Origin of the sequence: Phormidium sp. FACHB-592, from assembly GCF_014695795.1 — a bacterium.
In the GTDB taxonomy this organism is placed as follows: domain Bacteria; phylum Cyanobacteriota; class Cyanobacteriia; order Leptolyngbyales; family Leptolyngbyaceae; genus Stenomitos.
Genome location: NZ_JACJOZ010000058.1, coordinates 115343 through 173013 on the forward strand (window position 1 = coordinate 115343; position 57671 = coordinate 173013).

The 57671-nt window shown below is 51.2% G+C and carries 52 protein-coding genes (1 of these 52 cut by a window edge); 29 read left to right on the forward strand and 23 right to left on the reverse strand.

Annotated elements, in window-relative coordinates; translation table 11 throughout:
* Together H6F86_RS15820 and H6F86_RS15825 are read left to right on the forward strand one after the other, a co-directional pair.
* Positions 1 to 1522 carry the 3' portion of an AAA family ATPase gene (locus H6F86_RS15820; RefSeq protein WP_190449660.1) on the forward strand. The gene continues 20 nt to the left of window position 1, outside the view, so only the last 1522 of its 1542 coding nucleotides appear in the window; the start codon falls outside the window, past its left edge; it ends in the stop codon at positions 1520 to 1522.
* Between the two features lie 91 nt (positions 1523 to 1613).
* Positions 1614 to 2021 carry a DUF1257 domain-containing protein gene (locus tag H6F86_RS15825; protein ID WP_190449568.1) on the forward strand — a complete coding sequence of 136 codons (408 nt, stop codon included), beginning with the start codon at positions 1614 to 1616 and terminating at the stop codon, positions 2019 to 2021.
* A gap of 61 nt (positions 2022 to 2082) precedes the next feature.
* Here H6F86_RS15825 and H6F86_RS15830 read toward each other — a convergent pair whose 3' ends face one another.
* The gene (locus H6F86_RS15830; protein WP_190449570.1) at positions 2083 to 3345 is read right to left on the reverse strand and encodes a GNAT family N-acetyltransferase; all 1263 of its coding nucleotides are present in this window, start codon (positions 3343 to 3345) and stop codon (positions 2083 to 2085) included.
* Positions 3346 to 3631: 286 nt separating this feature from the next.
* Here H6F86_RS15830 and H6F86_RS15835 point away from each other — a divergent pair, with 286 nt between their 5' ends.
* The 3 genes from H6F86_RS15835 (at position 3632) to ald (ending at position 5683) form a co-directional block, all read left to right on the forward strand.
* Entirely contained in the window at positions 3632 to 4093 is a 462-nt protein-coding gene (locus H6F86_RS15835; protein WP_190449572.1) for a GNAT family N-acetyltransferase, read from the forward strand.
* A gap of 164 nt (positions 4094 to 4257) precedes the next feature.
* The gene (thiS, locus tag H6F86_RS15840; RefSeq protein ID WP_190449574.1) at positions 4258 to 4470 is read left to right on the forward strand and encodes a sulfur carrier protein ThiS; all 213 of its coding nucleotides are present in this window, start codon (positions 4258 to 4260) and stop codon (positions 4468 to 4470) included.
* 112 nt (positions 4471 to 4582) lie between these two features.
* A complete protein-coding gene (gene ald / locus H6F86_RS15845; RefSeq protein WP_190449576.1) occupies positions 4583 to 5683 on the forward strand; it encodes an alanine dehydrogenase in 1101 nt (366 codons plus the stop codon).
* Here the strand turns inward: ald and H6F86_RS15850 are convergent.
* Entirely contained in the window at positions 5680 to 5883 is a 204-nt protein-coding gene (locus H6F86_RS15850; protein WP_190449577.1) for a hypothetical protein, read from the reverse strand. The two genes, ald and H6F86_RS15850, sit on opposite strands and share 4 nt — an antisense overlap.
* Before the next feature lie 219 nt (positions 5884 to 6102).
* Between H6F86_RS15850 and H6F86_RS15855 the strand changes: the two genes are divergently transcribed.
* From H6F86_RS15855 to cobA, 3 genes are all read left to right on the forward strand, one after another.
* Complete coding sequence (locus tag H6F86_RS15855; protein WP_190449579.1) at positions 6103 to 6354, forward strand: hypothetical protein; 252 nt, start codon at positions 6103 to 6105, stop codon at positions 6352 to 6354.
* Between the two features lie 87 nt (positions 6355 to 6441).
* Positions 6442 to 7305 (forward strand): sirohydrochlorin chelatase, encoded by an 864-nt coding sequence (locus H6F86_RS15860; RefSeq protein ID WP_347240472.1) that lies wholly within the window; start codon positions 6442 to 6444, stop codon positions 7303 to 7305.
* A gap of 133 nt (positions 7306 to 7438) precedes the next feature.
* Complete coding sequence (gene cobA, locus H6F86_RS15865; RefSeq protein WP_190449663.1) at positions 7439 to 8224, forward strand: uroporphyrinogen-III C-methyltransferase; 786 nt, start codon at positions 7439 to 7441, stop codon at positions 8222 to 8224.
* Here the strand turns inward: cobA and H6F86_RS15870 are convergent.
* Positions 8209 to 8700 (reverse strand): DUF29 domain-containing protein, encoded by a 492-nt coding sequence (locus tag H6F86_RS15870; protein WP_242033544.1) that lies wholly within the window; start codon positions 8698 to 8700, stop codon positions 8209 to 8211. The genes cobA and H6F86_RS15870 overlap by 16 nt on opposite strands.
* 164 nt (positions 8701 to 8864) lie before the next feature.
* On the opposite strand from H6F86_RS15870, the gene H6F86_RS15875 reads away from it, so the two are divergent.
* On the forward strand, positions 8865 to 9824 hold the full coding sequence (locus tag H6F86_RS15875) for an RluA family pseudouridine synthase (RefSeq protein WP_190449667.1): 960 nt from the start codon (positions 8865 to 8867) through the stop codon (positions 9822 to 9824).
* A gap of 62 nt (positions 9825 to 9886) precedes the next feature.
* On the opposite strand, the gene H6F86_RS15880 is transcribed toward H6F86_RS15875, so the two are convergent.
* The 7 genes from H6F86_RS15880 to H6F86_RS15910 all read right to left on the reverse strand — a co-directional run bounded on the left by H6F86_RS15880 (position 9887) and on the right by H6F86_RS15910 (position 15828).
* Positions 9887 to 10729, reverse strand: a complete 843-nt coding sequence (locus H6F86_RS15880; RefSeq protein WP_190449580.1) for a hypothetical protein — start codon at positions 10727 to 10729, stop codon at positions 9887 to 9889.
* A 555-nt stretch (positions 10730 to 11284) separates the two neighbouring features.
* Positions 11285 to 12496 carry a tocopherol cyclase family protein gene (locus H6F86_RS15885; protein ID WP_190449582.1) on the reverse strand — a complete coding sequence of 404 codons (1212 nt, stop codon included), beginning with the start codon at positions 12494 to 12496 and terminating at the stop codon, positions 11285 to 11287.
* The gene (locus H6F86_RS15890; protein ID WP_190449583.1) at positions 12496 to 12852 is read right to left on the reverse strand and encodes a DUF760 domain-containing protein; all 357 of its coding nucleotides are present in this window, start codon (positions 12850 to 12852) and stop codon (positions 12496 to 12498) included. The genes H6F86_RS15885 and H6F86_RS15890 overlap by 1 nt, the downstream gene beginning before the upstream one ends.
* Positions 12853 to 13006: 154 nt before the next feature.
* Positions 13007 to 13504 carry an SMC-Scp complex subunit ScpB gene (gene scpB / locus H6F86_RS15895; protein ID WP_190449585.1) on the reverse strand — a complete coding sequence of 166 codons (498 nt, stop codon included), beginning with the start codon at positions 13502 to 13504 and terminating at the stop codon, positions 13007 to 13009.
* A 203-nt stretch (positions 13505 to 13707) separates the two neighbouring features.
* Positions 13708 to 14559, reverse strand: coding sequence for a heme ABC exporter ATP-binding protein CcmA (gene ccmA, locus H6F86_RS15900; RefSeq protein ID WP_190449586.1), 852 nt, complete (start codon positions 14557 to 14559; stop codon positions 13708 to 13710).
* Positions 14560 to 14628: 69 nt separating this feature from the next.
* Positions 14629 to 15318 carry a phosphatase PAP2 family protein gene (locus tag H6F86_RS15905; protein WP_242033545.1) on the reverse strand — a complete coding sequence of 230 codons (690 nt, stop codon included), beginning with the start codon at positions 15316 to 15318 and terminating at the stop codon, positions 14629 to 14631.
* Between the two features lie 276 nt (positions 15319 to 15594).
* Entirely contained in the window at positions 15595 to 15828 is a 234-nt protein-coding gene (locus H6F86_RS15910) for a hypothetical protein (protein ID WP_190449590.1), read from the reverse strand.
* A 156-nt stretch (positions 15829 to 15984) separates the two neighbouring features.
* Here H6F86_RS15910 and H6F86_RS15915 point away from each other — a divergent pair, with 156 nt between their 5' ends.
* Positions 15985 to 18147 (forward strand): flavin-dependent dehydrogenase, encoded by a 2163-nt coding sequence (locus H6F86_RS15915; protein ID WP_190449591.1) that lies wholly within the window; start codon positions 15985 to 15987, stop codon positions 18145 to 18147.
* Positions 18131 to 18283, forward strand: coding sequence for a hypothetical protein (locus tag H6F86_RS15920; protein ID WP_190449593.1), 153 nt, complete (start codon positions 18131 to 18133; stop codon positions 18281 to 18283). The genes H6F86_RS15915 and H6F86_RS15920 overlap by 17 nt, the downstream gene beginning before the upstream one ends.
* A 42-nt stretch (positions 18284 to 18325) precedes the next feature.
* Here the strand turns inward: H6F86_RS15920 and H6F86_RS15925 are convergent, their stop codons facing one another.
* Positions 18326 to 20284 (reverse strand): hypothetical protein, encoded by a 1959-nt coding sequence (locus H6F86_RS15925; protein ID WP_190449594.1) that lies wholly within the window; start codon positions 20282 to 20284, stop codon positions 18326 to 18328.
* 633 nt (positions 20285 to 20917) lie between these two features.
* Here H6F86_RS15925 and crtA point away from each other — a divergent pair.
* The 3 genes from crtA (at position 20918) to H6F86_RS15940 (ending at position 23354) form a co-directional block, all read left to right on the forward strand.
* Positions 20918 to 21793, forward strand: a complete 876-nt coding sequence (gene crtA / locus H6F86_RS15930; RefSeq protein ID WP_199305310.1) for a cyanoexosortase A — start codon at positions 20918 to 20920, stop codon at positions 21791 to 21793.
* Entirely contained in the window at positions 21786 to 22451 is a 666-nt protein-coding gene (locus H6F86_RS15935) for a cyanoexosortase A system-associated protein (protein ID WP_190449596.1), read from the forward strand. Before crtA ends, H6F86_RS15935 begins: the two co-directional genes overlap by 8 nt.
* A 234-nt stretch (positions 22452 to 22685) precedes the next feature.
* Positions 22686 to 23354, forward strand: coding sequence for an HpsJ family protein (locus H6F86_RS15940; RefSeq protein ID WP_190449598.1), 669 nt, complete (start codon positions 22686 to 22688; stop codon positions 23352 to 23354).
* 140 nt (positions 23355 to 23494) lie between these two features.
* On the opposite strand, the gene H6F86_RS15945 is transcribed toward H6F86_RS15940, so the two are convergent.
* Positions 23495 to 24505 (reverse strand): phosphoribulokinase, encoded by a 1011-nt coding sequence (locus H6F86_RS15945; protein ID WP_190449600.1) that lies wholly within the window; start codon positions 24503 to 24505, stop codon positions 23495 to 23497.
* A gap of 546 nt (positions 24506 to 25051) precedes the next feature.
* Here H6F86_RS15945 and petH point away from each other — a divergent pair.
* Positions 25052 to 26290, forward strand: a complete 1239-nt coding sequence (petH, locus tag H6F86_RS15950; protein WP_190449602.1) for a ferredoxin--NADP reductase — start codon at positions 25052 to 25054, stop codon at positions 26288 to 26290.
* 165 nt (positions 26291 to 26455) lie between these two features.
* On the opposite strand, the gene H6F86_RS15955 is transcribed toward petH, so the two are convergent.
* On the reverse strand, positions 26456 to 26716 hold the full coding sequence (locus H6F86_RS15955) for a hypothetical protein (protein ID WP_190449604.1): 261 nt from the start codon (positions 26714 to 26716) through the stop codon (positions 26456 to 26458).
* A gap of 438 nt (positions 26717 to 27154) precedes the next feature.
* Here H6F86_RS15955 and H6F86_RS15960 point away from each other — a divergent pair, with 438 nt between their 5' ends.
* A complete protein-coding gene (locus H6F86_RS15960) occupies positions 27155 to 29608 on the forward strand; it encodes an ATP-binding protein (protein WP_190449605.1) in 2454 nt (817 codons plus the stop codon).
* Positions 29609 to 29664: 56 nt separating this feature from the next.
* Here H6F86_RS15960 and H6F86_RS15965 read toward each other — a convergent pair whose 3' ends face one another.
* The 4 genes from H6F86_RS15965 to minC form a co-directional block, all read right to left on the reverse strand.
* On the reverse strand, positions 29665 to 30531 hold the full coding sequence (locus H6F86_RS15965) for a shikimate dehydrogenase (protein ID WP_190449606.1): 867 nt from the start codon (positions 30529 to 30531) through the stop codon (positions 29665 to 29667).
* Positions 30532 to 30571: 40 nt separating this feature from the next.
* Entirely contained in the window at positions 30572 to 30961 is a 390-nt protein-coding gene (gene minE, locus H6F86_RS15970) for a cell division topological specificity factor MinE (protein ID WP_190449607.1), read from the reverse strand.
* 102 nt (positions 30962 to 31063) lie between these two features.
* On the reverse strand, positions 31064 to 31870 hold the full coding sequence (gene minD / locus H6F86_RS15975) for a septum site-determining protein MinD (RefSeq protein WP_190449608.1): 807 nt from the start codon (positions 31868 to 31870) through the stop codon (positions 31064 to 31066).
* Positions 31871 to 32223: 353 nt separating this feature from the next.
* Positions 32224 to 33030 carry a septum site-determining protein MinC gene (gene minC, locus H6F86_RS15980; RefSeq protein ID WP_190449610.1) on the reverse strand — a complete coding sequence of 269 codons (807 nt, stop codon included), beginning with the start codon at positions 33028 to 33030 and terminating at the stop codon, positions 32224 to 32226.
* A 497-nt stretch (positions 33031 to 33527) separates the two neighbouring features.
* Here minC and H6F86_RS15985 point away from each other — a divergent pair, with 497 nt between their 5' ends.
* The 4 genes from H6F86_RS15985 (at position 33528) to H6F86_RS16000 (ending at position 40096) form a co-directional block, all read left to right on the forward strand.
* Complete coding sequence (locus tag H6F86_RS15985; protein ID WP_190449611.1) at positions 33528 to 35324, forward strand: serine/threonine-protein kinase; 1797 nt, start codon at positions 33528 to 33530, stop codon at positions 35322 to 35324.
* A 228-nt stretch (positions 35325 to 35552) separates the two neighbouring features.
* Entirely contained in the window at positions 35553 to 37508 is a 1956-nt protein-coding gene (locus tag H6F86_RS15990) for a lipoxygenase family protein (RefSeq protein WP_190449613.1), read from the forward strand.
* Positions 37509 to 37590: 82 nt separating this feature from the next.
* Entirely contained in the window at positions 37591 to 38697 is a 1107-nt protein-coding gene (locus tag H6F86_RS15995) for a polysaccharide biosynthesis/export family protein (protein WP_190449614.1), read from the forward strand.
* On the forward strand, positions 38690 to 40096 hold the full coding sequence (locus tag H6F86_RS16000) for a hypothetical protein (protein WP_190449616.1): 1407 nt from the start codon (positions 38690 to 38692) through the stop codon (positions 40094 to 40096). The genes H6F86_RS15995 and H6F86_RS16000 overlap by 8 nt, the downstream gene beginning before the upstream one ends.
* A gap of 69 nt (positions 40097 to 40165) precedes the next feature.
* On the opposite strand, the gene H6F86_RS16005 is transcribed toward H6F86_RS16000, so the two are convergent.
* Positions 40166 to 41851, reverse strand: a complete 1686-nt coding sequence (locus H6F86_RS16005) for a serine/threonine-protein kinase (protein ID WP_190449618.1) — start codon at positions 41849 to 41851, stop codon at positions 40166 to 40168.
* A gap of 51 nt (positions 41852 to 41902) precedes the next feature.
* Complete coding sequence (locus H6F86_RS16010) at positions 41903 to 43015, reverse strand: 5'-methylthioadenosine/S-adenosylhomocysteine nucleosidase (RefSeq protein ID WP_199305311.1); 1113 nt, start codon at positions 43013 to 43015, stop codon at positions 41903 to 41905.
* Between the two features lie 150 nt (positions 43016 to 43165).
* Here H6F86_RS16010 and H6F86_RS16015 point away from each other — a divergent pair, with 150 nt between their 5' ends.
* From H6F86_RS16015 to H6F86_RS16025, 3 genes are read left to right on the forward strand one after another with little or no spacing between them, the layout of a single operon-like run.
* Positions 43166 to 43957, forward strand: a complete 792-nt coding sequence (locus tag H6F86_RS16015) for an ATP-binding cassette domain-containing protein (protein WP_190449620.1) — start codon at positions 43166 to 43168, stop codon at positions 43955 to 43957.
* Positions 43958 to 43963: 6 nt separating this feature from the next.
* Positions 43964 to 44617 (forward strand): ABC transporter permease, encoded by a 654-nt coding sequence (locus H6F86_RS16020; RefSeq protein ID WP_190449622.1) that lies wholly within the window; start codon positions 43964 to 43966, stop codon positions 44615 to 44617.
* A complete protein-coding gene (locus tag H6F86_RS16025) occupies positions 44614 to 45525 on the forward strand; it encodes a glycine betaine ABC transporter substrate-binding protein (protein WP_190449623.1) in 912 nt (303 codons plus the stop codon). The genes H6F86_RS16020 and H6F86_RS16025 overlap by 4 nt, the downstream gene beginning before the upstream one ends.
* A 46-nt stretch (positions 45526 to 45571) precedes the next feature.
* Here H6F86_RS16025 and H6F86_RS16030 read toward each other — a convergent pair whose 3' ends face one another.
* On the reverse strand, positions 45572 to 46249 hold the full coding sequence (locus H6F86_RS16030; protein WP_190449625.1) for a glycosyltransferase: 678 nt from the start codon (positions 46247 to 46249) through the stop codon (positions 45572 to 45574).
* A gap of 288 nt (positions 46250 to 46537) precedes the next feature.
* Here H6F86_RS16030 and H6F86_RS16035 point away from each other — a divergent pair, with 288 nt between their 5' ends.
* The 4 genes from H6F86_RS16035 (at position 46538) to H6F86_RS16050 (ending at position 49925) form a co-directional block, all read left to right on the forward strand.
* Entirely contained in the window at positions 46538 to 47518 is a 981-nt protein-coding gene (locus H6F86_RS16035) for an acetyl-CoA carboxylase carboxyltransferase subunit alpha (RefSeq protein WP_190449627.1), read from the forward strand.
* A 464-nt stretch (positions 47519 to 47982) separates the two neighbouring features.
* A complete protein-coding gene (locus tag H6F86_RS16040) occupies positions 47983 to 48705 on the forward strand; it encodes an SDR family oxidoreductase (protein WP_190449629.1) in 723 nt (240 codons plus the stop codon).
* Between the two features lie 112 nt (positions 48706 to 48817).
* Positions 48818 to 49519, forward strand: coding sequence for a GTP cyclohydrolase I FolE (folE, locus tag H6F86_RS16045; protein WP_190449630.1), 702 nt, complete (start codon positions 48818 to 48820; stop codon positions 49517 to 49519).
* A 205-nt stretch (positions 49520 to 49724) separates the two neighbouring features.
* On the forward strand, positions 49725 to 49925 hold the full coding sequence (locus H6F86_RS16050; protein WP_190449632.1) for a hypothetical protein: 201 nt from the start codon (positions 49725 to 49727) through the stop codon (positions 49923 to 49925).
* Positions 49926 to 50448: 523 nt separating this feature from the next.
* On the opposite strand, the gene H6F86_RS16055 is transcribed toward H6F86_RS16050, so the two are convergent.
* Positions 50449 to 52776, reverse strand: coding sequence for a caspase family protein (locus H6F86_RS16055; RefSeq protein WP_190449633.1), 2328 nt, complete (start codon positions 52774 to 52776; stop codon positions 50449 to 50451).
* A 444-nt stretch (positions 52777 to 53220) separates the two neighbouring features.
* Between H6F86_RS16055 and H6F86_RS16060 the strand changes: the two genes are divergently transcribed.
* Together H6F86_RS16060 and H6F86_RS16065 are read left to right on the forward strand one after the other, a co-directional pair.
* Complete coding sequence (locus tag H6F86_RS16060) at positions 53221 to 53733, forward strand: tetratricopeptide repeat protein (protein ID WP_190449635.1); 513 nt, start codon at positions 53221 to 53223, stop codon at positions 53731 to 53733.
* A 286-nt stretch (positions 53734 to 54019) separates the two neighbouring features.
* Positions 54020 to 54376 carry a nuclear transport factor 2 family protein gene (locus H6F86_RS16065; protein ID WP_190449637.1) on the forward strand — a complete coding sequence of 119 codons (357 nt, stop codon included), beginning with the start codon at positions 54020 to 54022 and terminating at the stop codon, positions 54374 to 54376.
* 234 nt (positions 54377 to 54610) lie between these two features.
* Here the strand turns inward: H6F86_RS16065 and mutL are convergent, their stop codons facing one another.
* Together mutL and H6F86_RS16075 are read right to left on the reverse strand one after the other, a co-directional pair.
* Positions 54611 to 56353, reverse strand: a complete 1743-nt coding sequence (gene mutL, locus H6F86_RS16070; RefSeq protein WP_190449638.1) for a DNA mismatch repair endonuclease MutL — start codon at positions 56351 to 56353, stop codon at positions 54611 to 54613.
* A gap of 63 nt (positions 56354 to 56416) precedes the next feature.
* Entirely contained in the window at positions 56417 to 57667 is a 1251-nt protein-coding gene (locus H6F86_RS16075; RefSeq protein WP_190449639.1) for a geranylgeranyl reductase family protein, read from the reverse strand.
* Positions 57668 to 57671: the final 4 nt, after the last annotated feature.

Below are 57671 nucleotides of genomic sequence, written 5' to 3' on the forward strand. Positions count from 1 at the left end.
GTTGCTTTACATCGTGGCGGTTGAAGAAGAACCTGTTGAGGCAGTCTTACGGCAAGTTGCAGCCCAAGCGCAGCCAATTCGTAGCGTGCTCCTGTGGGACATTGTGCGTGGTTGGAATGATAACAGCACGGCGAAAGGCAGTGTGATGGCAGCGCTCGATCGCATCAGCAAAGCGCCAGCCGATGAAGACACTATCTTTGTTCTCTGCGACCTCCATCCACTGTTGAGAAACGCAGCCAGCGACAAAAATGCGCCGATCGTGCGCGAAATTAAGAATCTTGCGAAAGACTTGAAGCGCACCCGCAAGACCCTGGTATTGATCAGCCATACGCTGGAACTGCCGATCGAGCTAGCCGAGGCAGTCACCGTCATTGATTTTCCGCTGCCGAATCCGCAGGAGATTGATCATTTGATTGCCCAGTTAGTGGCACCAGAAGCGCTGAAAGTGAAAGGATTGGCGCGAGAACAACTGGTGAAAGCGTGTCAGGGCTTGAGTGAAATACGGATTCAGCGCGTTTTGGCAAAGGCACTGGCGGCAAGGCAGCAGGTCAGTGAAGCCGATATTGCGGGCGTGCTAGAGGCAAAGCAACAGGCTATTCGGCAAACGGGCATTCTGGAATTTCTCACCGTGCGGGATTCGCTCAAAAGCGTGGGCGGGTTGGAGAACCTGAAGCAATGGGTACGGATGCGGCAGGATGTGTTTACCGAAGAGGCACGGCGCTACGGCATTCGCAATCCTAAAGGCGTGCTGCTGGTGGGCATTCAGGGCACAGGCAAATCGCTCTCAGCCAAGACGATCGCTCATGAATGGCGGCTCCCGTTACTGCGGCTTGACACGGGACGGCTGTTTGGCGGCATTGTGGGTGAAAGTGAAAGCCGTGTGCGCCAGATGATTCAACTTTCTGAGGCGATCGCGCCCTGTGTGCTGTGGATTGACGAAATCGACAAAGCCTTTGGCAATATTAACAGCGGCTCGGATGGCGATTCGGGCACTAGTCGTCGCGTGTTTGGCAGCCTTATCACCTGGATGCAAGAAAAGACTAGCCCCGTCTTCATCGTTGCCACCGCTAATAATGTGCAAATTCTGCCTGCTGAACTGCTGCGAAAAGGGCGCTTCGACGAAATTTTCTTCCTGAACCTTCCTACCGAGCCAGAACGGCAAGATATCTTTAAAGTGCACTTACAACGCTTGCGCCCCACTCGCTTACGAGAATTTGACGTGGGATTGCTGGCACGGCAGGCAAAGAACTTTAGCGGTGCTGAAATTGAGCAGGTGATTATCGAAGCCATGCATCAAGCCTTTGGACGCGGCAGCAGCGGACAACGGCAAGACTTCACTACAGAAGATATCGTACGATCGATCGAAGAAACCGTTCCCCTCGCCGCCATCGCCCGTGACCAGATCGATCGCCTCAAACAATGGGCAGCCGAAGCAGGCGCACGCACCGCTTCACAAGACGTACAGCTTGTTGAGGAACTGAAACGTCTCACCATTCAGCGAGGAATGAGGGATGAAGTATGAGTGATAAGTTTTGAGTTTGGAACGGACCTCTGCCTTTTGTGCCTCCCTACCCCTTCTGTTCTGCCTTTGCCCTTTAGCCTTTCCCCTTCCCATGTCCCACTTCACCGCGATCAAGACTCAAATCAAAGATGCTGCTGCGCTGGTAAAAGCGCTTGCAGATGTTGGCTTTAAGCAGGTTGAGGTGCATGAGACTGCCCAACATCTCTATGGCTTTCAGGGCGACGTTCGCGCTCAGACCGCAGAAATTATTATTCGACGTAAGTATGTGGGTAATGCTAGTAATGATATTGGCTTTCAGCAGCAGGCAGATGGGACATTTGAGGCGATTGTGTCGGAGTACGATCGTCGTAAGTACTCCCAACCGTGGTTAAACCAGGTAACGCAGCGCTACGGCTATCATGCGCTTATGGCAACGGCACCCGCGCAAGGGTTTACGGTAGAAGAAGAGGAAGTTCTAGCAGATGGCACGATCCGTGTCGTGGTTGGCAGGTGGACATGAAACGATCGTGCATCAGGCATTCCCTATGGAAGCAATGGCGATGTTGTTTAAGCCACAAGCCTTAGAAGAAATCCCAACAGAAGGGAGGTGTGCTTGCCCAGGCATTATCGAGGTTTGTTAGCAACGCCTGATCGCCCTCCACTTCCAGTTCTCCTGTCCACAGCAAATCGCGCGAGCGACGAAAGCCAGCAAACAGTTCGGTCAAATGCTCGATCGACGTTTTAACGACGGTTGAGGCAGGTTGAACTGTTGGGTGCATCTTCCCATCCGCAAAGTTAGCCGTGATCGCGCGATCGCCCAGAATGGGATCGGTCAACTGAAAGGTCAGCGTGAAGGGTGGCTGTGCCGTGATTGGGCGAAGACGAAATGCTGCCTCCAGATCAACCAAACGCCACATAAAACCAGCATTGATTGTGCCCAGATGATGCGTCCAGCCAAACTCGGAAGGAATGGCAGCAAGAGCCGGATCACGCCGTTGTTCGCTCAATAGATGGGGAAACGGATCATCAGCAGATGTGTTCCAGACGATCGTCGAAACTTGATCCCGCAGCGAGGCTAGAAAGCCTAGAATGCCTCGGTAAGCGGCAGGCGTTGGGGCGACCCATTCCTGCACGATTGCCGCAAGTACATTCTGTGGTGGTTCCAGTCGGGCAAATTGCACAATGACATAGCCCAGTGGCTCCCCTGCTTCCGCATAGCAGTACACTTCACGTCCGGTTACGGGTTTCACGCGAGCCTGCCACTGCCAATCCCACCGCTTGAGCCAACCGTTACGGCGCAGAGCTTCTCTCTGATAGATTGCTTGCAGCATCGGTTCATGCTGAAACGGGTCATAAGGGACGATGTACGATCGCTCCATATAATTTGGCAAATGACGCGCAGCCACCCGATATTGGTGCGATCGTCCCACCCATGCCCAGCCCATTTTGCGATAAAAGCCATGCTGAAAGGGATACAGCATCATCAGAGGCAACTGTTGCGTCTGCGCCTCTGCCAGCGAGTGTTCTAGCAACACCTGGGCTAGCTTTTGCCCTCGAAAGTGAGGCGCAACCGCCACGGCTGCAATGCCCATTGCAGGCAACACCTGCCCCTCAAAGCAAACTTCCAGGCGTAACTGAGCGTAGCTACCAACCGCCAACCCAGTCATGCCCTGTATCGCTACAAAGAGCGATCGATCAGGCAATGCCAACCCCTGCCCATACCACTCGCGCTCGATGTCAGCGTTAGTACTTAACGGCGCAAACGCCAGGCGATCGAGATTTACAATCTGCGGTAAGTCGCTATCCTCAGCAGCGCGAAGGATAATTCCAGGTGGTTGGGTCATGCGTTTCAGCCATTGTGGGTCGCTCCGCTCTACAGAATAGGCAGAGAGACAGCAATTTAATGGTAAGTCACAGCTTGTCGGTAAGTGAAGGTGTAGGAGGGTGAAGGGGTGAAGGAGTGAAAGGGTAGAAGGGTGCAGCGCGTGAAAGCAACTGAATAATTCAGCAAGCGATTGCTTGTTATACGATCAAGTCCTGGTAGCGAGAGCAGTTGAGATGTTGCAAGTTGAATGAGTGCGAGGAGATGGGCACGGTCACAACGTCAAGCGTGTTGAGAAGGGAAACGATGTGAAGATACGGTTGTTTGAAAAGCGGGATGCTGAAACAGTCGCACGGTTATTTCATGAAACAGTGCACGAAATCAACAGTCGCGATTACTCAAGCAAGCAAGTGAAAGCCTGGGCGCCTGACGATCTTCACTTCAGAGATTGGGAAACGCGATGCTCAAGCCGATTCACCTATGTGGCTGATGATGAAGGTGTTATTGCTGGCTTTGGTGAGCTAGAGCCTGACGGTCATATCGACTGCTTCTACAGCCACAAAGATTATCAACGCTGTGGTGTGGGTAGCCAAATTTATCAAGCAATTGAAGCTAAGGCGATCGCTCTGGGTCTGAAGCGTCTCACGGTTGAAGCAAGCATTACGGCAAAACCCTTTTTTCAACGCATGGGGTTTGCGATCGTCAACGAGCAAGAAGTCATTTGTCGCGGTGAACGTTTCATCAATTACGTGATGGAAAAGTGGTTGTAAAGCGCAGTCTAATAACCTGCTTGGCTTGTACTGAATCCGCTTGGTGCGGATGCAAAGGGTCTTGCAGCCGCTTAACCAGAATGTTTCCACTGGCACGTCTAGTCAGAGGATGCAAAACCCACCTAAGCTGAGAGTGCTTTAACTCCCTGTTACCTTTCAACCTCATGGCAGATCAAATTACGCTACAGGTTAACGGTGAACCGCGTACCTGCGACTCTAAAACCACCCTACCCAACTTTTTGGCTCAGCTTGGCTTAAATCCGCGCCTGGTTGCAGTGGAATACAATGGCGAAATTTTGCACCGCCAGTTTTGGGAGCAAACCGAAATGCAAACGGACGATCGCCTGGAGATTGTCACCATTGTTGGCGGCGGCTAGAGGGACACAGAGGACAGAAGGCAAAGGGCAGAGGGCGTTAATACATCGATCGCTGCCCTACGGTGCGGCTATCGGCTTAAGCTAGAAGCAGAGGCAAGCCAATGAGGTACAGATGGAAATCGGTGTTCCCAAAGAGACGAAGGATCAGGAATATCGAGTGGGGCTAAGTCCCAACAGTGTCCGAAGCCTGAGCGATCGAGGTCATACGGTCTTTGTCGAGCGCGGTGCTGGTGAGGGATCGGGCTTTGCAGATGCTGACTATCTCCAAGCGGGCGCTCAGATCGTGCTGGATTCAAAAGATGCTTGGGATCGCGCACTGGTGGTGAAGGTGAAAGAACCCTTACCAGACGAGTACCCGTATCTCCGGAAGGGGCAAATGCTCTTTACCTATCTCCATCTGGCAGCCAATCGTGCCCTCACTCAGGCGTTGCTGGATTCTGGGACAACGGCGATCGCCTACGAAACGGTTGAACTGCCGGATAAGCGTCTGCCGCTCCTTGCTCCCATGAGCATTATTGCCGGACGGCTCGCGATCCAGTTTGGCGCACGCTTTCTAGAGCGTCAGCAGGGAGGACGTGGCGTTCTGCTGAGTGGTGTCCCTGGCGTAAAGCCTGGTCAAGTTGTAATTTTGGGCGGTGGCGTTGTGGGTACAGAAGCAGCCCGCATTGCTGTTGGCATGGGTGCCCAGGTGCAAATTTTGGATGTTAATGTCGATCGTCTTGCTTACCTGGAAACGCTATTTGGTTCCAGAGTAGAGTTGCTCTACAGCAGTGCCAGCCAGATTGAAGCCGTTGTACCTGCTGCTGACTTGCTGATTGGTGCTGTGCTGGTGCTCGCCCAAAAAGCACCTATCCTTGTTTCGCGACAGGTAGTGCAGCAAATGCGTCCCGGCTCCGTCATTGTCGATGTAGCGGTCGATCAAGGCGGCTGCATCGAAACGGTGCGTCCTACGTCTCATTCTCATCCCACTTACATTGAGGCAGGCGTGGTGCATTTCGGGGTGCCCAATATGCCTGGAGCGGTTCCCTGGACATCGACGCAAGCGCTGAACAACGTCACGCTGCCATACGTGCTGCAACTGGCAAAAGATGGCTTTGGGGCGCTCGATCGCAATGCCGCTCTTGCTCACGGCTTAAACGTCCACCAGCATCAGCTCAAACATCCAGCCGTGCAAGACGTTTTCCCAGATCTGGCACCAAAGCTAGTGTCTTAAATGTCTATTCGCGAAGCAGTCAGCGTCCACTTCTTGTAGCGCTGGCGATTGAGACAACCCCGGCTATAGGTGACTTCTTGCCCGCCGCCAGAGGTGAACTGTACACACCATTCGCGCTGGCTATGGTGCCAGTAGCCAACAGCAGACCCTGCTGCTAACACAACTAACCCAGTCGCAAACAAAATCAGCTTGTTTTTCACGTTCGACGTTTTTACTGTCACAGAGTACCCAAGCTCCACTGACGATCGTTTTCTTAGTGTGGCTGAAACGCTCAAATTCGACCACATCCAATAGCATTAATTGACTGACATGCAGGGAGTCATCGAGCAATTGATCATTTGAGCTTTCGATACCTGTTTCTGTAAGATCAAAGCTGCACAATTGCTCATCATGCTGATTAAAGCTAGCAAGAAAACGATATGAGCCAAGCTACGGATTTCCCCTGGTATTTTGCGATCGACGATCGCCTCGTTAAAGTCATTGCAACCCGCAGTGGTGGGATGGATGTGCTGCTTGCCAATCTCACAACGGGCAAACTTGAGCGCGATATGGAATACCTCGCCTACTGTTTTGAACCAGGGAAAAATGTGCAGCGCCTTTCAGAAGCAGAGTTCGACGCTCGTATGGCAACACTGAAAGCATCTTTGCGCGATCGTCAAGCTGATGCTTGAACGGTCCTTCTAGCTTTGCGGCTAAAGCACGCCTATCGCTAACGATAGAATCTGAGTAGCATTTGAAAAACTAGCGCACTCTGCATCGTGTCTTATCCCTCTGCTTATCTGCTCCTCTCTCACGGTAGCCGCGATCCACGTCCCCAAGCTGCCATGGACGCACTTGCCGAACGCTTTGCCCAGAAAATCCCCTACGCTGGTTTGCATTCTTTAGCCACTGGTAGCGAAGGCGCGATCGCCAACGATCAATCTGATTTCACCACCGCACCGCTACACGCCACGGCAACGATTGAATGCGAGCCGCCGTTAGTCGGCACCGCTTTTTTAGAGTGTCACCCACTGCCGTTGCATCAACAAATCGAGCAGTTTAGTGACAGAGTGAAGTCAGCTACCACGGCAAGCAACGGTAGCGCGAAGCCATGCAAAATTGCAATCCTGCCGCTCTTTTTGCTGCCTGGTGTCCATGTGATGGACGATATTCCACAAGAAATGGCGTTGGCACAACAGGCTTTAGGAGACGCGATCGAGCTTGATCTCCGTCCGGCGATCGGTTCTCATCCAGGCTTGCATCGTCTGGTGACAGAGTGTATGGCAAAGCAGCCCCTTGAGGCATGGATCGTGCTGGCGCACGGTAGCCGTCGCCCTAATGGCAACCAGCCTGTAGAAGATTTAGCAGAGCGTTTGGGCACCTTAACTGCGTACTGGTCTGTGCCGCCGAGCCTGGAATCTCGCTTGCAAGAACTTTCCCAGCTTGGCATCCGCCAGATCGGAATTTTGCCGTACTTCCTCTTTGCTGGTGGCATCACCGACGCGATCGCCCAAGCTGTTGCAACGCTCTCCCAGCAATTTCCGACCCTCAAACTCCACCTCGCGCCACCCCTTGCTGCAAGTTCAGAATTAACAGATTTGCTTGTGGATTTGGCTCAGGATGAAGGAGAAGGCAAAAGGTAAAAGGCAAAAAGTCAGGAGCCAGTAGCCAGATATCAAACTCAAAACTCAAAACCCAAAATTTCCCTGCTCCCCCGCCCCCTTGCCTCCCCTGCTTCCCTATCCCCTTACTCCTTACTCCCCTTCCCTCTCCTCCATGCAACACACAGGCAAAGTCTATTTAGTCGGCGCGGGTCCTGGTGATCCGGGGTTGATGACGCTAAAAGGTAAGACACTGCTAGAGTGCGCTGATGTCGTGGTTTACGATGCGTTAGTCAGCCCGCCAGTATTGGCGATGATTAATTCACGGGCAGAGCAAATCAATGCGGGTAAGCGGCGGGGAATGCACTCGCTGAAGCAAGAAGAGATTACACCACTATTGATTGAGAAGGCACAAACGGCAGCGATCGTCGTGCGGTTAAAGGGCGGCGATCCGTTTATGTTTGGTCGCGGCGGCGAGGAAATGGAAGACTTAATAAACGCAGGGATTGCGGTTGAGGTGGTGCCAGGTATTACATCAGGTATTGCAGCAACTGCCTATGCAGGTATTCCACTGACGCATCGATCGTATAGCTCATCAGTGACCTTTGTTACGGGTCATGAGGGCGCGGGAAAGTATCGTCCGGCAGTGAATTGGCAGGCGATTGCCCACGGCTCAGAAACGATCGTCGTGTACATGGGTATCCACAACCTGCCATACATTACCGAACAGCTTCAGCTTGCAGGACTGGCTATCACTACACCTGTTGCGCTAGTGCGTTGGGGGACACGACCGGAACAAGAAGAACTTATCGGTACACTAGGAACGATTGTGCAGCAGGTAGAAGACGCAAAATTTGAGGCACCCGCGATTGCGGTCATTGGCTCAGTCGTCAACTTACATGACATTCTTTCTAGTTGCCGTCCTGCATCGATCGCACTCGAACCTTACTCTGGCAAATAATCTTCATCAAGCGCCTGTTCAGGCGTGAAGGGTGAGTCGATGGGAAAGGTGGCGATGGTTGAGCCAGTTTCAATCGAAGCTTTTTTCCGAGCGTTGCGATAGCAGTCCTCAAACTCAGTCGTAACGTAAGGACGTAAGCTAGGGCTTTCACGAAACGCTTTTCTTAGTCGACCGCGATGTTCAAAGATCGTTAAGCGCCAACTGTTAGAGCGTTGCTCTGGCTGGTATTTGTATTTCAGCAGGTGCATCAAAACAATTTCAAGGTTGCTTTCAATCGAACGTTTGTCACTCCTGCCGATGCTCTCAATTTCTTCGACCAGATTTTCTATGTCAAGTCTGTCAAACTCACCGTTCCGCAGCAGTTGTGCGGTCTCCTGGAGCCAGAGGTAGAAATCGCGATCGTAAAGCTGAGTGCTGGAAGTAGACGTTTCAGGATGTTTTGCCGTCATCACAATTACCTGGCTCCGGTGAGCCATGTTGCTCGAAGTCTAACACGGACAGTTTTTGGGGTTGCTGGCTATGCGCTAGGGTTAAGTAAACAAGCGACATCAACAATTTTCAAAGCAATTTGGCTGCTGTATTGCTTGCAGGTTAGACATCATTGAGTTTCTTGAGCAAGGGTTAGAAATTGTCCTCACACATTGCATTACAGGTTGAATCTTCAGACGGTGCTCCTGAGGAGAAGTCACACCAGCGCCTCGATCGCTACCTTTCGGAAGCATTGCCAGACATCTCGCGCTCGCATGCCCAAAAGCTCATCGAACAAGGGCAAGTAGCGGTGAATGGGCAGGTTTGTACCTCTAAGAAATTGACGGTGCAGGTAGGAGATCGCCTCCAGATCACCATTCCCAATGCCCAACCGCTCGACCTTCAGGCAGAAGACATTCCTCTGGACATTCTTTACGAAGATGATCATTTGCTGATTATCAATAAACCAGTGGGATTGGTCGTGCATCCGGCTCCAGGGCATGAAGGCGGTACATTGGTGAATGCGTTGCTAGCACATTGTGACCATTTGGCGGGCATTGGTGGCGTGCAGCGTCCCGGCATTGTGCATCGGTTGGATAAAGATACGAGTGGCGCGATCGTCGTTGCTAAGACCGATCAGGCACATCAACATTTGCAAGCGCAACTCAAAGCAAAGACGGCACGACGAGACTATCTGGCAGTGATTCATGGTGCGCCTGCTGCCGAGAGTGGCACGATCGACCTGCCGATTGGTCGCCATTTAATCGATCGTAAAAAGATGGCAATTATTCCCGAAGAAAAAGGTGGTCGCCGTGCCGTCACGCATTGGCAAGTCAGAGAACGGCTGGGAAACTACACCTTAATGCAGTTTGCGCTTGAAACCGGACGCACTCACCAAATTCGAGTGCATAGTGCCAAAATGGGCTATCCGATCGTGGGTGATATGGTCTATGGTGCAGGGAAATCGGTCGGTGTGAAGCTGGCAGGGCAGGCACTTCATGCCTGGCGGCTGCAACTAGAGCATCCCGTGTCAGGAATGCCTGTCATCGCGATCGCGCCTATCCCCGCCACTTTTTCAACCCTGGTCGAACTACTGCGCCGCCGCCATTCTTCATCACCTTCAAGGACCTGAGCGGAAAATAAGACATTAAACTTTGTGGCACAACCACTCAAAGCTTCTATGATGGTCTGCCTTCAACTCTTAGAACTTAAAATCGAATGCATCTCTTTCATTAATACCTCTTGTTCTTGGCGCAATAACTCTAAGTGATTTAGTATTTCGTGTAGCCGCTTCTGAACATTTCCTTGACCTTCCAACTTGGCTGGCTGGAGAATCTCAAAACGCTTAAGCGATTGAAATGTACCTTTCGCTAATGACTGAGTTAACTTTAGTGGTGCTTGTAAAATAAACAACCAAACTTGTTGAGTGAATTGAGCTATTGCTGCAAGCAAACCCCAGCAAAGGAAAAGTAGAAGCAGAACTAAGGCAATCGTCCATACAGGGTGAGCCATAACCCAGGATACAATTGGATGTTCTGCCATCCACATTTTTACTGAAGTAGCAACAACATCTTGAACGCTATTAGAAATTGCCCCACTTAGTTGCTCTGTTTTTTGCAATGTTTCATCCAATGCAAACTTTGTCTTTTCTGCCGTTTGAGTAATAGAACTTGTAGCATTATTTAATTTATGAACAACAATGTTGGTTGCCCCATTCAGTGTACCTGTTGCCTGAGCAGCCGTTTCTTTAACTGCACTTGCTGCTTGATGAGTTGTCTCAGTGATTATATTAACTGCTCCATCCGTTGCTTCTAGCATAGAGGTGTTGAGCTTTGTTGTGGCTTCGTTTAGACCACTAACAGGCTGATTCAAGTTGCTCGCTAAATTGTTGAGCGTTTGCCCCGAATTTCCCATCACATGCAGTAGCTTGTTAAGCGTACTTTTTGCTTCAACAGTTGCGACATTGATTGCCTCATTTGTGAAGCCATCAAGAGTATTTTTTACACTCTGTACAGTTTGAGGAAAATTGTCTGTCATAGTTACTCCCAGTATTTAATGAACAATTACATTGGCTGCTTTTTGACCAGCTTTAGCAAAATCCAAATAGTTGCAAACTGGTGCTAGAGTCACAGCAGGTGGAAGAACGGAGGTGGCTAATGCATCTGCTGTGTAACATGGAGGGGCTACTGTTCCCGCTTCAACGCTACTTTTGAGGAAGTTACAACTGATCTCATTGATCCCCTTATCTGGCGTACTTAAAAAACACTTTTTTAGAAACTGAGAAGACTTCTGAGAGAACTTTGAAAATTGTTCAGGGAGAGTATCAACAGCCGAATTTACGGCAACATAAGCATTATTTAGATCAAGCTTTACATTGAGATGCTATTGGAAATCGCATATGCAGGATACGATAACTAAAGAACAGAAGTAGCAATGATAAGGATGAATGTCACTAATTTGCGTAGCCCTCCGAAATGCCTCCTTTTAAGAAATTTGTCGGTCTAAAGTATTTTCTATAGCATTGTTCCCTAAGCTAAACGATGGCTAACTAAGGTGACTCGATTCAGCTAGTTTGTGGGATTTTTTCGTTTCTTAAGCAGCGCTCTTCCAAACACCATCCCAGGGTGCGCCGCCTGTTTCTAGTCCGCCACGATCGCTGTAAGCTTCCAGTAGAGTGGTATGGCGTTGGCGATCAATCAACTTCAGGGTAATCTGTCCTAGCATTGTGTCTCGGCAGGCAAATACTAAGCCATCGGCTGTGGGAGCACGTAACGGCGTACCAGGAAGATCGGTCGTGCCCGTTAGCTCCACCGTGAACTGGCTATTTTCTGCCCACATTCGCCAGTTGCCCCAGGGCTGAATCTCCCAATGCACCTGAGCATTCCAGGGGGCAAACTCATAAAACGTGCCGCGATAGTGCAACCCAATCATTGCTACCGATTCCATCCACCACAGCACGCCTCGACGACCGCCTCCTGCTGTCAACGCTAAGTCAGGCTCCCCTTCAAAGCTGTTGCAGTTGAGCCAAAACCACTTTTGCGGAAAGGCACCACCCCAATTTTTTTCGCTGTAGGCTGGGGCGTTCTCAAACTCGTAGCGATCGCCATTCCACTCCATCCAGCCCGTTGCTAACCCATGCGCCATGAGTATCTGCCAGCCTGGTTCAAAGATTTGCAGAGACGAGAGCCAGCCTGCTGTTGATTGTTGCTGACCGGCTGCATTGCCCCACCCATAAACTGGCTGAATGCGATACTCCCACTGTGCTGAAGCCCCTGATGGCTCCTGCAAGCTGCCCTGATGCCAGGTCGCTGTTGCCTGGTAGCCTTCCTGTATCTGTTGAGTGAACTGTTCTGGCGGGAGATAGCGAGGCGCGAGGGGATGTAGCTTGCTTCCCAGAACGGGCGGGGATAGGGGCGTAGGGGAAAAGGGAAAATTTTGAGTATCGAGCTGCTGACCGCTAACTGCTGACTGCTGACCGCTAGCGCCTCTCACCTTGCCCCAATGTCCCAGTCCAAGTGTGTGCTTCCATGCCCAAAACGTATGCACGTTAGGAAAGGTGCGGCAGAGGTATTCGTCGTTGGGACCGAGGATTTGTGCGGCTCCACCGCTATGGGGTTTGCCGCCGATCGCATCTTCGATCGAGTACATAAACGCAAACGTCTGTCCACTATCAGGTAGCGTGACGCGGTAGTACCAACCTTCAAAAAAGCGACGATCGCTGCCATCCCAGTGGTAGCCGCTATGAGGGGTTTGTAAGCGGCTGGCATTAGTTTGAGGTAGGGCGGCAGAAAATAAATGGGACACTAAGGGCAATCAGGCTTTTCTGATGGAATCGACAAAGAGCCTGCAAGCAAATCTTCCATCTCCATGCGCTGCTCCATCTGGCGGAGGAAGTAGCCTGTCATCATAGCAGAGGCTAATAGACCAGCCAAATTGTCGCGATCGGTCGTGATTTTGACATTAAACGCTTCGGATGGCAACATTCCCACGAGCCCCTGCACGTTATGCGAAATAATTTGCTTTACGTCTAGGGTCACTAGCTTCGCCACCTGAGCGAGTATTTCAGGGGGCTGATGCTGAAGGTAATTCAGCAGTTCGTTTGACTCGTTTTCTTCAACGTCGGCACCGAGAAAATTCGCGCTGTTAGGGTTAAAGACCATGTGCTAGGTAGGTATCCGTTTCAAACTATTTTGACACTTCTCGCCTTAACTGCAACCCGTACACTTATGGTGAGGTGATGACATCAGCGCTCGTACCTCAGAAATATTACGGGTTGAGATAAGATAGGCACCTCATACGTCACTTGCTTACCGATCAGGGTTTTGCTTTAACGTGTTGGTCAAACTCCTGTGGCAGTTGATGCATTTGAAAGTATTGATGAAACTTGTTCGTCACCTGTAGCCAATAAGAGCGACCATCCGATTGCCTGCGTTTACGGACGAAGCCAAGCTCGACGAGTTCCGGGACGTGCTGATACGCGCCAGAACCGCGCAGTTCGACCAACTCCGTTTGCGAAATGGGACCTCTAAGGGCGATCGCCGCCAAGGTGCGCAGGGCACCAACTCCTAAATCCGCAGGCACTAATGTCTGGACAAGGTGATGATAAGTTTCGCGTAGCTGTAAAGTATATCCGTTAGGCGTTTCGGCAACTTCGAGCGCACCTTCGCGATGGGCATAGTCTGCCATAAGTTCCATCAAGCCTTCCTCGGCTGTCTCGCGATCGCACGCAGCAAATTCGGCAATTTCTGCCACAGTCAATGGTTGCGCTTTTAAGTACAAGATGGCTTCGATTTTACTGGCAAGGCGAGGCATGGCAGAAGGTAAAAGGCAAAAGAGCAGGGGAAGCGGAGGTGGCAGGGAGCACGGAGAACGGTTACGCGAGGAGTCACTAGGGCAATAGAAGCGTGGTTCAGAAGATTTTTCTAGGAGGAGTAAAGCTTACACAACTTAAAACGCTGCTTTTACCCGTTGCTTCCTCTGGCTCCCTTGCTTCCTCTGCTCTCCTTGCTGCGCCTTCAATCCAGATTCCGCCCTGTCAGTTCGACAAAGATATCTTCCAGATTGGACGGTCTTACCATCATGCCAGTTTTGTCGGGTTGCTGGTCAAGGTAGACATTAGCTTCATCCACAGTGGGAAAGAATTTGTAGTCCCAGCGATCGTTGGTTTGCTTCATGACCAGCCCTTCGCCATGCTTTTGTCGGAAGTCTTGCAGGGTGCCCAGTTCAATTAGTTTGCCCGCATCCATGATGCCAATGCGATCGCACAAGTATTCCACCTCATCCATGTAGTGAGTGGTGAGTAGAATTGTCATGCCTTGCTTGTTCAAGTCGCGGATAATTTCCCAAAGACGGCGACGGGTTTGAGGATCGAGACCAACAGTGGGTTCATCAAGAAACAAAATATCGGGTTGGTGCAGGAGCGCGCGGGCAATTTGCAAACGGCGCTTCATGCCACCAGAGAGCGTTTTGGCAAGGTCATCACGCCGATCGCTCAATTCTACATACTCCAGCCAGCGATCAATATCCTTCTGGCGCTGAGCCTTGGGAATATGGTGCAGCCGCCCATGAAATTCCATGTTCTCCCAAACAGACAAATCACTATCCACGCTGATCTGCTGGAGGACAACACCAATTTGCTGCTTGACCTGCGATCGTTGGCGTACCACATCGTAGCCTGCCACTTGAATCTGCCCTTCTGAGGGTTTTGTCAGCGTTGTCAGCATCCGAATGGTGGTCGATTTACCGGCACCATTCGGTCCCAGCAAGCCAAACATCTCACCTGCTTGTAGCTCAAAGGAAAGATTGTTGACAACAGGGGCTTTGTCAAACGTTTTGTAAACATTTTGCAGTGAAACAGCAGGAGGCATAGAAAGTTTTGAGTTTTTAAGTTTTGAGTGACGAGTGTTGAGCGCTACCTTCAGCCTTTTGGCTTCGTCCTACTTCCGGCTGGATATGGAGGGTAAAGGGCGCTTGTTGGTTTTAGGACGCGATCGATAGCGGCGTTTCCAGCTTTTGAAGCTAAGGATGCAGGCAACGAGCCAAACGGTGCCAGCCACATAGCCAACCACTAAATCTGTGAGCCAATGCGTGCCAAAGTAAAGCCGACTAAAGCCGACCGCGCCAACGAGCAAAACCGTAATAGTCGCGATTGTGGCTCTCCAGCGCGGTACTTGGGCTGCCAGCAAATAGCCAATGATGCCAAAAACCACAAGAGACATCATGGCATGACCGCTGGGGAAACTGGAGATGTTCACTTCAACGGTTTGCTGCCAAAAGGCTGGACGAGCATGTATAAACAGAAGTTTGAGTAGAGCGTTCAGACCAAACGCGCCGATCGTCGCGATCGCCAGCGTTACTGTTTCTGCCTGTCGCTTACGGCAAAGTAAAACTGTTGCTATGAGCAAACTTGCCGCTAGCAGTACAGAGACACTGCCAATGTTGGTCAGCACACCCATCACCTGGTCTAAAAAGGGCGTGTGCCATTGCTGGAGCGCCAGTAAGAGACGAATGTCGATCGACTGTGTTTGCTGCCCAAAGACCGTTGCCGCAATCTCATAAAAGCCCCATAGAGCAAACAGAGCAATCAGTAAACTGATCACACGAACCGTCGTTAGCAACGTTAGCATTCGCGTTTCAACATGCTCACGCCAGAGACGGAGGATCCTCTGACTTAGCTCATGCATGAGGGTTGCAAAATACAGCTAAACATTTTTGCAGGTGGCGAACACTCCTCTCAGTCTACCGAGCTAAAGTCTGAAATGTCTGAATTATCGGCAAACGGTCACGACAATAACCTTGATGCAAAAAACGGATGCATCAGCTGCTGATAGCTTTTGAACTTAGAAGAACGAGGAGTGTCTTTTATGTCAATTCTTTGCAGTTGCTTACAAGTAACTCCTTCATTAGACCAGGCTTTCCCAGGCGACAGCAATAATCTCGCTCAACCGATGCCGCTGCTGATAATCAAGCAACGCATCATCTGCTAAAACCTCTGTTATCAGGTCTTCTAACGACTGCCCCTTAGAACGTGCCACATCAACGACCCCTACGATCGCAGTAGCAATCAACTCTTCATCAACAAACTTCTGTCGAAAAGTACCAACTTCTGGGGTGTTTGCTGGAATAGGATAGTTCATGGCAGGTTGAGTAAAGCGATTGATGCAGGAACCCTGAATGATTTATGAGAAACTTGTAAAGTTTCTTAAGTCATTGATGTGAACTGAAGTTTAGCGCACTTTTACCAGTGTTTAACCTGTCTTTTTTAGTAGTTCATTGAAGCTTAGCTCCCCTAAATGAAGGAAGTTCTTTACATTGAAGTCCCTACCCCAGACGTAGAGGCTGTTAAAGTCTGGCTACAGCGGAGCTTTGAGCCTCAATCAGGAGTCAAAGCCATTACTCCTAGTGGCGTGCGTCTGTTGTTCTCTCAGGCTACACATCAGGTTACACGCACTCCAGAAATACAGGTTGTAACTCAGCCAGTAGCGGCTGAACTAGCAATTTTTGTCTGGTCGCTACAACGAACGACTTATCTAAAGGTCTTTCGCTGGACAGAGCAGCCAGCGCCTCAAGAAAAGTCTTTGCTAACGCAACTGACGCAAGCGTTGCGCGATCACTTTCCCAATCAGTATCCCCAACCGCCTGCGATCGACCTGTCTTGTCAAACCATTTTTGCTGCGTTAGCAGAGCAATATCCTCTCACTGTCAAGTATTTTCAAAAGATGCCTAACGGTGAGTATGACCTAACCCGCGTGTACTGGTGGGAGCAGCGTTGGCGCGAAGGCGTGCAAAATCCGCAGCAGCCCAAACAGGTAGTGTTTAGAGGCGAGGAGAGAGGAGATCAAAGCTTAATCTCTGCCCCCTCACCTCACACCCTACTGCAAGGCGGAAGCAAGCTATACCCCTCATCCTCTTACGACCTGATCTACATTGGTGGTGCGCTGGGTGTAATCCACGCGGCAGTGATGGCAAAGTTGGGCTACCGAGTGCTGCTGCTGGAGCGGTTGCCCTTTGGCAAGATGAACCGAGAATGGAACATTTCGCGCAGTGAGTTTCAAAGCCTGATTGACTTAGGTTTATTCACGCCTAACGAGTTTGAGAGTGTCATTGCTAGAGAATATGTGGATGGCTTTCACAAGTTTTTTGATGCCAACAATCCATCGGCAGCAAAAGCGCCTGTGCTCCATACGCCAACGGTGCTGAACGTAGGGTTAGATGCTGAAAAGCTGCTGCGAACCTGTGGCGAAAAACTACGGAGCTATGGCGGCGAGATTTGGGATGAAACCGAATTTTGCCGTGCTGAGGTCGATCGCGCTCAGGTAACGGTGCAAGCCAAGCACTTACCAACGGGCGAGGTGCGATCGGTGAGTGGGCGGCTGTTGGTAGATGCAATGGGTACGGCATCGCCGATCGCATGGCAACTAAATGGCGGGCGGGCGTTTGATAGCGTTTGTCCGACCGTTGGAGCGGTCATTGCTAGCGGCTTTGAACCAGGTGTGTGGGAGTCTTGTTACGGCGATGTGCTCAACAGTCATGGTGACATTTCGCGGGGGCGGCAGTTGATCTGGGAACTGTTTCCAGCCGATGGCGAAGAGCTAACGTTTTATCTGTTTCACTACCATCGGGTGCATCCTGATAACCCTGGCTCACTGCTAGAAATGTACGAAGACTTTTTCACAATCTTGCCGGAGTATCGCCGCTGCGATGTGGACAAACTGGTCTGGAAGAAACCTACCTTTGGCTATATTCCAGGGCACTTTACAACGGGACGGAGCGATCGTGCGGTGGCAGTCGATCGCCTGATCGCCTTGGGCGATGCGGCATCTTTGCAATCACCGCTCATCTTTACCGGTTTTGGGTCACTGGTACGAAACCTACCCCGGTTAACGCTTTTGCTTGACACAGCTCTGAAGCACGATTTGCTGAGTGCCAAACACCTTAATCAAATCCGTGCCTATCAGAGTAATGTGGCTGTCACCTGGCTTTTTTCTAGAGGCATGATGGTGCCCACGGGGCGCAACCTGCCGCCTGAGAGGGTAAACGCCATGCTCAACACGTTCTTTGGCATTCTGGGAGAGCAGCCCCCTGCGATCGCCGAAGCATTTATTAAAGATCGGGTTGACTGGCTCACATTTAACCGCATGGCGCTCACGGCTGCCTGGAAGAATCCGAAGCTGTTGCTATGGATCTGGGATATGGCAGGAGCGTTAGACTTTGGTCGCTGGCTAGGCAGCTACCTCGACTTCACCATTACCGCTTTTATCAGCAGTCTGGTGCGTAGCTGGTTTCCAGCACTTCTACGCCAAGTACAGCCCTGGTTGGAACCGAAGTTTCCAGGCTTATGGCTGTGGCTGTTGGCTCAAAGCTATACCTGGACAGATGGTGTTGGGCGACCCCAGATGGTGCAGTTGAGAGCCACAGAAGCCTCAGAAGAACAAGCTCATGCGCCGATCGGGTGACGTTTGTCTACTGTGGCAATTGAAGACAGAGTTAGAACAGTTGGGGTTCCCAGTTCGGCTTCTGGTAAAGGTGCTACTTAATCCTTCAGCCTTCAGCTATACCTATTGGCTCAACTGGAGCGTGATGCTGCCATGACCGCTCCCCAATCATGCTTTTTCACTAACTCCTGTCATCTTTTTACCGTTTGGGAAACATGGGCAAATCCACAGCCGCCAACGACGCTAGCTTCTTGGCTGGGCGAAGGGGATACACGATCGGCGAGGGTAGTACTGCAAACGATGGGGATGCTACTGTGGAACGGCTAACAGTCTGTGCTGGCTGTGGCATCCCCACCTGGTCAGCTTGACCAGCAACGTCTAGCGTTACGTCGGTGTCAGCTTGAGCCACTGTTTCGGTATCACTCGATCGCGCTATCTTCCCAGCATTGACCAGTCGATCGCGCCATGTCCAAGCCGTCTGCGAGGCTGCTGCGTCGGCTGCATCTTCCAACGGTGATGCATCTGTAGCAAAGATGGGTGGAATAGCTGTTGTGCTGGTCGGTACGCTTGGTAATGGCTGCTTGTCTGTCGGCACCAGATTTGCGCTACCCGAAGCAAGGTTCATTTGAGCGGAATCAACTGATTCGAGCGGACGATCGATGTTTGTAGTAACCAGATCGGAATCTTCGGCTTGCAGTGGTAGATCGGTTTGCAGTGGTAGATCGATAAGTGTTGCCAGGTTATCCCAAAGGGGATCAGTGGCACTGCTATCGGGCAAGGGGGATAGTGAGGTGTTGGCGATCGTGCTTGGGCTGAATGAGCTAACGTCAGGTTGCTGCTGCTCTAAAGGGCGATCGGGTAAACCAAACAGCATTGAACCAGGGACTTCCAATGGGGATAACGAGTCAGCATCCACACATTCTGCCTCTAGACTTGCCTCTGAGAAGGGAGCAAGGTCAAAATGTGGTGCTGGCTGAAGCAAAGCAGTTGGTAGGTCTAATGGCTGCGTCTTAGCAACGGGAAAGATGAGCTGCATCAAATGGTTGACGAACTGCGGATCTTCAGAGTCTAGCGGCGATCGCAGATCAGCAGACGCAGCCATTGACTCATGCTCAGACTGCCCGCTGAACGGTGTTGTCAGTTTTGCCTCTGAACCATCCTGTCCTAGTGCCGAAGCGTCAGGATTCAAGAGTTTGAACAATCGATCGGGTCGATCGGCAGCGTCTGTTGTGTCCTGTAAAGTCTTTGCCAGTGACCAGGGCTTGACCGGTGAATTTTTAGGCAATAGTGCAGAGGCATCTGGTACAGTTGCATGACCAGCTAGGGCAATGTCCGTTATGGCTGGATGCCCGTAAACAGCAGGCATTTCAAGGCTTTTTTCTAACGCCGCTTTAAACTGAAGGGTTTGTTGCTGTTGGCGATGCAGCCGCAGCCGTAGGTCGCGACAGGTGTTCTCTGCTTGCAGCACTTGTTGAACTTGCTCGTTGTGGCGCTGCTGAGCCAGGGCGCAATCACGCTCTAGCTGGGCAATCCGTTCCTGACTGCTGCTTAGTTGCTCGGTGAGTGTTTCTACCAAAATTTGCTGCCGCTGAGCAGTCTGGTGCGATCGCTCTAGTTCTTGCAAAAGCTGCTGAAGCCTCTCCTGTGCTGAGTCTAAGGGTTGCTCCTGACCGCTGTTGCCTGTGCTCTCTAGGAGGTTGCCTACTGCTTGCGATCGATGGCGTGCTGCCAGTTCTTCGTCAGACAGGTGCTCCAACGCTGTCTCTGCTTGTGTCAGTCGATCATGTAGGGTGGCTTGCTGCTGTAGCGGCAGCGTTGCCATACCTTCAGCGCTTTCCAGAGGACTCGTGCCAATGTAGGTAGCCGCAGGATTAATTTCAGCACTGCTGTAGTGGATGACTCCTGACGCAACTACGTTGTCCTGACGTTCTATAGGGTTTCCTTCTAGCTGCCATCCTTCTACGGCTTCATGTGGAAGGGCATCGACGCTCATTGCCCCAGGAAAATCAACAGTTTGCCAGTCTTGAGTCGAACCTTCTGATCCTTCAATTGGTGCTGGTGTCACCTCTGATGGGAGCGGCTCACTTACCACAGTGCTCTCGGTTGGCTCAATTGACATAGACTCAATTTGTTGATCTGGGCTATCAGCTTCATTCATGGCTCTGATCCTGAAGGTGGCTAATCCTAAGGGTAGGAATCCCTAACGTGAGACAGTTGCGACGCTATTTATCATATAGCCAGTCCTTTAAAGTTGAACGATGGATTTAGCTTACTTTGGTAATTTTAGTGGTTGAATTTAAAGCGCGACGGCAATAAGTTCGCAACGTTAATTTCCCTCACAATAAAACTCTAAACCGTTTATTTTTAGGTGTTTGGTGACACGACTAGACTAAAAAAGTGAGATTAAGGCTTTAAAGTTGCTAGTGAACAGATTGTGCTGGCATCTTTAGTTCAGTCCCGTTGATTATTCTTAACTCAGCTAATGCTTCAAAACTACATGACGATTGAGTATGAAACTTCTGTAAATGAGTGCTTTTGATACCTGCGTTAGCAGACACTAATTAGAATTGGCAGCTACTAAGAGCAGTTTATTAACGTTGAAGGTATTGTTTGACAGTAATTGGCGACCGAGCGGCGCTCGTCAATCTTTCTTACACTCGGTTCCATCTGAAGCTATGCCTATTCACCCTTTTACCGCTTTACAGTCTGCTGTAGGCTAAAGCGTTTATTAGTCCAGCTCTTTTTGCTTGGTCAGAACGTTAGTCCAAGAAGTTAGCCAAGTTTAGTACTTATGATGGATCGATTGAATCGTCTCCAAACAACCGCTTTTTGGCTGGTTAGCACGGGGGCTGCTATGGTGGCACTCCATTTAACTTTGTTGGGTCGCAATAGTAATCCAGCCTTATCACAGGAACTATTTTCGACCTGTCTACTGTTATGGGGGGTGGTTGGTCTTTTGCTATGGGAACGGCGACACGCGCTAATTTTACAGAGTGGCGCGATCGGGGTGGCGATCGGGGGTAGCGTGTTGCTAGGGCTGCTGCTGCTCAGTTCAACCTTGCCCGAATCAGGCTCCTTTATGCGAGCGTTTCCCCTGATAACCGTCTTGGGGCTGGGGCTGCTTGCCTCTGGTGTACACGGGCTTTACCAGTACTGGAAAGAGCTGTTCCTTTTTGCCTTGCTAACGCTCAATCCACTGCTTGAACTGGGTCTAGAGCTGCTGAATCTGCCCAAGTTAACGGCTCAGGCAGCCACGTTTATGCTCTGGTATACAGGGTTTGATGTGCGTCGCGAGGGGCTATCATTACTGCTGCCAACGGGTCGGGTAGATGTCTATGGCGCGTGCTCTGGCATTCAGAGTATGTTGCAGATGCTATATATCTCAGTGCTGGTTGTCTTGCTCTTTGCACCACGATCGCGTGTGCAGCAATGCCTCACAGTCGGCTTGGCGGTCTTAATTGGTTTTCTAGTAAATGCTGCACGAGTGGGTTTGATGGCAGTGCTGGTAGCATTCTCACAAAAAGACGCTTTTGATTACTGGCATACGGGCGACGGTTCACTCATTTTCGCGGCGATCGCAGTAGGGCTGTTTGGCGGCTTTTGCTGGTTTGCCTTCCTGCGTACAACGCCATCCGTGACCGATACAGGCAATTCTTCCAATGGCTAATCTCTGGCAACCGCTTCGCCTGTCAATACTGGTGTTAACTTGCAGCGGTGCTTTGTACATCATGGGCAAGGCGGCTCTCACACCCAAGGTAACCAATACACAGCCGTCTTACAGCCTGCCTGTCAGTGTTCCGTTGACCCAATGGCAATCGTTACCCAGCAAGCCCCTTGAGCCGATTTCAGGGTCGATCGCCAGTCGTGAGTATCCGTATCGTCGCAACGCACAGTCTCTCACTATGGCGCTACGCTACATGACGAGCGATGGTGATGTAAATCGCTTTCTCTTCGTTTTCACTCCGATTCGGCAGGATAATGCTCGGCTAGTCATGAAATATCAGCCAGGTATCGGGTTCTATGGTGTGTTACCGCATCAGGGACGCGCCTACCTGAGTGCTTGCATCAGTCCCCGTGGCGAAAGTACAGTCACAGCCCAACAGTTTGTGCAAAATCACCGCACTCATGACCTTACGTTTGATCGCCTCTTGCCCTGGCTTTTGGGGCAGCAACCGCTGCTCGATCGCCGCTGCCTCTGGACGCTGATGTCTGTACCGCTAATCGCAAACGCTGGCTCTGCTGAGTTAGACACCGCTTACAAAACGTTAGAAAATGCCTGGTTTGACTGGTACCGTTGGTGGCAACCCAACTTTCCATCCCTTTAAAACCCCATATATAGCAGTCCTAAAGCACTTGTGAGATTGAGAGTCTTTGTGAGAGAGGATTTCAGTGGAATCCTTTCTCACAATCCAAATAAGATCGTTATGTATTAAAAAGCCGTTTCTACCATCGCTAATGGCAGTATCAAAGCATCGACATTCAGTGTTTTTTACAGGACGATGACGAAGGCTGATTTACTGCCAAACTATCTGCGTTGTGTTATTTGAGAAAGCAGCTTCATGACTGAATCGACGACTGACAATCGCTCCATCTATCGCTTTCGTTGGATTGGTTACGGGCTGCTTGGTTATGCGCTGATGGATTTCATCCAAGTGCTGTATCCCCCGAAGTTTACAAATCCTGCTTGGGAGGTGCAAACGCTCGGTACGCTGATTGAGCGCGTGATTGTACCGCTGCTGGGCATGACGCTCGTATTTTTTGGTGAATACCACGATCGCACTCAGCTCGAAAAAATTCTGCTGAAGGTGCTGTCGTGGCTTTGTCTGGTGCTGGCGATCGTCTGTCTACTAGTTATCCCGCTGGGTGTTCTTGGCACAGCCCGTCTTGACTTTCAGAATGATCAGCAGGTGAGCCGACAAACAGAACAGCAACTTTCCCAATTCAAGAAAGTTGAAGGGCAACTGAGCCAAAGTAGCGCGAGCGACATTCGAGCACTAGCCACCAAAGCAGGCATTTCGATCGATCCAACTAAAGATCCTCAGGCGCTTAAAGCAGATATCTTGTCACGGTTAACGGCTGCGCGATCTAGAGTGCAGTCTCAGATCAATGAAAATCGCGCTGCCCAAAAGCAAACTCTCTTCAAGAACGCAATCAAATGGAATCTTGGTGCCTTACTCGCCAGTTGCCTCTTTTTCATTCTTTGGAGAAGCACCGATTGGGCACGGTGAGACGACCAGGCAATGAGATAGGAAAGGGAAATAGACGGGGTTGTCCTTTAAATCATCATCTCTTGACGATCGCACCCAATCAAGCTAACAAAAAAGGGACGTTAAGCCGTCCCTTCTTTCGCTTTATGATCGCGCCAGTACTAGACTCTCGCTGCAACCTTGGTTTTAGCCTCTGTTGCGGTCAAACGCTCATAAGTCGCCCGCATTTTAAGACCTGTCAAGACCTGGAACAAGCCTGTGCCATTGGCAGAGCCAGGATACTCGCGGTGATGTAGCAACAGTTCGGTTAGCTCCCCTTCGTACTTGGCAGAGGTTTTGCTGAGGTGTTGCTCAATGTAGACCACTTCCTCAAGCTTGTCGAACTGCCCATCGACCTCGAGTACCGAAACACTGTGCCCGTAGTAAACGTCTGGTCCGTAGTGCATCCGAATGCCGGGATAGGAGCAGGTCAGCTTGCGTCCACAAGGAACCCAATCGATCGTTGAACCTTCGTCGAACAAATAAGCTGGCTCAAATCCTTCCACGCCATCGCGCTGGATCATCTGCACTCGCAATACCTTGCGTTCTGTATCGTCCTTGATAAGTTGAGTGGGCAAGACCTGAATCACCACATCCGCAAACTCTTTTTGTGGATCGATATAGGCTTTGAAGTCGGGACGACGGGAGTTGATCGCTGCCAGCACGTCTTCGTAGGTGTGACCCCGCTCCGACATATCGCGCTGAATCTTCCAGGCAATCTTAACTTCGTCACTGATGTCAAGGTAAACGCTAAAGTCCAGCAAGCCACGTACGCGCTCGTCGTACAGCGGATGTAACCCTTCAACGACAATGATGTGGTTGGGTTCCACCTTTTCGGGTGGGTCAATCAAGCCTGTCTCATGGTTGTAGATAGGCTTATCAATCGTTTCGCCGTGCTTGAGCGCTTTGATCTGCTCGTACATCAGGTCAAAATTATTGGCTCGTGGATCGAGTGCGGTGATTCCAGTTTCTTTGCGCTGCTTCCGGTCCAGACTGTGGTAGTCGTCCAGGCAGATTACTGTCACAAAATCTTCCCCGAACAGATCGGTTAATCGGCGCAGAAAGGTGGATTTACCGCACCCGGAGTCTCCGGCAACGCCGATCAGAACCACGCGGTCTGGCTTACTGGTCATAGGTTTCCTCTAAGCGAAAAGATTCTACTAACTGTGTCTTGAGTTAAGCTGCATTGGCGGTAAACTGACGATCGCACCCTTTGAAATTACTTTTGAAAAGCAATAATTCATGCAGGATGCTGTCGATCGCCTACTATAAAATTCTCACACAACGTGACTCAGATGCAGAGTAATCAAAAAAGCAATAAGATTACATCTAGCCTTAGCAGACTCTGAGCTAGTCGGGTAAGTATTTAATACTACCGCTATTATCATCCTACCAAAAACGGGATCATCACTACAAGGCTTCGTCTGAATTGATTTTTCGCTCAAGGCGGGTGCGTTGATGACGATCGCAGAGTACTCTCGCTTAAGCTTGGTTGGTCGCTGGTCGTTCGCTATCATAGTGCTGCTAGTTTACTGAAGCAACACGGTCGCCCTGATCGCCTCGTCGATTGTTGCATTGATTAACGCTACTTCACAGAAGCGCCCCCGCCTGCGACCAAGATGGGGCACAATAAAAAGTTAGATTTGGCAAGTAGATTTGGTTCTGAGAGAGCAAGCAAAATGTACAATTTGAGCGCGGTGGGCGGCACTGCCAAGACAGCCTTTGGTAGCCGTATGTATCGATACGAGGTGGTAGGGCTGCGGCAGAATAGTGAAACCGATCGCACCAATTACTCCATTCGTCAAAGCGGCAGCACATTTATTAATGTGCCTTACAGCCGCATGAACGAAGTGATGCAGCAAATCACTCGGCTAGGTGGCAAGATTGTCAGTATTCAGCCTTTGTCTGCTGATTCTAAAATCAATGGAAACGTTACCCCAGAACAGAAAGAAACTGCGATAAAAGTAGAAGCTGGAGAGGGTAACCAACCAGGAGCCAAGAAGCCTATGACTCAAGCTAAGGCTAAGACAGATATTCCCGTGAATATCTATCGTCCCAACAGCCCCTTTGTCGGACGGGTGGTTTCAAACGAACCCCTTGTTAAAGAAGGTGGCATTGGGATTTGCCAGCACGTTAAGTTTGATATCTCCGCAGGAGATTTACGTTATCTGGAAGGTCAAAGTATTGGGATTATTCCTCCTGGTACAGACAAAAACGGGAAGCCTGAAAAACTGCGGTTGTACTCGATCGCGTCTACCCGGCATGGTGACGACGTGGATGACAAAACCGTGTCTCTCTGCGTGCGGCAGCTTGAATATCAGAACCCTGAGACCAAAGAGATGGTTTACGGCGTTTGCTCCACGCACATTTGCAACCTGAAGCCCGGTGACGAAATCAAAATCACTGGACCAACAGGTAAGGAAATGCTGTTACCCGATGACCCTGAAGCCAAAATCATCATGATGGCGACTGGCACAGGTATTGCACCCTTCCGTGCTTACCTGTGGCGTATGTTCAAAGACAAGGAGCGGGAAGCTAATCCTGATTACCAGTTCAAGGGGTTAGCGTGGCTAGTCTTTGGTGTGGCGACAACGCCCAATGTGCTGTATCGGGAAGAGCTGGAAGAAATTCAGGCAAAATATCCTGATAACTTCCGTGTTACCTATGCCATCAGCCGCGAGCAGAAAAACCCTGAAGGCGGCAGAATGTACATCCAGCATCGTGTGGCAGAACACGCTGAAGAGATTTACAAGCTGCTTCAAGAAGACAAGACTCATGTCTACATCTGCGGCTTAAAAGGCATGGAAGATGGTATTGACGCTGCTCTCTCAGTCGAAGCTACGAAAGCAGGCAGAGAATGGAAGGAGTATCAGCGGGAACTGAAAAAAGCGGGTCGTTGGCACGTAGAAACGTACTAAGCAGCCTCGTTTTACACGATCGAAACGATTGCTTTCTAGCAACCAGACAACTCGTAAGGGCTGTCTGGTTTTTTGTTCGAGTGATCATGCTTTAACCCTCCACGCTGATAACCGATCGCTAACGAGCGATCCTCAGGCAGTGCAGCATTCATAAATGAGAAGAGGTTAGTCAGGCTTTTGCTTTCTGATTTTTGCTTCTGGTTGAAAGATCATCCAGAGGACAATGCCTATTGTTGATGTGGTGGTAAGCACTGGCATGAGCAACAATGCCCACAAGGGTCGATCGCGCACTTTCAAAAAGGCGTAGAACCAAACGACACCCCAGCTATAGAGTACGTGGAGTGTGATTAAAAATAGCACTCCTAACGGCGAGAACGAATCGGCAAGTAGTGCTAAACCAGCAACAAGATAGATTGCTAAGAGCATGAACACGAGCAGAACCTTAGCTGCCGTTTTAAGAAATGTCTTAAACGTGATCATTGCTGCCTAAATGGAGTGCAACGGAGCCATGATCGTACCTCTCCTCAACGCAGAAGGTTGCTGGAGTGATCGCTACATCACATCCGCTGTACTGGGTAATTATCGTCAGAGTTCTAATGCTGCTGCACGTTGCTGAACAAGCCTTTCGAGTCAATCGCTCACGATTTTGCACGTTAATCTTTTACCTGTTGCAAAGTAGCTATTGACACTGGATGATAAAACCAAATGCTTGCAATTAATCGCAAGTGACGTTGAGTCATTAGCTGTCAATAGCGGCAGGGCTGAGGCTGGCGATTGTAGCAAGATGTCTCAAATGAGGATCATTTTTGGGGTTAGGGAACATTGATAGAAACGATATTTTTATCTTTACTTCTCTAAACACAAATGAATCAGTCATCAGCTCCTGCCTCACTGCCTCGCAGTTTAACGTCGCTTGAAACCTGGGGCTTTGGTTTTAGCGGCTTACTTTTGTGGCTAGGCACTGCGCCTGCTATGCATGCTGCTTTAGGTTCTCAAGCCATCTGGGTTTGGCTACCTGGCACGATCGTCGGCATTTTGTTAAACCTGCAAGTCAAACGCCTGGGGATGCATTTCCCAGATGTGGCTGGTGGTACGCCCAACTACACGACTCGCTTGCTCCAGCGCTTTCCGGTGATCGCTCGGTATGGCGCGATCGGCTACTTATTGGGTTGGGTTTCTGTGCCGCCCATGAATGCCATTATTCTGACGGACTTGATTAGGGCAAACCTGGAGCCATTAAGGATTGCATGTCCAGTAATGCCGCTCCGTATTAGCTTTGCTATTTTGCCCTTTATTGTGGCGTTTAGCGGGACACGAACGCTGGGCATTTTACACACCTTCTTTGTCTTTCCAGCGATCGGGTTTCTTATTACCTTTTGCCTGCAAGGTATTGGCTGGCTCAGCCTTGCCCCTACTAGCCCCGGTTTGCTGCCAGATGCTTGGACGGGCATCGCTGCGATCGATTGGATGAAGTGGTCTTTTATTGCCGTTTATGCCGTTTATGGCTGTGAAACTGCGTCTTCCTTTGTTGCCGACAGCCGTCAACCCAGCGTGACGCTTCGTTGTTTAAGCGTCACAGCTGGCTTCATCCCGATCGTGTATTTTGCTGGGTCGTGGGTGGTGATGCGGTTAGCAACTGGTTCGGGCTTAGGGGATAGTGCTTTTCTCAACTTGGTTGCTGCCGCTCAGCCCTTCTGGGGAGGGTTGGCTCCCGCGCTAGTAACCTTTTTGATTACATCGGGTTGTTTACTAAGTTCTGCAACGGCTGTTTCTAACTGCCCCCGCATCTTGTATCAATTGTCAAAAGATGGCTACTTGCCACCTGTATTTTCTGCTGTTTCGCGTCGGGGCGTACTTGAACCCAGCTTGATTTTCACCCTCTTGCTGAGTCTGCTCTGCCTGGTGTGGGGAGACGTTGCTCGGGTTGTGATGGTGACGGGCACAGGCTACTTAACGTCAATGATGGCAATTCATTGGGGATTATGGGTCTGCCGCAAGCGACCAGAAACACAATGGGCTTGGTTATCACTCGGCTTTTTTGGGGTTGAGGCTGCTGTTTTAGTCATCGGTGGGTTGGCGTGGGGCTGGCTGGATTTGGTGATTGGTTTATCGTTACCGTTAGCTGTGGGGCTGATTGGAGTATGGCTACCGCGTCTACGCGTTGCACCCTTCCAGCTTACCTGGTGGCAGCAACGCGATCGCCCGCTCCTTACCGCGCCTAAGGCTGACTGGGTTGCCCTGCAAGTGACGATTCTGATCGTCTTAGTCTGTAGTGCTGTCAGTATTGGCTGGTTGGTGAGAGCGGGATTGGAGCGCCACAGTATGGGTAGCCATATGGCGTTGTTTAGCATTTTGCTGATTACGGTTGCATTTGTGGGTGTGGCGATCGCCTGCTGGACAAGTCTGCCTCAGATTGCCGCCATCACAGAAGCACGAGAAGCAGTTGAACGTACCCTACGTGATTTACAGCGGACGCAAACGCAACTGGTGCAGGCAGAAAAAATGTCGAGCCTGGGACAGTTAGTGGCAGGTGTAGCTCATGAAATTAACAATCCAGTTAACTTCATCTACGGCAATCTCACGCACGTGCGGAATTATTCCCAAGATTTGCTCAACCTGATCCAGCTTTACGAGAAGCACTATCCCAATCCGGTACCCGAAATCCAAGCCGAAGCGGACGCGGTTGATCTGGACTTTGTGCAGGACGATCTAATCAAAACGCTTGATTCTATGAAGATTGGCACTGATCGCATTCGCCAGATCGTATTAAGCTTACGCAATTTCTCGCGCATGGATGAAGCCGAGTTCAAAGCAGTCAATCTCCACGAAGGCATCGACAGCACTTTGTTGATCTTGCAACATCGCCTCAAAGCACGATCGGATCGCCCGGAGATTAGGTTAACAAAGGACTACGGCGCTTTACCGCAAGTGGAATGTTATCCCGGACCGCTCAATCAGGTGTTGATGAATATTCTGGCAAACGCGATCGATGCCTTAGAAGAAAGCAACGCCAAACGAACCTATCAAGAGATTGAAACCCAGCCAAATCAGATAACAGTTCGTACATCGGTACTGAAAGATGAGTGGGCAGAAATTACGATCGCGGATAATGGACCGGGGATGCCTGAAGCCATTCGGCAGTATATTTTTAACCCCTTCTTTACCACCAAGCCTACAGGTAAGGGCACTGGAATGGGCATGTCTATCAGTCATCAAATCATCACCGAGAAGCATCACGGTCATTTGAAGTGCCACTCTAGTCTTAGCACTGGAACTGAGTTCTCGATTCAAATTCCTATTCGACAAGCGGCTTCATAAGAGCTTTTGCTGAAGAACAGCCTTTGGAGTGCAGCACTTAGCACAATGTGCAGGGGCTATTCACCTAACCCTAAGTGTTGCAAAAGCGATCGCCGCATTACATCGACAGGAACCGCTTGCTGTAGCCAAATTGCTAACGCGGCTGCACCTTGCTGGACGAGCATTTCTAGTCCATCGATTGTCGTGGCGCCTCGATCTCGCGCTTGCTGCAAAAACAGGGTAGGACTGGGATTATAGATCAAGTCATACGCGATGGCATGGGGTGCAAGGCAGTCAAGCACGGGTGGGCTAAGGGGCGATCGTTCAACCTGTGGCGACATCCCGATCGGGGTTGTATTGACCAGCAAGCCCGCGTGCGGTAGAAGGTTTGGCAATGCATCCCACGTATGGACTTGTACCTTTACAGCCAGTGGTGAACCACCCCAACTCGACAGGAAAGCAGCTAACTTCTCTGGATCGCGCCCTACTACATGAATCGCAGCACAGCCTAGTTGAGCACAGCCTGCAACGACCGCTCTGGCAGCGCCACCATTGCCCAAAACAACGGCTACTGCTTGGCTCCAGTCGCGCTCCAAGCGTTTAAGCGGGTGCAAAAAGCCCTCAACATCTGTATTGGTGCCGCTCCAACCGCTTTCGGTATGCCAAACGGTGTTGACTGCGCCAATTGCCTGCGCGATCGCTGTTATCTCTGTCAGCAAGGGCATGATGGCTTGCTTATGAGGAATGGTGACATTAAACCCTTGTAGACCAATGGCTGCAAAACCATCCAGCGCTGTCTTGAGATGCCCTGGCTGAACAGGGAACGGTAGATAAGCGTAGTCCAAGCCAAGATGAGCAATCGCCGCATTGTGCATGAGGGGCGACAGAGAATGGGCGATCGGCGCACCGATGACACCAAGCAGTTTGGTTTTGCCAGTAAGCACAGGTAGGGGGAATAGGGAATGGGGAGTGAGGTAAGACGACTTACTCTAAGACAATGGATTCGGTAGTAGTGGATTCGGTAGTAGTGGATTCAGCGGCAGTGGATTCGGTAGTAGTGGATTCAGCGGCAGTGGTAGTGTCTGTTGGCGCTGTTGCTACTGGTTCGGGTGTATTGCGAACACGTCGGATGGGCAGATTAGCGATGAGGGCAGTGGTGCGATCGCTATTTTCAAGCGCAAATTCCATCCCGTCGGTATCAAGCTCCACGTAACGAGAGACGACCTCCAGAATTTCCTTGCGCATTGCTTCTAGTGCCTGAGGTGGAATATCAGTACGATCGTGCGCCAACACTAGCCTGAGGCGATCTTTCACTTGGCTACGGCTGTTGTCACTGGGGCGAGCAAACAGGCGTTCGAGCAGTTCAATCAGCATGGAGCAAGGTGAGGGATAAAGAGGGAATGAATAAATGATGAGGTAAGCAGGAAAGGATAAAGGATGAAGTATAAAAATTTAGCCTTTAGCGTTCAGCCTTTCCTAAAAAAGCTTTTTGTTCAGCACTTTGCGGATCTTGGTGAGGAACCCATCATTGTTGGCGCTCAAATCGAGAAATGGGACTTTTTCGCCCTCAAGTCGGCGGGCAATATTGTCGAAGGCGCTACCAGCAAGAGATGGGGTTTCTGACAACACGAGCGGTTCGCCTTTGTTTGTAGAAACGATCACGCGCTCATCGTCAGGTACGACCCCAATCAGGGGAATAGCCAGAATCTCCTGCACATCCTCGACCGACATCATGTCGTTTGCCTGCACCATAGCGGGGCGAATGCGATTAACGACAAGCTGAATTTTCTTAATGTTGTTCGCTTCTAGCAAACCGACGACGCGATCGGCATCACGCACGGCTGCAATTTCGGGTGTGGTGACAATAACGGCTTCTCTGGCAGCGGCGATCGCGTTCTGAAAGCCCATTTCAATCCCTGCGGGACAATCCACAAACACATACTGATAGCTCTGTGCCAGTGCCATCACCAATTGCTTCATTTGGTCGGGGTTAACGGCATCCTTGGTACGATTTTGCGCGGCTGGCAGCAACACCAAATTTGGCTGTCGCTTATCTTTTACCAGCGCCTGCTCTAAACGGCACTGCCCAGCAATGACATCAACTGCTGTGTAAACAACGCGGTTTTCTAAGCCCAGTAGTAAATCCAGGTTGCGAAGACCAAAATCGGCATCCACTACAGCAACCTTTCGACCACGCCGTGCCAGCGTCATGCTCAGGTTAGCTGTGGTCGTGGTCTTACCCACCCCTCCCTTGCCAGATGTAACAACAATAATGCGACTCATGAACTCAGCGGTAAATAACGAAGGGGACAACAAGCTGACGGCTAGAGATGCTTAGACTGTAAACGTTCAACGGTAAATGCTAAACAGCTCCGATTTTGATCACTTACCTGACTGAAATGCTGCTAGCCCAAAGCCAAACATCTACTGTTTAAATTGCTTGGTTCCGGGTGCTTTAACTATACCGAAACTGACTGTTTTTACATTCTGTATCTGATGTTCAAACAACAGTATCAGAAAAAGCCTTTACACATGTTAGGAAGAGAAGATTTTAGTTTGAAGAAGCTAGAAGACAGGATCTAGAAGGCGGAAGTGAGGGACTATTCAAGGCTGATCCCTTATCCTTATCTCTCCCCTCATTCCTTCCCGCCGCGATGAAAATCAACGGCTCTGGCGATGCGGATGGTACGTTCTGGCGTGACGTAAGCGACTTCCGGATGGTACTGAGCAGGGGGCGTTTCGGGTGGTCTAGCGACAAAATCAGCGATGCGAAGTTGGGTCGGTTGCATTTGCATTGCCATAATCAGGCAGCGGTTATTGCCTCTAGCGCCTGCATGAGCCACGCCGCGCAAGCGACCCCAAACTAGAATATCGCCATCTGCCACAACAGCGCTTCCTGCATTGACATCGCCCAGAATGATAACGGTGCCATTATGGTGAATGTCGGCACCCGATCGCAGCGTTGTCTCCAAATACAGGGGTTCTGCCATCGTCTGCGCGGCTTCCTGAGTCGGCTGGTTCAGGTGTGACAGAGTGGCTTGTTGTTCTACCGAGTAGCCAGCAGTGGCAGCGGCAACAGCAGTTTGGCGACGGCTAGTGTAAACCCGCTTGAGCTGAAGTTTGGCTTCGGTAAGGGCATCGGCGATCGTTTGAAGCTGCCGTCCATCCAACAGGCGATCGCGGGCGATTAAATGCACCGTTGTCTCTGGTTGCCAAAATCGTTCACCTGCATCTAGCCGTTGCTTGAGCTGCTGCCAGACCTCAGTCCAATGAAAGGCTGTATTTTGCCCGTCACCCTCGCCTTCAGGTGGCAATAGCAGCAACAGTTTGCCCCCTTCATTGCGAAAGCGCACCTGTTGATTGGGATCGGGTTGCGTGCGATCGCCTTCCAGAGCATTGGGAGGAACGACAGGCACCGATGGGGAGGGGGAGGCATCAGTCATGCGAAACAAACCGCAGCTTTAACGGCTTTAATAGTAAGCTGAAACGCCGCGATCGGCACGCTCGTTAGTCCATTCGTAGCGGCACAAAGCATAGGAAGACGGCTGGTATTGAGGTTCCTGGCTATGATCTTTTCACACTACCTTTCCCTGATCAGCAATTTCTGATCAGCAATTTAAAGGTGAAGAGCGAAGGGGGAAAGGTGAAGGTGGGAGAGTGAAAGGGTGAAGGGGTGGAAAAGCGGAAGGGTAAAAAGTGTGGCTGAGTGACAAAAAGGGTTCTGAATTTGTCCGGACTGGTGCTTGAAAGCACGTATATGGAAGATTAAACGCCTTTGACTTAACCTCCTGTCATCGTTCATTCTCATGCTAAGTCTAGACTGAGAATAGCTTGGATGAGAATGCTCTATAGTTTGCCGGGGCATCGTCATACCGTGCTCTGAGCTAACGATTGATTTACGGCGATGATCGAGGGCGATCGTGCTTATATCGGTACTACTATGTCAGACGTATTAGTTTCTGCTGAAGTTAGTTATCCAGAACTCGATCGACTGCTGGATGGGCGTTATCAGGTAAACCAAATTTTGGCGAGCGGCGACTGGGGGCGAACCTACCTCGCGCAGGATACTCGTCGCCCTAGCCAGCCTGATTGCATTATCCAGCATGTGTTACCTGCCGCCAATGATGATGCGTATCGCTATGCGTTGAGGCATCTGTTTGTGCGCGAAGCCGCAACGCTAGAACGGTTGGGGGAGCATGGACAAATACCCCGTTTGTTAGCTTGCTTTGAGGACGAACAGGGCTTGCATCTGGTGCAGGAATTGATTGGCGGTGGCTCCTTGAGCCTAGAACTACTGCCGCAACCCTGGCACGAAGAACAGGTAGTGCAACTGCTGCTGGAGTGTCTAGAACTGCTGGCAGTGGTGCATAGTGAATGCTGTCGGCATGGGGATGTACGACCCGATAATTTCATCCGTCGATCGCAGGATGGCAAGCTCACTCTCACTAATTTCGGCACCGTGCGTGATGTACATCTTTCCCTCATGACGTTACAGGGAAAAGCTGCGCCCTCAAGAGTGCCCAACATGCAGGGCTATCAACCGCCAGAACAGGTGAAAGGGTTGCCATGCCTTGCCAGCGACATTTACGCGATCGGTCTCATTGGCATTCAAGCGCTGACGGGTGTGCATCCGCTGCAACTAAGCCGTGATTCAAAAACAGGAGAGATCCTTTGGCAACCGTTTGGTCAGGCAGCAGGCTCGACGCTGCGGCATGGGCTGGTGGCTGTGCTGAGTCGTATGGTGCGTGCTGACCATACGCAACGTTATCTATCTGCAAAGGAAGCCTTGCAGGCAGTACGATCGCTGACTCAGGGGGTGCCGTTAGAACGAGTGGATGCGCCGATCGCCGCTGATAGCAGCTCGCTAACCCTGACGCAAAATACCGTGCCTGCACTCATGCTGCCCGAAGCAACTGAGCCAGATACGCCGACAGAGGGGTGGTTGAGTCCAGCAGTGCAGATTGGTGTGGGCATTGGTGCCGTAATGGCGGCAGCAGTTTGTGGCTATGCATTGCCCCATTTGCTTGATCGCAGTCTCTTTAGCGACACTGACCGAGGCAACCAAGCATTAGCACAGGCGACGCAGCAGTATCAGGCAGGGCAACTCCAAAAAGCAGTGGCACTGGCAGAATCGATCCCCAAAGACAGTGCTGCCTATGCGCCTGCACAAGAGGCGATCGATCACTGGCAAAAAGATTGGCAAACCGCCGAGCGTAAAGCTCAGGCAGCAGCAGTGGCACTGCAACAGGGGAACGGGTTAGCAGTTTTGCAAGAGGCTCAAGGGCTACCTAAAATCGCCTACTGGCAACAGCGAGTGCAACCCCTGGTGCAACAGTCTGCAAGTCAGGCAGAAACAGGCGCTGCTCAATTACTGCGCGATGCGTATGGTCGGGCGATCGTCAAAGACTTTACAGGGGCGATCGCTGCGCTTAAACAGATCCCCGAAGGCACTTCTATTTATGCTAAAGCGCAGGAAAAACTGCGTGAGTACGGCGAAAAGCAGCAAATTCAGGCAGTCCGTCATCTTCAGTCCGCCTACAATCAGGCAGAAGCGAAGAGGTTTGATCAGGCGCTAGAGTCACTTCAGAACATTCCTGCTGGGATTCCCACGTATGCCACTGCCCAGGCAAAGATTCGCGAATACACCGAAAAACAGCGCGTTCAAGCCGCTGCTCTGACAATGCAAGACCTGAACCCTGGTAGCAATCTGCAAGAGGCGAATCTAGCGGGGCTGTAGGAGGAGAGGAGCGAGGGGTGAGGAATGGTGATGAGGGCTGAGGGATGAAATGAGAGGAATTTTAGTTGATTCAGCCTTCTGCCTCCCCTGCTCCTTCTGCCTGCTCACGTCCCATTTGTATCCTGTATCTGTACCCCATCAACATCTACTTGCTATGATGCGTCGTGGTGGCGATCGCGTTGGTCTTAACGATTTACCTAACAGCTTACCTAACTATTGGAGCAGCATATGGGGTTCCATTCTCCTCTTGAGTCCCAGGGTTATTACCGCTATGACCCGACTGCCCTAGAGCAGCAAGGACCGGCTCGCCTGTTTCCTCATGCTGGAGAAGATGGGTTGCTGCGCTATGTGATAACCCAACTGCGTCGCAATGCGCTAGCGCACGGACGCTTATCTGAACCCTTGAGCTTGCTGCTGCGCCAACTAGAGCGGACAAACCAGACATTAGATCAGGTATGGTCACAGGTATCAACGCTGTTAGTTGATTTTAAGTGGCTGCAATCGGGCTGGTTTAATGTGACGCTGCCACCCTACGAGCAGTTTGATGCAGCCTTTGTGCGCGAACGGCGAACCATGACAGCGGTGTTGCTAGCGGCTAAAACGGCGGCTAAACTTCATGCTACTCCTGCTGCCCGTCGAGCGCAGTTCTATCAAGTGCTAGAAAACTTGGGTCGTGTGCGTCCGGTGGTCAGTCAAATTCATGAGCGGGATGGCGGCTTGAGCGATCGCGAGTTTGCACGTCAGCGCTTGGCAGGGCAAAATCCGATGGTGCTGCGGCAAGTGCGCTCGTCCGACCAAGCATTGCTGCAAGTTTGGGCAGATGCAGTGCAGGCAGAGGGTCTTTCCGTTGATTTAGTGGAGGCAGCCGCCGCAAAGCGCCTTTTTGTAGCAGATTATCCGTTGCTACAACATTTGACTCCGACTGACTTGCAACCGGGGCGCTATGTGGGTAGCCCGATCGCAGTGTTCTATCGGGCAGACACGGGGCTGGAGCCAGTGTTGATTCAGGTAGAGCAAGGCAGATTGATCACGCCTAGTGCCGACGTTGATCGCTGGATGCAAGCGAAGCTGTGTGTGCAAACAGCAGATGTCACCGATCACGAACTGATTGTGCATCTGTGCGATACACATTTGGCAATGGAGGCATTTGCGATCGCCACTCCCCGTCAACTCCCCACTACTCATCCGGTCTATCGTCTGCTACGCCCCCATTTTCGCTTTTTGCTGGCAATCAACACACGCGGCAACGCGATTTTACTAGGTGAAGGTGGCGCGATCGATCAGCTCCTCGCTCCCACTCGCACGGCTTCGCTGACACTCATCAATCAGGCGTATCGAGCGCGATCGTTTCAGGACTACGCGCTGCCCACTCTTATTACGCAGCGTGGCATTGAACCAGACGTGCTGACAGAGTTTCCTTATCGGGATGATGCGCTGCTGCTATGGGGGGCGATCGAGCGCTACGTCACGCGTTTCCTACAGCGCTATTATCCAGACGATCAAGCAGTCCAGCACGACCCGTATCTGCAAGCCTGGGCAGCAGAATTAGGTGCTCCGTTGGACTCTCGCCCGGTAAGCGAATTTCCCCAGGCTCCAGCATGGCTACCGTCTGAGTGGGTTAGCCAAGTTAAGCTCAACCCTGACCCACTGCCCACCTATCCCCGCGTACCAGGTTTTCCTCCAGTGGCAGGCGCAGAGGCGCGATCGGGTGCGCTGCAATCGGAGACACATCAACCAGAAGCGCTTCGATCGAACGCACTCAGCAGCCTTCAGCAACTCATCGACATTACTACTCAAGTTATTTTTACCTGTGGTCCTCAGCACGCCGCTGTTAATTTCAGCCAGTTTGACTATGTGGGCTACACTCCCAATGCGCCCCTGTCGCTTTCCAGTCGCCCTGATACAGCCGCTTCGGTGCAGCAATTGCTGCCAAACGCTGATCAAGATCTGGGGCAAATGGAGCTAACGTTTGCACTTAGCGGCATTCGTTGGGGCACGCTGGGCAGCACGGCATTGAGCCAGTTTCTCGATCGAGGCGATCGTCAAATTCTGGAGCAATTTCAAGCCGATCTGGCAGATATCGAAGTGAAGATCAACGCCCGTAATCAGCAACGCCTTGCCACGAGCGGTATAGAGTATCCATACCTTCTGCCGTCAAGGATTCCAAATAGCATCAATATTTAGTTGTTGGTTGTAGTTGTTAGAAGGAGTCAGCAGTCAGCATCAATTCATCCGTCTCCCCTCACTTAATGCCAGTTAAACAGTAATGCCAGTTAAACAGTCTGCCATCTCTATTCTCACTGCGATCGCGATCGCTACTGGCATCCCGTTTCCTGGCTATGCGTTGCCATTATCGCCGGGCGATCGGGTGCGAGTGCTGACACCAATGGATGATGAATTGCCGCCAGAAAGCCGCTTTCGGCTGAGTGGATTGTATGAAGTAAACGTGGATGGGACGTTGCAAATCCCGTTTTTAGAGCCGCAGCCTGCGGTGGGGCTAGAGGTGGCAGCGGTGCAAAAGAATCTGGCGGACGCGCTGGTAAGTAAGGGTTTTTTTCGACCCGAATCGCTGGAACTAAGCGTCAGCGTAGTCTCTTGGGCACCGATTCAGGTAACGGTCGCTGGGGAAACGTTTCGCCCAGGGCGGGTGTTGCTTAATGCGGTTACGGAAAGCGAACAGCGTCAGGAGGGGCGATCGCCGCTTTCCACTACGGGAATGACTGGTGAGGTGGTGACTGGCAACTATGCACCCGATCGCTATCTGAGTGCTGCCATTCGTAGTGCCGGTGGCTTAAAGCCGACTGCCGATCTACAACATATTCGGCTGCTGCGCGGCAAGCAAGAAAAAACATTCGATCTTTCTGGTATGTTAATCGGCAAGATCGTTCCCGATGTGCCACTGATTGCAGGTGATGAAGTGACGGTGCCAGCCTTGCCCTACCGTCAAACTAATCTGGTGCGTCCGTCTCAGCTTACCCCAGCCGAAATTACCGTGTTTTTGTCGAATCTGACGGTGCCCACTACGCCCAACCTCAGTAAGGGTGGTCAGGTGACATCGTTGCCGTACGGCACTCGCCTTTCGCAGGCAGCGATCGCAGCAGGGTGTGCAGGTGGTACGCAGCGAACTAACGCTAGACGACGTGCGGTGCTGGTGCAGACCGATCGCGATACTGGCAAAACGACCGTTACCGAGCGGTCAATCGAACGATTACTCAAACGCTCTGACAACGATACCGAAAACCCTTTTTTGATGCCGCAGGATGGGGTAGTTTGCTACGATTCAACTGTCACAAACCTCGCCAGTATCTTCCGCCTAATTACCGATATTGCCAGCCCGTTCTTCATCATCAACAGGTTATTTCGGGATGAATGAGTTTCCTCAACTTTCCCAGTCTTTACCCTTATCGGCAGCTGATCGAGGACGCGGACTACGGTATCTGGCGATCGCGGCGGCGGTAAATGCAGCCGTGTGGGGGCTAGCACTTTATCTCTTGCAGGATTCGCCGCGTCTTTACACCAGCCTGTACTCGATCGTTTTGTCGGAGCAGCCCAGCCGCACGCAAGCCAATCTACCGCAGCTAACGGCTAACGATCGTGTAGAGGCAGCTATCAGTCGACGTGAAAATGCGAAAGCAAGCTACAAACTCATTGCAACAACCGATGAAGTTCGCCGAGCCGCTGCTGCTAGCCTTGGCATGACGACGGCCCAGTTTGGTATGCCCCAGGTAGAAGGTGTAGAGGGCAGCGGGTTGATCAACATGGGCATCACTGGCTCAACGCCAGAAGAGACACAAAAAAAGGCGCAGGCTTTGTACGAAGCTTTTCAGGAGCGGCTGACTCAGCTCAGGTTGCAGCAGTCCGTCGAACTGGACACAGGCTTTGAAAGCTCGCTGGGTGTGGTTCGTAAAAAGCTAGAAACCGCTCAACTCCGCTTGTCTGACTACAAAATTCGCTCTGGGCTGGCTTCTAAGGAGCAGATCGATCAGCTTGCCAGAAATATTGAGGCACTCCGACGGCTACGAATTGAAGCGATCGCCCAGCAGCGTGATGCAACGGCGCGATCGCAGCAGCTATCGGGCAACTTCAAAATGTCTTCTGAACTGGCAACTGAGGCATTTACACTCCGTGCCGATCCCCTGTTTCAAAGCTTCTTGCGCGAATACAGTGAGGCAACAACTCAGTTAGCGGCTGTATCCTCAAAGTTCGGTCCCAATCATCCCGTTGTGGTGCAGGCAACGACCCGGCAGGCAACCGCCGAAAGCGCCTTGCGAAGCCGTGGGCAGCTACTGCTGGGGCACCCGACTGATCTGACAACGATCGCTCGTCTCAGCACTGGCAGCAATGCTCAAGAGACCAACCCGCGCGAAACGCTTTTCAAAGATATTGTGACCCACCAGGTCGAGCAGCGTGGACTGACGGCACGAGTGCAGGAACTCGACCAGCAGCTAGCCCAGCTAGAGCAACGGCTGAATGTGCTGTCACAGCGTAGTTCCACTCTGGAAGCACTCGATCGCGATGTTCAGATTGCCCAGTCTATCTTTTCTTCCACCTTAGCGGGGCTACAGGTAGATAAAAGTGATGTCTTCGGCTCCTACCCGCTCACTCAGATTGTAGCCGAGCCAAACTTGCCTACCACTGCCACTATCCCGCGTCGTACACCGCTCTTCATCGCTGCTGCCCTTATCTCACTGATCGTCACCATGGGCTTATTCATCGCGTGGCTACGTCAAACATCTATTAAATGGCGCTGGGTCGCCGCTAGTAGAAGTTAAACGTGCAGCAGTGACAGTGGGTACTCTACAACGGCAAGGAAGCGTCAATCAGGAGGCAGGGTACGCCGCTTAATCATGCAGATTAGCATCCCAAACGCCGATGTAAATGCGATCGCTGCTGTTTCGTTGAATAACGCCTTTGAGATTCCCTTTTCTAAAGGAGTATTCGTTTACTTTGCGTTGTTTTACCTGTTCTAAGTCATCGAGAATGTCTCCTGCTTGCCCACCTGTCATATTGTTGAGGGCAACTTTCATTTGGAGGGTATCAACCGATTGAGCAAACGACGCTTCAGTTTGTCGGACTTTGCCAGAGGTACGATCGTAAATATAAGCCAGCGTCACTGCATTGGGCACTACTTCGTACAGTGCAGTCCGAGTGTCACCCCAAGCCCCCTTATTGGTTTGAGCAGGTTTACCGAGCGCTGCCTCGACTTCACGTTCTGACGTACCAACTGGAAAACCCGGAATCGCTGGAACTTGGGTTGAGGGGCGATCGTCCCCTTGTGTTTCTGGCTCCACCGACGGTTCTACTGATGGCTCTGGTGATCGCTCCACTTCTGGTGGTTCTTCAGAGAGAGGCGAAGGGCTAGGGGGTAGCGGCTTCGGCGAGGCGGCGATCGACGGCTCTAGCGAGGGTGTCGGCGTTGGTTCTTCGACGATTACTTCCGTCGGTGTTTCGGGTTTATAGAAAGCCGCGATCAACGCAGTGCCAAGCATGGTGAGCAGCAATGCGCCTAACAGCAGTGGCAGCAGATAGCGATTCTGGCGCGGAGCCGTAGCCGGTGCGCCTGCAAGTGTTTTATCAGGCTGTTGTACTGAGCCGTTTGGCAATTGTGGTCGCTGGGGCGATCGTTGCCCTACTGCCAGCGTTGCCGCTGTTGGAGTGGGTGGCACAAAGGCAGCAGGTTGGGATAGTGACGGCGTGGGAGCGGCAGGGATAGAAGGAGCATCGGGCAAAAGGGCAAGCCACTCATCCATGCTGGCAGGTCGATAGCCTACATCCACTGCCATCCCGCGTATCACCGCTTGATTGGTTGCCGCGCTTAGTTCTGGACGTAGCTCACGTGGATCGGGTAACGGTTGACGGTCTCTTAAAATCGATGCCGTGGGAACGCGTGCCGTTAAAAGTGCATACAGGGTTGCTGCGAGTCCATAGACATCAGTAGCAGGGGTACGCTTTTCCTCAGAAAGATATTGTTCGATCGGCGCATAGCCAGCCGAGATCAAGCTGGTATGGTTTTGCGTTGAACCGGGCGTAAATTCGCGGGCAATGCCAAAGTCAATCAGCACGACTTCTTGAGTGCCCTGGCGCAGAATAATGTTTTGCGGCTTGATGTCGCGATGCAGCAAGCCATTTTGATGCACTACTTTCAGCGCACTGCCAATCTGACGGGCGTAGTGGATGGCGATCGCTTCTGGCAACGGCTGATTTGGAAAGACCAGCGCTTCCAAATTAGGACCACGCAGGTAGTCCATCACCATATATGCCTGACCAGCTTCAATAAAGAAGTCGCTGACGCGGACAATGTTGGGATGCACACACAGCGCTAACCGTCGCGCCTCATCCTGAAACTTGCGCTGATAGTCGGCATAGTCCGGCTCATGGCGCAGCGATTCGTTCAAAGTTTTGATCACCACCGTTTGTCCCAGGAAGTGATGAGTCGCTTTGAACGTGATGCCAAAGCCACCACGTCCTAATTCTTCGTCGAGGGTATACTTACCCCCCTGTAATTGCTGACCAATCAGGGCACTCATAGCAGCAGTCTATCAAATTCTTGAGTACCACCGCCCTAAGAACAACAAGCCTTATTCGTTGGTTTCTGGATACTTTTTTGCCCATGCGTCTAAAAAGCCGAGCGTGAACTTAGACTCATTCCCTTCAGCTAACCCGCTACCAAAAAACGCGCCAACATCTGTAAAGTCGTTGCCGCCAGCAAGATCAGACAAACTACGGAACGCGATGAAAGGAATTTCGTTGGCATACGCAACGTGAGCAAAGGCAGTTGTTTCCATGTCGATCGACACGGCTTGAATGGTTTTGAATAGATAGTTGCGGTAATCAGGGTTAGCGAGAAAGACCGGTCCTGATACGCCTCGCCCACCAATGCGTACAACAGGCTGCCCCGAAACACACAGACTTGGATTTTTGGCACCACAGCGATCGAGTTGAGGCTTCACGCTTTGAGCCACTGCCAGCATTTCTGGGTCAACTTTATAGTCAAACTTGTACTCGCCATTAGGAAAATTTGAGTTGTTTCTGACAAACGTGTCGCGCATGAACAAACCAGTACTAACCGCTCCATTCGGTAACGGCACCTGATAAGCGGAATTGGGTGTGCTGGTAACCTGAGCTAACTTTAAGCCCAGACACAGCAAATCTCCTGGTGTGCCGCAGGGTGAGGGCACGTTACTGTTGCCATGCCAATACACCTCTAAAGGGGATGCCCACTGGCTGGGGACGACAACATCACCAATTTTGTTATTTGGGTTAATGCCACCAGCAATACCGCTGAGCAACAAGTGATGCACATTGAAATGATCAATCAGTAATTGAGTGATCATCGTCGCATTCACAGTACTGATGCCACTCAGCACAATAACAACGCTATTACCTCTCAGTTTGCCAGTCGTAAAGATATTGCCATTGATTTTGTATTCACGCTTGTTGGTTGTTTCTGCCAGCAAAATAGTGGCTTCTTCACCAAACGCTGAAACGATGCCAAAGCGCGCTTTACATTCCGTAAGGCAACGTTTTGGTTTTGCTTCTTTGGCACTTACTTGAGGCGTTGCCATCGCCAGACAAAGCAGGGCGATCGCGCAAAGGCGTTTGATTCCCCAAGCTGACATACTGGTATTGCTCCACAGAAAAGGTGCTGCTTGCGCTTCATGCAACGTAGCAGGTGATGTCACGTCCGTCATCTGTATCCGCTACACGACCGTCACATCACTACTTGTACGCAGATGCACTAGGCTAGAGAGCAAAATATCCCGCTTCTTCCAGACCTGTTGACACGAGCGACACATTTCAGACGATGGTAAGTTTGAGTAGACCTTTACCTGGAGCGGTTCATGGTGCCGAATGACGCGATACGCGAACCAGCCCCTACCGGCGTTGCGGTGGAGTTTTTAGACGTTGGCTTTACGGCAGGCGGGCGATCGCTCCTCTCTGGATTAACGTTCGCTATCCAATCTGGTGAGGCGCTGGTGTTGCTGGGTCGTAGCGGTTCGGGTAAAACCACCACGATGAAGCTAATCAATCGCTTACTGACACCGACCAGCGGCAATGTGCGTGTGCAGGGAAAGGCAACAACTGAGTGGGATGTGATTCAACTGCGGCGACAGATTGGCTACGTCATACAAGAAACGGGGCTGTTTCCCCACTTTACGATCGAGCGCAACGTCGGCTTAGTGCCATCACTGCAAAACTGGCAGCCCAAACGCATCAAAGCACGGGTACACGAATTGTTGGATTTAGTCGGCTTGGAGCCAGCCCAATTCGCCGATCGCTATCCCAATCAACTTTCGGGTGGACAACGACAGCGCGTTGGGGTTGCTCGTGCCTTGGCTGCCGATCCGCCCATTCTGCTTATGGATGAACCCTTTGGTGCCCTTGACCCGATAACGCGCCTGGAGTTACAGCAAGAATTTCGACGACTTCAGCAAGAATTGGGCAAAACGGTTGTCTTTGTCACCCATGACATTCAGGAAGCATTTGTACTGGCATCGCGCATTGGTTTGATGCAGGATGGACGGCTAGTGGTATTGGGGACTCCAGAGGAGTTTTTGCGATCGCCCGAACCCGAAGCCCAAACATTCCTCAAAACCCTACGCACATTGGATTCGGTGAGGGGTGAGAAGTGAGGAGCCATGAATAACTTTTTCCTTTTTCGCTATGCGCCAGAGATTTTGCAACGAACAGGTGAGCATCTGTATCTAGTGGCGATCGCCATCCTCATTGCTACACTCATCGGCATTCCGCTGGGAATTTTGATCACGCGGAAGCCTGCCCTGCGTCAAACTGTTCTGGGCACGGCAAATATCCTGCAAATTATTCCTAGTCTGGCGCTGTTTGGGCTGTTGGTGACAGTACCGCCTGCCTTGGGTGGGGGCATTGGCGATCCGCCTGCGATCATTGCCCTGACGCTTTACTCCTTTTTGCCCATTATTCGTGGCACCTATACAGGCATCATGAGCGTTGATCCAGCGATTCGGGAAGCTGGTCGAGGGATGGGCATGACCGACTGGCAACTTTTGTCGCAGGTAGAAATGCCGCTGGCATTGGGCGTGATTCTCTCAGGCATTCGAGTCGCGACGGTCATTGCGATCGGCACCGCAACCATTGCTACGGCGATCGGTGCAGGCGGCTTGGGCATCTTCATCTTCCGGGGCATTTCGGCGCTGAATAATCAACTCATTCTGGCGGGTGTGATTCCAGCAGCGGTGCTGGCACTCACTGCAGACTTTGGCATTGGCTGGTTGGAGCATCATCTGACACGACGGGGAGGCAAACAAGCGCTATGAAACGCAAACCGTTTTTAGTTCAGATGCTCCTGGTGATCATCCTATTGCTGTCGATCGCAAGTTGTGCCAGTCCTACAGATAGCGGCAATAGTGGGGGTGGCGGCAATCTGGTTATTGGTGCCAAATCCTTCACTGAGCAGGACATTTTAGGCGAACTGCTGGCGCAACAAATTGAGGCAAAAACGGACTTAAAAGTGGTGCGTCGCTTGCAGCTTGGCGATACCCTCGTCTGTCACAACGCCTTGCTATCAGGACAAATCGACCTTTATCCCGAATACACAGGGACGGCTTTTTCGACCATTCTCAAGCAAAAAACGTTGGGCGACGTGAAAGAAGTCTACCGTCAAGTGAAAGAGGGTTACGCTCAACAGTTCAACCTAGCAGTGATGCCGCCGCTAGGCTTTCAGAACACGTTTGCCATGATTGTGCGGGGTGATGTCGCACGATCGCTCAACCTCAAAACGCTCTCCCAGGCAGCACAGTATGTCCCGCAATGGCAGGCGGGTTTTGGCTACGAATTTACCGAACGGCAGGAATACGCCAACATGGTGAAAACCTACGACTTTAAGTTCACCAAAGCACCTCGCTTGATGAATTTGGGGTTGCTGTATCGGGCGTTGTTGCAAAAACAAGTGGATTTAGTGGCAGGCAACTCCACCGATGGACAAATTACCCGCTCGGATTTTGTGATCCTTCAGGACGATCGCCAGGCGTTTCCACCCTACGAAGCAGCGGCGATCGTCCGCGAAGCCACGTTGCAAAAATATCCCCAGGTTCGCACTGCCCTTGAGCAACTGGCAGGCAAAGTTTCTCCTGATGAGATGCAGCACTTAAATTATCTGGTAGAGGGCGAACTGCGCGATATCAAAGAGGTGGTGCAGACGTTTCTAAAGTCCAAAAATCTTTAGCAAGGGTCTAACCTTTGCATACTTCAAGCTTGAATATGTGAAGCACTCAAGGCTGGGGCGCAACATCTACAATCTCGATCGATTTGTTATTGAACCAGCCAATCACTTCATTTGGATTGATATCCATCCCTCGTGCTTTTTTAAACCCTTTGCCACTTTTGCCGCCAAAATGATGAAGATACTGCTCATGTTCGGCATAGCCTTTAACGCTGTAGCCTTCAGTCAGTACCTTTGCCTGTAGCTTTGTAATTGCCCACCACCACTGATGCGCTTCATCCAATAGATGCTTTTGATAGAGTGGTTTGTCAATCAAAAAGCAATAGCCATCCACACGAGCAATAGGGTTACTTGGCACCACACCATAGGAGGTAATCCCATCTTGATGGGAGTTTAGTAGCACTTTGAGCCAATGAGGGTCACGAATTTCGACATCACTATTGAGCAATAAAAAGTGAGTAGCATCAGGACGGGCAAGTCGTGAAGCAATATTATTTCCTTCCGCAAAGAGCGAGTTGTAATTGAGCAGACAAAGTTTATCAATCCAGCCGCGTTTGAGCATTAATGGCAGGCATAACTTCAGTCCTAGTCTTGAGTTGTTATCAACAACAATCACTTCATAATCAATATCAGGTGTTAAGCGCTGTAAGCTATCAAGCGTTTTATAGACATAGCCGATCGCATTGAACGTCAAAACTAGAATGCTAACTTTCGGTATTGTTGTCATAGTGAGTCCTCTTACAGCAGTGTTCACTTAAACGCGACAGCCTATCGCAGGCAAGCTTACAGAATGTTGCTGGAAAGTAAATGAGTTTTTGCATGATAGCTGACGTACGGCTCTTTGAAGTCTATTGGTGTCGATCGCGTACGTTCCCTATTGCTACTGCTCTCTCTTGCTACTGGTCTAGTGAAGTGCTACTGCTTACTGGATACGATCGCTAACAGTAACGCTGTAACCGTTAGAATGGCAGCAGTGCTTTTTTATCCTCCCCCCAGTCTTTTTCCTTCTTGACCTATGCCCACACTCGAACGCAAGCCCATTCTGCTTGATTTTGAAAAGCCGCTTGCCGATCTAGAAGCGCGAATTTTTCAAATTCGTGAACTTGCAGAAGAAAATGATGTCGATGTATCTGATGAGATCCGTCAGCTTGAGGCACGCGCTGTGCAACTTCGACAAGAAATTTTTAGCGGGCTGTCCCCCACCCAACGACTACAGGTTGCACGACATCCCCGTCGTCCCAGTACGTTGGACTATATTCAGGCAATTAGCGACGAGTGGATGGAACTACACGGCGATCGCGGTGGGTTTGACGACCCAGCGTTAGTCGGTGGCGTTGCCCGGCTTGCCGGTCGCCCTGTTGTCATGCTTGGTCAGCAAAAAGGACGCGATACCAAGGACAACATTACGCGCAACTTTGGGATGGCATCGCCTGGTGGTTATCGCAAAGCCATCCGGTTAATGGAGCACGCTGATCGCTTTGGGATGCCAATCGTCACGTTTATCGACACTCCAGCGGCATGGCCCGGATTGGATGCTGAAGCCTTTGGGCAGGGTGAAGCGATTGCCTACAACCTGCGCGAAATGTTCCGCTTTGACGTACCCATCATCTGCACAGTCATTGGGGAAGGCGGCTCTGGTGGTGCCCTCGGCATTGGTGTGGGCGATCGCCTGCTCATGTTTGAACATTCGGTCTATAGCGTTGCGCCACCCGAAGCGTGCGCGGCTATCCTCTGGCGCGATGCCAGCAAAGCCAACCAGGCAGCAGATGCGTTAAAAATTACTGCACCAGACCTGAAGCAGCTTGGCATTATTGACGAAATTTTGCCTGAGCCGATTGGCGCTGCCCATGCTGACCCAGTGAAGACAACCGAAATTCTTAAAGAAGCCTTGTTGCGCCATCTCGATGTACTGGATCGAATGACCAGCGAACAGCGACGCGAATTACGCTACCAAAAGTTTCGAGCGCTCGGTATTTTTAGCGAACACCCCGTTTAAGCTGCACTGCTAAAGCCCTTATTTGCAGGCCAAGTAGGTGTTTAAACCTGAAGGCAACAGGCATAATCTCCGATGGCTGGAACGTTTAGTTAGCTCACTTTCTTCCGGCTTTTGAGAGTCAGGAGTGATATAATGAATTCGTAACAAATGTTTACAATTCTGAGCGACTGTCGCGCTCTCACTGCGTGCGTTCCACACCAGTTCTCTCACAACTAATGTGTGGAGCCAGTACGCATCAGAATTCTCATTAGCTTAACGTACAGCGATCGCCTGCCTTCGCTTTGGCGTTGAGGCTCTTTGTTTGAGCTGTTCGGCATTTGTAGCTAGCGACTACACACCGCCCTTACTCTCATTTCTGATTCAGCTTCGGCTGCTAGACTCATCAATCAGTGCGCTAAAGTTGCTGCGCCTTGCTATCGGTGAGCCTGTATATGTCCAGACTCTAAGGATATTAAGACTGTTTCATGATTTCTCCAACTGAACGGTATGCGCTTGTTACAGGGGCAAGCAGCGGCATTGGTAGGGCAACAGCGCTAGCCTTTGCTCAAGCAGGCATCCACCTTGCATTAGTGAGTCGTACACAGTCAAAGCTAGAGGCTGTGGCGGCAGACGCAGCCCAATATGGGGTGACAGTGCGCTGTTATCCCATTGACTTGTTGCAGGTTGAGCACGTGCAGGAAAAAATAGCGGCGATCGCCGCCGTTGAACCCATTGACATTCTCGTCAACAATGCCGGTATGGGTTACACTGCATCGCTCGCTAACACACCGCTAGCAGACTGGCAGCGCGTTCTCACATTAAACCTAACTAGCGTTTTTCAGTGCATTCAAGGCGTTCTGCCAAGTATGCGCGAACGTCAGCAAGGAACAATTATTAACGTGTCGTCGATCGCTGGGCAGCAAGTTTTTCCTGACTGGGGTGCCTACTGCGTCAGTAAGTTTGGGTTGGTGGCGCTGTCCAAAACGCTAGCGGCTGAGGAGCGTCACCGTGGCATTCGCGTGGTTACGATTTCGCCAGGTTCCGTTAACACGCCCATCTGGGACACAGATACGGTGCATGCTGACTTCGATCGTGCCTCCATGCTGACACCAGAAACAGTTGCCCAGTCAATTCTCTACACTGCTCTGCTGCCCCAAGATGCGGTGATTGAAGATCTGACTTTAATGTCAAGTGTCGGTGCGCTCTAGCAGTCAGCTAAGCATGAGGCTTAAATGCAGCCTGCGGTAGCTAACTTTGGCGTTGCCGATGCCATCACAACCAACAATTATTCACACTGTACTTTACCTACTTTGACCCACTATGGCTACCACTTCTTCTCAAGGTTCTAACGGCTCCCAGCCTGCTGAAAAAAGCGCTAAAAATTTGACCGTCCGACCCGATCGCAACACACTTAAGGGCGGACAAGAGCCGAAATTGCAAACGCCGCCCGAAGACCTCAAAGACGACATGATGGCTGCTGTAACAACCATGCTGCTGGGAGTTGGTGAAGACCCTGAACGCGAAGGCTTGCTCAAAACCCCCAAGCGCGTTGCTGAAGCCATGCGCTTTCTGACCAGCGGCTACCAGCAATCGCTCGAAGAACTCGTCAACGGTGCCATCTTTGACGAAGGTCACAACGAGATGGTGCTAGTGCGCGACATTACAGCTTTTAGCCTCTGCGAACATCACATGCTGCCCTTCATGGGCAAAGTCCACGTGGCTTATATCCCGAATGAAAAAGTCGTTGGGTTAAGCAAACTGGCGCGCATTGTTGAAATGTACTCTCGCCGCCTGCAAGTCCAAGAACGTCTCACCCGTCAAATTGCCGAAGCCGTCCAGACAATCTTAGAACCTAGAGGCGTGGCGGTTGTGATGGAAGCCACGCATATGTGCATGGTCATGCGGGGTGTTCAAAAGCCTGGTTCCTGGACAGTGACAAGTGCTATGGTTGGCGTTTTCCAGGAAGATCAGAAAACCCGCGAAGAATTTCTGAACTTGATTCGGCATCAGCCCTCCTGGTAAGTGCCCGTTTGTCAGCAAGTAGCTAGGCGGCATGTGCTCGTCATGTTAACGCGGTTGCTCCAAATCCCTTTCCTGCTGTTGGGGGAGGGATTTTTGCTGGCAAGTGAACCATTTAGCGTTGAATGCTGTCTAACAAGATGAAACGACAATCTACCTGACTGTAGACCTTTGTGTATTTTTAGAGAACTGTAGGTGCCGCCAGATCATGATGAAATCCATCCAACGAACGGCTTTAACTGTGGGTGATCGCGTGCGTCTTGTGCGTGGAACGATGAGAGGGCATACCGCTACGATCACTGCCACCAAAAACGGCGCTTACTTTCTCATTGGAGACTGGACACAACAGACAGGTTTTGTTCTGGTCAACTATGGACCTGTCGAACCAGACGACTTGAAAAAGCTATAAATGCTTCCTGCGTCTGTGCTGTGACAGTGTATCAAGCTCGCACGCGGCTATCATCTGTCTGAAAAATACGCCGACCTTCAACTCAAGTTGAGCGTACAGCAGACGAAAAGAACGTTAATTCTTCCATCATCCTTTTGCTATATGAGGCATTTCATTAGGACGTAGCATGGTCATGCCTTTACTTGCCGATTGCTCTGGAGAGAAGCGAGCAAACGGCATCAGAGGGAGACAGAACTTATTCTGCATGAGGAAAGTAAACCTGAAACAGTGCGACAAGACTGACGACAGCAGCACTGAAGCCTAAGAAAAACGAAACGCCAACAAGAAGAACTGTCATTGCTACGTGAAGTGAATTTCTTCTAGCATCGCAGGTTCCTATCCTTTGTAGGAAAAGTAACTGTAAAAACTTGATGAAGGAATAGTAAATCTACAGTTGACTGCTGTTTATGTCGTAGCAACGGTCACAGAGGTTAGAACGTATAAGCTTAAATGCCTATGCTAGGGCAGGGTTACTGACTCAACGTTAAACAACCTGATAGACAAAGCGAAGACATGCCCATACGTTCATATTCAACACAAAGCTGTCAGATGGCGTACCAACAGTTGGTTCAAGGCGATCGCCAGCTTGATGGAGATCTTGCAACAGCGCCTGGACAACTTCTAGCGGCTTTGCCAGCGTCTTTAAAGATGGTGTAGTAGACGCTCGCATGGTGTCCAATAACGCCATTGTCTGCTCAAAGGGCGCACGGCTACAAAGTAGGTAAGTTGTTGCTAGCCCAGTAGAACCTGACACTAGCCACTGAAAGGAGGTTGATGCTTGGGGCAAGGTGAGGGTTTCGTGAGGGGCAATGGTGTTGGAGACGCGATCGGGCACGATCGTCCCTTCACTCGTTTCATCTACCGTAGGGGCTTGCGATAGAACTGGAGAGACAGCATGAGCCAGCGGTGAATCTAGCGAGACGAGATCACCGTTGCTGTCTAAGTGCAGCAGCAGAAAGTGAACCGCTTGTTCGCTTTGGTTTTCTAACTGATATTGAATCTGGCTACCGATCGACAGGCTAACTAATTGATCTGTTTCAAGAGGCAATACAGTGGATCGCGTTGGTGAAAGCGGCGCAAGCTGAGCGATCGCAGACGTTTGTTGCATCAGCCTACGTGCTTCCGGTGTCAGTACTACCAGCGTTGCCCGTACTGCCAGTTGCGATGCGGTTTCATTAACGGTTAAATTGAGCAGTTTTGCTGCCAGGAGCGTTTGCAGTTTGGGCACCAATCGCTTGACTGCCACTTTAACAGCTTCACCCCCTTCGCCAGCGGTATTTGGAATTGCAGTACGACCGGGAGAAAAGAGGGCATAACTACTCTGCGAGACGGCTGCTTTATTGCTCAGTAGGTTGGGCAGTGCCACGGCGGGCAGGGCTGCAATCTGTGTTGGTTGCACTGCATGGGTTTTGCTAAAGAGATAATCGGCAGCTTGCTCGCCCGCGATCGTCGCTGATACGTGCGGCAGGGCTGAAATCGCACTGATCGCATCCACTCGCTCAATCCGCGCCAAATTGCTATCAAGGGCGATCGTCAGTCCAACGGCACGGGGCAGCACTCGCACCTGTTCCCGCACAAATTGCCCTACGTGTAACACTGGTGCCGTCTCGATTAACAGTGAGTTCTCTACTGAGGCAGGAGCCAGTTTCGCTTTTGCAAGCAGCCCCTCGCGGGACACGATTTGCAGGAGGCGATCGCGCTGCGCCCCCGACTCATCCACCAGGGTTAGTAACGAGTTGGCTTCATACTGCTCCAATACGGCTGCCGATAGCCCACCTAGCCAAAGCCGTACCGCTTTACCACTCTCCTCAAAACGAACAACTACACCGTCAGCACCTCCAACAGGTACTGTTGGCAGATGGTAGGGCGTGAGGGGACGCTCTTTACTCATCAGACCACTGATGTGAGGCTGCTGCACTCGCTTTGCCAGTTGACCCATTTGCTCGGTTGCTCGTCGCACAGTCATCCGCAGCGCAGTGGCTGGGGTTGCCTGCCAAAGTTGCTGAGTCAGCGCGTAGGTAAACAGTCCAGCGCTGAAGCCATCCCATCGTGCTTCGGCTGCCCATTGATCGGTGCTAGCGGCTGTGAGCACGACTCCAGGCATTTGCCCAGAACGCCGCTGCACGGCAAGACGTGGGCGATCGAGATTCATTTGGCTCAACAGCGAGTCCTGAAATGCCAGTTCAGCATCACTGGGCTGGGCACCTGTAAGACCGGGACGGCTGCGAAGGCGAAGGTTGCCTTGAAGCGGTTGGGTTCGGGGGGCGTAGCTCGTATCGAGGATGGTAGTAACCCGATCAGTGGGGAGCGATCGCAGCAGCAGCAGCAGGGTCTCTGCTAGCAAATCGTTGACAATCGGCATTACACCTTCCGTCAATGGTGCATCGATCGTCACCAGGCTCTTTTGCACTGCATCTGGCGTAGCACCAAGCGCTACTTGACCACCGTAACCACTGAAGTGAAACACAACGACATCATCGGCTCGTGCTTGCCCAATCAGATGTTCAACAAAGGCAGTCGTAATTGCCTCCCGTGTTGCCTGCTGATCGATCAGCGTGAGAATGTCACCACGCTGAAACCCAAAGCGATGAATCAACAGTTCTCGCTGCAACTCTACATCCGTGCCGCAGCCATACAGTGGTGCTTGGCGATATTGATTGATGCCGATAAGCAGTGCCAGTTTGCGTCGTGTTGGCTCTGCTAAAGCGCCTTGATAGCGTTGAACAATCGGTGACAGTACAAGGTCGCCAGCACCAAAGGCTGCCAGCGCTAAACCTGATCGCTGTAGAAAATGCCGACGTGTCAGATCCATGCTTTTATTTCAGCATTAAAAGCACATTCGCGCCCAAAAATGCACTCCTTTTATGCCTTTAAGCCGATCCAACCCGTATCATACTTTTGGTGCTGGCTGTAGAACCTCAGCTACTCTGATGCTGCGTATAATGAAGAAAGACTCGTAAGATACAATTTATTGAGCTTTAAAGCGCTGGAACGAGTGCTCGTCTCTAGTCTGTATTGAGTTTACGTACGATTAAGACGTTGCAACAAGTAAGTTAGGTTTTGGCTACGTTCAGCCCTCTATGACAAAAGGTTAAGACTGCAATGTGAGTGTGTCGTCAAACCTGTTTAATGGGTACACTACATAGCTTGCAAATCCCTGGGTGCTTCAGCGGCGGCTCTACCAGCTTCGGCTTTATTGATGGGGTCAGCATGGCACGAGCACGACGAAAGCAAACACTAATTTTCCTAAAGTATTATGGAACGGCAATCGCTTACCAGGGCTAAAGCGTCTGAACTTGAAGTTTATATTGAGGTTCATAACCGTCAGGGATTAATGCTGGCAGCGGATCGTCGTTATGTAGAGGCGATCGCCTGCTATGATCGCACCCTTCTTTTGCAAGCAGACAATTTTTCTGCCTGGTATGGGAGAGGGACAGCCCTGGCAAACAATGGGCAGTATCAGGAAGCCTTGGCGAGCTTTGACCAGGCGATCGCCATTGACCCGCTTGACCATGCCGTTTGGACGTTTCGAGCCGTCGTGCTGATTCACTTGAAGCGGTATCAAGAAGCCCTGTCAGACTGTGAACGCGCACTGGAATTACAACCTGCTGATCCAGAAGCGCTGACGTTCCGTGGCGTAGCCTTCCACTATTTGGGTCAGTACAAGCGTGCCTATGAGAGCTACGATCGCGCGACTGGACAGACGATACAACAGTGGAAACCTTGGAAATGGGTGACAAACTTGCTCCATCAATCCCAGCGTAAGTAAGTTAGAGAACGACATGCTCTGACTACAGCCGTTTTTGGTTTACAGTAGCCCTACTCCTTCACCCTTCCCCTCTTTTACCCTTCTACGAGATATTGTGGTTTGCTTTTTGGCAGCAAACCTCAAAGTGCTGTGGCAATAATCCGACAAGCACTTTCTCTTCTTGGATTGTTTGTAGTCAAACAGTGTATGTGCTATATTTGTTTCTAGATTGTATGACGTAGTACAGTCTAAAGACGAACGAATTGTCTCAAGCCAGAATACAGCACTGATGCAAGGAGAATCTCAAATGAGTACGGATCTAAAAGCAACCTTTGAAGACATTAAAAACCAGGTTTTGCAAGGCAAAGCTATGGAGGTTTTTGAGCAATACTACGCGGACGATGTAGTGATGCAAGAGAATGACAACCCGCCGACCGTCGGTAAAGAGGCAAATCGTCAGCGAGAGCTAGAATTTTTCTCCAAACTGACTGAGTTTCGTGGCGCTGAGGTGAAAAGCGTTGCCTATGGCGATGATGTCATTATTTCTGAATGGTTTTTAGACTACACTCATGCCGATTGGGGCAAGCGAACTTACGATCAGGTGTCTGTCCAGAAGTGGAAGGACGGCAAGGTTGCCTCTGAACGGTTCTATTACGCTAGCTAAGTAGGTGGGCTAAACTAAGCACTGCTGAGAGGATTGGGTTTCGACTGCGCTCAATCCGCCAACACACAGGACTAAGAGCATTGAGACTTCGGCATGAGCTCTTAGTCAAACGCGAAGTTGAAAGGCAGCTTATCAATAATCACGCCCAGCTACTTAGAGTAAGCGGAAGGGCGATCGCTCCCATAATTTACGGGGCGATCGCCCTTTCCCCAGACGTTGACGGCATCCCACACACTAAATTCCGTGGCTCTTGCCAATGACCCAATGACGACGAAAGAAGCGTGATAGCGATGATTCTTCCAACGTGAGGCAGATGGGACGACCATGAGGGCAGGTGCGTGGGTTACGAGTTTGCTGCCATTGATTGAGCAGGGTTTGCATTTCTTGCTGGGTCAATGATGTCCCGTTGCGGATGGCGCTGCGACAGGCTGTCGCAACCTGCGCAGCCTGCAAGTCTCCGCCCAGACTAAGTTCTAGCAATGCCGCTGGGCAATCTTCCCGTTGTGCCAACAAGGCGGGAGCCGATCGCACCATCCAGACCTGCTCGCCAAATGGTTCCACTTCTAACCCTAGACGTTGCAATTGCTCCACTTGCGCGACGGTGAGTTGAGGCAGAATGACAGCAGGTTCTAAGGGTGCAAGCTGCCAACGATCGCACAACTGCTCGTATAGCACTCGTTCATGGGCAATGTGTTGTTCAATCAGCCAAATGCCACCAGGGTGTTCAGCGAGGATGTAGGTGTTATGGACTTGGGCGATCGCCTTAAGAGCATTAGGGCTAAGGGATGCATTTTGAACACTCTCGCCCTCTGCCTCCCCTGCTGCCTCTGCTCCCTGAATCCTTCTACTGCCATAGCCGCTTTCCGCTTCAGCCGTTTTTAGCAGCGTTCCCGTTCGCTGAGAGTAAAGTGTGTCTGTAAGGTTGATGGGACTAAGCCGAAGTGCCTGCACGATCGCGTTAGAAATCTGTTCGCGCCACTCAGCTAAATGGTGTAAATAGATTTCAGACTTGGCGGGATGGCGGTTCCAGTCAATTTGTTCAGGCGGCACCTGGAGATGAACAAAGCAAAGGGGAAAGCGATCGCGGGGCACCGTTTGCCGAAACCCTGCCAGGAGCGTCTGCTCTAATTCTGGCATCTGCACAACGCGCCCATTAAAAGCGACGCGTACCCAGTCAGGTCGGTGGCGGTGGAAGCGATCGGGCAGACCAAGGAGGAGATAAAGGGTAGAGGAGTCAAGGGGCGAAGGGGTGAAGACATCAATCATCTTTATGTCTTCATCTAAGTTAGGCACTGTGAGCGTCAACTCCTGCAAGTCTCCTGTCTGCACATCACGCAGTATTTGGGGCAGGATGTGTCGAGCTGTTTTGCCAGACCAGAGCTGAAACCAATCCCGATCGTTCTGCCGTACCTGCCAGGTAACGTGTGGATGACAAAGTGCTAGCTGATGAATAGTGGTCTGCACAGCGCGTAGCTGTTGGGCAAGGGGTGGTAAACCTTGACGGCGGGCTGTCCAGGTGCTGAAGAGCTGATCAACAATGACGACGGTTCCTGGTGCGATCGCCACTGGGTCTACTTGCAACGGTATGCCTTGAGCGTCGTAGGTGACGTGCCAGCCAGCCTCCGCATTATTTGAGCGGCTAAGAATTTCTAACGTTGCAAGTTGAGCAAGGCTATGCAATGCTTCGCCCCGAAATCCTAAACTGGTAAGCTGCCAAAGATCCTGGCTAGACCGAATTTTGCTGGTACTGTGAGGTGCAGCCGCTTGCTTCAGGTCTGCCAAAGCCATGCCACTGCCATTGTCAGCCACGCGAATGCGCCAGTGTTCCGGAGAAAGCGCAATGGTAATGCGAGTTGCACCTGCATCCAGAGCATTTTCTGCTAGTTCTCGTACCACTGCTGCCAGCGAATCAATCACTTCGCCTGCTGCAATGAGATGCACAACGTCTGATGGTAAGGCTGCAATTCCCGCTCTCATAAGTTCCAGTCTAGGCAATTTATGAGTGTCATAGCAGGGTTCGCACTGACTTAAGGATCAAGGTTACACTTCACTGCTAGCACTGTGCCCTAAGAAGCCGTCTGTCATCGATCGCCGGATGCGGTTCACGGCTCGACCAAAGACGCTGTTGAAGGAGAGTTCGCCACAGAGCAATTCGGTTGCCAAACGAGCGGCTTTGGGGTTTTTGACTCCGTACTTGTAGCAAACACCGGGGTATTGGTAGAAAAAGCGTGCCAGATTGAGAGCGGCATCGAAGTTGGCAGCAAACTCGGCGTGAATGCGATCGCTGTATCTTTCTACTGCATTCTCTGCAACGCATTCGGCAGCGATCGCGCCACTCTTCACGGCGTGCAAAAGCCCATCACCAAAGAAGGGGTTGATCAGCCCTGCGGCATCGCCAATCAGCAAAATTCGCCCATCACGGGTATGCAGTTGTTCTTTACCACTCCAAAGGGGCAGAGGATGAGCATGAAATCTCATTTGTGTTGGATCATGCGGTATTTGAAGCGCCTCTAGATAATGAAGAATGGCTTGCCGCAGTTCGTTCCCCGCCTGACGGTCACCACGAGCATCTTGACGGGTTGGACGAAACAAGCCCGCACCAATATTTAAGTGCTCGGCTTTAGGAAAGACCCAGGCATAGCCACGCTTCACCGCACCATACTCCAGGTGAGCAACATCTGGTCGCAGGTCAGGGTGTCCGGTACCCCACTCGTGCGGAAATTCGACCTCCATGCCCAGCGCGATCGACCGCTTTTGGCGCAGGTTAGCCGCATTTGCCGTAATGCCGTTGGCTCCATCCGCACCAATGACCGTGCGTGCGGTTGCGATAAAGGCATCTCCTTTACTTAAGGTGCCATGCGCTTTGCCTGCCTGAGCAGAGACCCGCACCCGATCGCCCTCCACCACGATCGAACGCACGGCTAAACCATCGCGTAAGTCGGCTCCTGCTTGGGCGGCTCGTTGTGCCAGGGCATTGTCAAAAAGGGAACGCTGCACCATCCAAAGGGAAAGGGGGTGCTCGGCTCCTGGTGCATTAATGTTCGCCAGATAGGGATCGCCAAAGTTCCACGTATGTCGCATTGACAGTACTGTCGCTTCTACAAACGCTGCTGGTACAAGGTCACGTAGAAACGCCTGCATCACCATTGGTGTTCCGCCACCGCAAGTCTTGTGTCGCGGCAGAATGTGCTTTTCTAGCAAGGCAACTTTTAGTCCTGCCTGGGCTGCGCTCGTTGCTGCAATTGCCCCTGCTGGACCCGCACCGCAAACAATGAGGTCATAGTTCAACACTAGT

Bases quoted from the DNA above. Each gene is read 5' to 3' on its own strand.
- H6F86_RS16040 (WP_190449629.1), top strand. From the start codon at position 47,983: ATGATTTCTCCAACTGAACGGTATGCGCTTGTTACAGGGGCAAGCAGC.
- H6F86_RS16000 (WP_190449616.1), top strand. From the start codon at position 38,690: ATGAATGAGTTTCCTCAACTTTCCCAGTCTTTACCCTTATCGGCAGCT.
- H6F86_RS15990 (WP_190449613.1), top strand. From the start codon at position 35,553: ATGGGGTTCCATTCTCCTCTTGAGTCCCAGGGTTATTACCGCTATGAC.
- H6F86_RS16065 (WP_190449637.1), top strand. From the start codon at position 54,020: ATGAGTACGGATCTAAAAGCAACCTTTGAAGACATTAAAAACCAGGTT.
- H6F86_RS16060 (WP_190449635.1), top strand. From the start codon at position 53,221: ATGGAACGGCAATCGCTTACCAGGGCTAAAGCGTCTGAACTTGAAGTT.
- H6F86_RS15890 (WP_190449583.1), bottom strand. From the start codon at position 12,852: ATGGTCTTTAACCCTAACAGCGCGAATTTTCTCGGTGCCGACGTTGAA.
- H6F86_RS16055 (WP_190449633.1), bottom strand. From the start codon at position 52,776: ATGGATCTGACACGTCGGCATTTTCTACAGCGATCAGGTTTAGCGCTG.
- H6F86_RS15940 (WP_190449598.1), top strand. From the start codon at position 22,686: ATGACTGAATCGACGACTGACAATCGCTCCATCTATCGCTTTCGTTGG.
- ccmA (WP_190449586.1), bottom strand. From the start codon at position 14,559: ATGCCTCCTGCTGTTTCACTGCAAAATGTTTACAAAACGTTTGACAAA.
- H6F86_RS16020 (WP_190449622.1), top strand. From the start codon at position 43,964: ATGAATAACTTTTTCCTTTTTCGCTATGCGCCAGAGATTTTGCAACGA.
- H6F86_RS15825 (WP_190449568.1), top strand. From the start codon at position 1,614: ATGTCCCACTTCACCGCGATCAAGACTCAAATCAAAGATGCTGCTGCG.
- H6F86_RS15910 (WP_190449590.1), bottom strand. From the start codon at position 15,828: ATGAACTATCCTATTCCAGCAAACACCCCAGAAGTTGGTACTTTTCGA.
- H6F86_RS15945 (WP_190449600.1), bottom strand. From the start codon at position 24,505: ATGACCAGTAAGCCAGACCGCGTGGTTCTGATCGGCGTTGCCGGAGAC.
- H6F86_RS16025 (WP_190449623.1), top strand. From the start codon at position 44,614: ATGAAACGCAAACCGTTTTTAGTTCAGATGCTCCTGGTGATCATCCTA.
- H6F86_RS15995 (WP_190449614.1), top strand. From the start codon at position 37,591: ATGCCAGTTAAACAGTCTGCCATCTCTATTCTCACTGCGATCGCGATC.
- H6F86_RS15880 (WP_190449580.1), bottom strand. From the start codon at position 10,729: ATGACAGACAATTTTCCTCAAACTGTACAGAGTGTAAAAAATACTCTT.
- H6F86_RS15920 (WP_190449593.1), top strand. From the start codon at position 18,131: ATGCGCCGATCGGGTGACGTTTGTCTACTGTGGCAATTGAAGACAGAG.
- scpB (WP_190449585.1), bottom strand. From the start codon at position 13,504: ATGCCTCGCCTTGCCAGTAAAATCGAAGCCATCTTGTACTTAAAAGCG.
- H6F86_RS15960 (WP_190449605.1), top strand. From the start codon at position 27,155: ATGAATCAGTCATCAGCTCCTGCCTCACTGCCTCGCAGTTTAACGTCG.
- ald (WP_190449576.1), top strand. From the start codon at position 4,583: ATGGAAATCGGTGTTCCCAAAGAGACGAAGGATCAGGAATATCGAGTG.
- minE (WP_190449607.1), bottom strand. From the start codon at position 30,961: ATGCTGATTGAACTGCTCGAACGCCTGTTTGCTCGCCCCAGTGACAAC.
- H6F86_RS15830 (WP_190449570.1), bottom strand. From the start codon at position 3,345: ATGACCCAACCACCTGGAATTATCCTTCGCGCTGCTGAGGATAGCGAC.
- thiS (WP_190449574.1), top strand. From the start codon at position 4,258: ATGGCAGATCAAATTACGCTACAGGTTAACGGTGAACCGCGTACCTGC.
- H6F86_RS16035 (WP_190449627.1), top strand. From the start codon at position 46,538: ATGCCCACACTCGAACGCAAGCCCATTCTGCTTGATTTTGAAAAGCCG.
- H6F86_RS16010 (WP_199305311.1), bottom strand. From the start codon at position 43,015: ATGACGGACGTGACATCACCTGCTACGTTGCATGAAGCGCAAGCAGCA.
- H6F86_RS15905 (WP_242033545.1), bottom strand. From the start codon at position 15,318: ATGCTAACGTTGCTAACGACGGTTCGTGTGATCAGTTTACTGATTGCT.
- cobA (WP_190449663.1), top strand. From the start codon at position 7,439: ATGCAACACACAGGCAAAGTCTATTTAGTCGGCGCGGGTCCTGGTGAT.
- H6F86_RS15855 (WP_190449579.1), top strand. From the start codon at position 6,103: ATGAGCCAAGCTACGGATTTCCCCTGGTATTTTGCGATCGACGATCGC.
- H6F86_RS15985 (WP_190449611.1), top strand. From the start codon at position 33,528: ATGTCAGACGTATTAGTTTCTGCTGAAGTTAGTTATCCAGAACTCGAT.
- minD (WP_190449608.1), bottom strand. From the start codon at position 31,870: ATGAGTCGCATTATTGTTGTTACATCTGGCAAGGGAGGGGTGGGTAAG.
- H6F86_RS15955 (WP_190449604.1), bottom strand. From the start codon at position 26,716: ATGCTCTTAGCAATCTATCTTGTTGCTGGTTTAGCACTACTTGCCGAT.
- H6F86_RS15870 (WP_242033544.1), bottom strand. From the start codon at position 8,700: ATGGCTCACCGGAGCCAGGTAATTGTGATGACGGCAAAACATCCTGAA.
- minC (WP_190449610.1), bottom strand. From the start codon at position 33,030: ATGACTGATGCCTCCCCCTCCCCATCGGTGCCTGTCGTTCCTCCCAAT.
- crtA (WP_199305310.1), top strand. From the start codon at position 20,918: ATGATGGATCGATTGAATCGTCTCCAAACAACCGCTTTTTGGCTGGTT.
- folE (WP_190449630.1), top strand. From the start codon at position 48,818: ATGGCTACCACTTCTTCTCAAGGTTCTAACGGCTCCCAGCCTGCTGAA.
- H6F86_RS16050 (WP_190449632.1), top strand. From the start codon at position 49,725: ATGATGAAATCCATCCAACGAACGGCTTTAACTGTGGGTGATCGCGTG.
- H6F86_RS15915 (WP_190449591.1), top strand. From the start codon at position 15,985: ATGAAGGAAGTTCTTTACATTGAAGTCCCTACCCCAGACGTAGAGGCT.
- mutL (WP_190449638.1), bottom strand. From the start codon at position 56,353: ATGAGAGCGGGAATTGCAGCCTTACCATCAGACGTTGTGCATCTCATT.
- H6F86_RS16005 (WP_190449618.1), bottom strand. From the start codon at position 41,851: ATGAGTGCCCTGATTGGTCAGCAATTACAGGGGGGTAAGTATACCCTC.
- H6F86_RS16030 (WP_190449625.1), bottom strand. From the start codon at position 46,249: ATGACAACAATACCGAAAGTTAGCATTCTAGTTTTGACGTTCAATGCG.
- petH (WP_190449602.1), top strand. From the start codon at position 25,052: ATGTACAATTTGAGCGCGGTGGGCGGCACTGCCAAGACAGCCTTTGGT.
- H6F86_RS16015 (WP_190449620.1), top strand. From the start codon at position 43,166: ATGGTGCCGAATGACGCGATACGCGAACCAGCCCCTACCGGCGTTGCG.
- H6F86_RS15935 (WP_190449596.1), top strand. From the start codon at position 21,786: ATGGCTAATCTCTGGCAACCGCTTCGCCTGTCAATACTGGTGTTAACT.
- H6F86_RS15925 (WP_190449594.1), bottom strand. From the start codon at position 20,284: ATGAATGAAGCTGATAGCCCAGATCAACAAATTGAGTCTATGTCAATT.